This is a genomic window from Staphylococcus debuckii, assembly GCF_003718735.1.
In the GTDB taxonomy this organism is placed as follows: Bacteria; Bacillota; Bacilli; order Staphylococcales; family Staphylococcaceae; genus Staphylococcus; species Staphylococcus debuckii.
Window position 1 is genome coordinate 1557131 of record NZ_CP033460.1, and the last position, 57671, is coordinate 1614801.

Below are 57671 nucleotides of genomic sequence, written 5' to 3' on the forward strand. Positions count from 1 at the left end.
AATCATCAATTTAGCAGTTGTAGCAGCATCTTCATCAGCTCGATGCGCATTCTCTAGCGGTATATCATGATATTCTGCTAACTCACTAAGTTGGTAGCTTTTATCTGTAGGAAAAGCAACTTTAAAGAGTTCTACCGTATCAATCACTTTTCTAGGCTGATAAGAAATGTTGCATCTCTTAAAAGCTCTCTTCAAGAACGTCAAATCAAAGGCTACATTATGTGCAACGAATACACTATCTTTCATTAAGTCGTATACTTCCTCAGCTATCTCATTAAAATAAGGTGCTTGAGTCAGCATCTGATCTTCAATAGAGGTAAGTGCCTGTATAAAAGGCGGTATTTCTAAGTCAGTTTTAATTAACGAGTGATAGGAACCGACAATTTCGAAGTCTTTAACAAAAGTGATTCCGATTTGTATGATATCATCGTAATCCTTTTGATTACCGGTTGTTTCTAAATCTACCACTGCATAACTTGTATGACTCACATTATCGCCTCCTTTCTATAAATCTATATCTGCACTCATTAAGCGATGTTTTTCGCCTTGCTCATCTTCTACAAGTAAAAAGCCGTCTTTATCAATACTGATAGCTTTACCTGAGAATTGTGATTCATTCTCTGTAAACTTCAATTTTCTATTCCAGATATTAGAATGTTCGATATATTCTTCGCGAATAGATTCGAATGGCACGGTTAAGAATTGAATATAGCGCGTTTTCATATTTTCTAATAATAAAGTTAAAAATGCATAACGATCTATTTTTTCATCCGCATGATTATAAATACTTGTTGCACGGTGCGCAATTTCTTGCGGAAACTCACTTGCTTCTTGATTCATATTAATTCCTATTCCACAAATAACGGCTTCAATACCATCACTATTCGCTGACATTTCAGTTAGAAAGCCACATACTTTTTTGGGGCCAATATAGATATCATTCGGCCATTTTACAGCAACTTCATCTTTAGAGAAAGCTTGTATCGTTTCTCTGATTGCCAGTGCCATAAATAAATTGAAAGTTGTAATCATAGAAAATGGAACATTAGGACGAAACACTGCGCTCATCCATAGCCCTTTACCTTTAGCAGAGTCCCATGGTCTGTTAAAGCGGCCTCGTCCTTTAGTTTGTTCATTACTCAATACTAAAATGGCATCATGATTGCCTACCAATTTCTGCTTGGCAGCCAGTTGTGTTGAGTCGATAGTAGGATAAACAAAAGTTTCTTGAAAGAAACCATGTTTGGCAGTGATTTTTTCTACAATGCCAGGATACCAAGTATCAGCAAGTTGCTGAAGCTGATGTCCTTTATGGTTTACCGAATTAATTTCACAGCCTTCTGCTTTTAATTGATCGATAATTTTCTTAACTGAAGTGCGTGAGATATTTAATTGTTCCGCAATATATTGACCAGATACATATTCTGGTTGGTTTTCATGTAATATTTGTACGACATCTTGACTATATTTCGACATGTGTTTTCACCCAATTTACAATTTCACTTTTTTGGTTAGGCACCTCTTGGTTAATAATTGCGCATTCTATTTTTCTTAGTACCTCTTTTAACCAAGGGCCGCCCTTTAAGTCTAAAGCCTCTAATATATCTTTACCATTAACCATCATATCACTACGTTGGTGGATAATTAAATTTTGATCTATTTCTTTTAAGGTTTCATAGTTAAAGATTAAGGGATGGCTCAATTCCACCTCATTAGCGCTTAAAGTATTGCTCATATCTAGTATATAAGATAGGGCAGAGATACCATAATCATAAACGAAAACGCGTAAATCTTTTTTCGTTTTAATATTTGGTAATGCTTCAAAGATACTGATAAATTGATGGATTGCTTTCTTACTATCATTACTAATCTTTAGTTGTGACAATGCAACGTCAATGGGTTCTTTAAAAAGCAGTAATGCGATGAGCAATTCAAATTTGATAGGATTCTTCACTTTAATTGCTGCTGTGTTAAATGCTTTGAAAAAAGGAACAAATTTGAAAAAATCTAGTTGATTGAGTAAAGGATAAACCAGTGGCGCATCAATACCTTCTAATAATTTACGCAGCTCAACAATAATACGTTCGATTGATAAAAATTCTGTATCCGCCACTTTATCTGCCATTGCTTGGTAAGTGGCAGAATCGATTTGAAATTGCAATTGAGATTTAAAACGCAACCCCCGTAGAATACGTAAAGCATCCTCATCGAAACGTTCTTCAGCATTACCCACTGTTTTAATAACTTTATTTTTTATATCATTATAGCCATTAAAGTAATCTTTGATTTCAAAATGTTCATCCATGGCAATAGCGTTTATAGTAAAATCACGACGTTCAACATCTTGATACAAATCTCTCACAAAACGGACTTCGCTTGGTCTGCGATGATCTTTGTATTCTCCTTCAGCTCTGAAAGTGGTCACTTCATAATTCTCATAGTTATATACCACATTTATAGTCCCATGCTCTTTTCCGATTGGAATAGTATGCTCGAATATGGCTTCTATCTCTTCAGGAGCAGCGCTCGTTGTAATATCAATATCATGAATAGGACGGCCCATTAAATAATCACGTACAGAGCCGCCTACGTAATATGCTTCATAACCGCTATCTTGAATTTGTTGTAAAATTGGAGCTGATTGTAAAAATAAATCTTTATTCATCATTATTCCTCTAACATTTGTTTATAGTAATATTCATATTGATCAGCAATAAAGTCTGAATTAAAACGTTCAGCTATATCAGCTAACATATTTTCGCGCATTTCTGCATAGAGCGCTTCGTCTGTTAATAACTGAATTGCATACTGGCTTGCACGTTCGCTGTCGCCGATATCAACCACAAAGCCAGTTTCCTTATGTTTAATTACTTCTTTAATGCCTCCTGCTGTGGAACCTATAGGGACTACCCCTGTCTTCATTGCTTCAAGAAGAGTCAAACCGAAGCTTTCTTTTTCACTGAGGAGTAAAACTAAATCAGACATTTGATAAAATTGGTTAACAAATTCTTGTTTTCCTAAAAATAGTACATCGTCTAAAACACCTAAGTCGCGTGCAAGACGTTTCATTTCCATTAATTCCGGACCATCTCCTAAGAGGAGTAATTTGGAAGGAATTTTATCATGTACCTTTTTAAAAGTTTCTAAAATAGTATCGATACGTTTAACTTGTCGGAAATTAGAAACGTGAATCAATACTTTTTCATCTGAAGCAATCCCGTACAATTCTTTTAATTTCTCATTTCGCTGTGTTGGAAAATCAATCTCACGTACAAAGTTATAGATGGGTATGATTTCCTTTTTGGTACCTATAATATCTTGAGTTTGTTTAGCTAAAGATTGGCTGACACTTGTCACTACATCACTATTTTCAATCCCGAATTTGATTGCATCCTTTAAAGAATGATCATAGCCGAGTACCGTGATGTCTGTACCATGTAGTGTAGTCATGATTTTGACATCTTTACCGGACATTTGACGGCCTAATATACCGCAAATCGCATGAGGCACCGCATAGTGCATATGCAAGATATCTAAGTCATATTCTTTAATAACTGAAGCGATTTTAGTGCTGAGACTAATATCATAAGGTGGATATTGAAATACCGCATATTGATTGACTTCAACTTGGTGGAAAGTAATGTTTGGAAGCGGTTTTCGTATACGAAACGGCAGATTTGAAGTAATAAAGTGCACATCGTGGCCTCGTTCTGCAAGTATTATCCCAAGTTCAGTAGCAATAATGCCTGAACCTCCCATAGATGGATAACATGTGATTCCTATTTTCATTTCTTCGTGACTCTCCTTTATATATCTTTACTTACGTTCAAAGCGATTTTTATCACGCGTATTAAACTTTTCCATAGTTTCATTAAAACTTTCTGTCATATCAATATCCAGAGAGTTAGCAATGCATAATAATACAAATAAATTATCGCCTAGTTCAGCTTTAATTGTATTTTCTTCTTCTGTATCTTTCTTTTTCTTTTCTCCGTAGACATGATTGATTTCTCGAGCCAACTCGCCTACTTCTTCAGTCAAGCGAGCTAAGTTAGCAAGTGGTGAGAAGTAACCTGCTTTAAATTGACCTATGTACTGATCAACTTCTTTTTGCATTTCTTCCATTGATTTCATTCTCAATCATCTCCTTTTTCTAATATTTATAGTATATCTCATATTTTTTAGATATGCATTTTTAGCGGATTTTAAGCAGATAAAAAGCCCTGTCATTTTACTGACAAGGCTTGAATATGCGTATTAAGTTTTAATTATCACTTGAACGCGCAATTAAGATAAATCTTAAGAGCTCAGCTACAGCAACAGCAGTTGAAGCAACATATGTCATTGCAGCGGCTGTGAGTACTTTACGCGCATGTTTGTATTCTTTGTCATTAACGATGTGCAAACTTTGAATATTTCTCATTGCACGTTTACTTGCATCGAATTCTACAGGCAAGGTAATAATTGAAAACAGTACTGCGAAAGCCATTAGGAAAATACCAATCCATAAAGCTGTAGTACCAATTGCCATTCTCATCGATGTCAAAATGATACCTGCCATAATCAAGAGATATGATAAGTTACTTCCGATGTTTGCTAATGGGAACAAAGCATTTCTAAAGCGCAAGAAGAAATATCCTTGCTGATGCTGAATAGCATGTCCCACTTCGTGTGCTGCTACAGCAGTACCAGCAACAGATGGACGACTGTAGTTCGCAGGAGATAAACGAATTACTTTTTTAGATGGGTCATAATGGTCTGATAAGAAACCTTCGCCTTCTAAAACATCTACATCATTTATACCATTGGCGCTCAAAATTTCTTCAGCCACTTCTCGTCCAGTTTTGCCGCTTGTAGAACGAACTTGTGAATATTTTTCATAAGTTGATTTAACTTTGTGCTGCGCCCACATCGGTAAAATCATTAATATAACAAAATAAATAATAAGACTAACGAAAGACAAAATTCTCACTCCTTTATAACATTATTTTACTGAGAACGTAAAGGTTGGTCAAACAATTTGTGCTGTATCCACTTTCTTAAACAGAAGTATAATATTATACTGATACTGCTTAAAATAAAAGCAATATACGCTACTAATTCAAGATGCGCATCTATGAATGGATAAAATGGAAATTGCATAAAGACATAATCTATTAAATCATTATGGAAAATCCATACCACCGCTACGAGTCCTCCTAGCAAAGTAATCTTAAATCTTGGATAGAAAATAATCGCTTCCATCGCCATGATGCCATGAGAAATCAAGAGCATCAAACCGTTAATCGAAACCTCGTTATATTGATAGAATAAAATGAGATTCATAATGACGGCCCAAACACCGTACTTGATTAATGTAGTAAAGGCTAGCGCTTCTATTACGGAACTATTCTTTCCGAATAAGAATAGCGCTAAAGCAATACATAAAAATAGTGATGCTGTAGGACTGTCAGGTATAAAGATTTGAAAATACCACGGTGCGGTCTTCAGTTGGTTCCCGTACCAAATATAGCCATAAATTGTTCCTAGGATATTGCATATTAAAGCAAATAAAAGAAATGGACGAGAATATAACGCCCATCTCCACCAATTCATTAAGGTCATAATTTTAGTCCTTTGTTGGAAAGTTGATAGATTTTGATTTTAAAGTATTCAACAAATGCGACACTCTGTAGAAGTATTCGGAATCATGAATTTGCAAGCTGACATCGATGGTATTTTGCAAACGGTTAATTAACGATATTTCAGCTTGCGGTGTCATAGTTACTGCATATAAGTCATGCAAGTGCAAAGAATAGTCAGGAGATATTAACAACTGAGATAAGAGTATTTCGTCCATTCTAGCGTCTCTTTGCGGTAAATTAATTTTAATATCAAACTTTGGAAACTGATAAGCAATATGTCTGAATATCTCATTCGTATTTCTATAGTTTATTTGATTGTCATAATACTGTATTGCTGTTTCTCGCGTATCTAAAACAGAAAGTTCAAGTGTATGATGATTGGGTATAGGTTGGTCAACAAAATAAATATTATCTAATCGTCTGAAATCGGATTTTATGAGATTGAGCAACCATACACTGATTCTGGACTTGAATTTATATTGAAATAATAAGTATTCAATGAAATTCCTTTTCTTTAAACTAAGCGCTTCGTTATCAATCATTTTTTATTCACCAACATCTTAATATAATTGGAGACGTTCTGCTTCTTGCTGCCATTCATCATTATTTGGATCTAATTCTAATAATTGAGGCAACAATACTTTAGCCTGTTCGATTTGACCAGTTTCGATAAGGAAGAAATAATAATCACCAAGGAAATCAGGATTATTTTCATAAGTTGGTTTAGCCATATCAAAGAAATGCTGTGCCTCTTTATCTCTTTCTTCTGCACCTAAGGCATAGGCTAAATTCCACATAAATCTCGGGTCTAAATCGTCCTCGTCAGCAAATTGCATCAACGAAATAATACCTTCATTATTTTCTTGCGTTCGATATAGACTGCTTAATTCTATTAAAGGCTCTTGATAAGAACTATCAAGTTCCAGTGCTTTAAGTAAATGCTCTATACCCTCTTCTTGGTTGCCGTGATCTATTTCGATTTTACCTGTAGAAAGCATTAATTCTTTGTAGAACTGATTAAGACGCAAGCCTTCGTTACCTACTTCTATTGCAGATTTATAATCTTTTTGCTGCAAGTAAAGTTGTTGAATATAGAAGTAACCTTGCATAAAATCAGGATCTTTATCCATTAAGGTACCCATAATTTTAACGGCTTCTTGCAATAAATCATTTTTTTCATAAGCCAGTGCTTTCTTCATATAATCTTCAGAGGTCATATCCTGTTCTGAGATTTCATCGTAAAGTTTAACAGCGTCATCATAGTTGCCGCTTTGTAACGCACTATCAGCTAAACGAGCGTACAAGTTTACACCGTTGACCATATATTCTCCTGTTTCGAGAACTGTTTCATATTCAGCAGATGCACGTAGATATTGTCCATCAAAGTACATAAGTTCTGCTAAAGCAAAATGCAAGACAGGATCGTTAGGCTCAAGTTCAATCGCTTCTTCGATTTTATCAATCGCTACTTCCAACATATTAATTTGTTGATACAAATCTGCTTCTAACATTAATCTTTCAGTAGTCAATTCCGCTTGACTGAGATGTTCTAAAGCTTCATCTGTTTTGTCTTCTGCTATTAATCCCTCAATAAAATAACTTAACAATTCTGTTTCGTCAGGGAATTTATTATAAAGTGCGCGGAACACTTCTAATCCTTGTGGAGTTAAACCATAATTATACAGCGTTTCTCCAAGTAAGAATAAAGTATCATCATCTGCTGTAGAAATCGCTTGTTCTACTCGACTATCCAGATTATCTATTTTTTGAAGATGAATATCATCGATTAATTTATTTGTGTCTTCCATCATATTATCCTTTCTGAGAAATCGATTTTAGTAGAGGTAAGAATTCAGGGAACGATGTGTTGACTGAATTGAAATTTTTAATGCTCAGAGCTTCTTCGCCTAACAAAGAAGCAATCGCGAGCGTCATCCCTATACGGTGATCCGTATAAGAGCTGACTTCAGCTGCATGCTCAAATTGAGACGGATGAATAATGAACCCATCATTGGTTGGATGTACTTCAAAACCGAGCAGCCCTAATTCATCTGACGTCGTTGTTATACGGTTTGTTTCTTTGAATTTCAATTCCTCAGCGTCTTTAATGACACTAGAACCGTTTGCCTGCGTACATAAAAGCGCTACGACAGGAATTTCATCAATTGCACGGGTAATCAGTTCGCCAGAAAGCTTAGCGGGTTGTAAGTTTGGTGTATATTGAATACGAATTGAAGCGGTAGGTTCCGCAGTTTGTGTTTCATTAATAATTTCAATGTTACCTTTCATTTCTTTCACAATATCAATAATACCCGAGCGTGTTGAATTCATGCCTACATTATGAATTGTAATATCACTACCGGGCGTAATCAATGCAGCTACAATAAAGAATGCAGCTGATGAAATATCGCCAGGAACAGTAAAATCTTCGGCTTGGATGGATGTGATAGCGTTTGGAACAGTTTCAATATGCATGCCGTCCACTTTTAACGGAATATGGTAATGCTCAAACATAGTTTCTGTATGGTTCCGTGTAATCCCTATCTCTGTAATACTGGATTGAGTTGCTGAAAAAAGACTAGCGAATAAGATGGCGCTCTTTACCTGGGCGCTGGCTACAGGCATTTTATAATCGATGCCATGTAATTCAGCTTTATTGATTACAAGTGGCGTATAGTTGTTATCTATTCCTTCGATTGCAGCTCCCATCTCTGTTAACGGCTGAATAATACGATTCATAGGGCGTTTGCCAATTGATTCATCACCTGAAAGTACAGATGGTATCCCAAGACCGCTTAATAAGCCAGCCATAATTCGCGTAGTTGTTCCAGAGTTGCCAGTATATAATGCTTGGTGAGGCGTTTGGAATTTTTGATATCCAGGAGAAGTGACGACTACTTGATTGTCTTGAATATCGAAATCCACACCTAATAATTCAAAGATTTTCATCGTTCTCAAACAATCTTCGGCAAGAAGCGGTTTTTTAATGACAGATTGTCCCTTTGCTAAGGAGCTTAACATGATTGCACGATGTGTCATTGATTTATCTCCAGGAACTTCGAATTCCCCTTTCAAGGGTCCTGTTAAGTTTATGGTTTCAGTTTTAGTCATTCATTTCACTCACTTTAGGTAATTTTGTAAGGTATAAAAAGCTTTCTCGATGGTATCTTTCTCTACGTGTGTCACTTCAGGTTGGCCAATTTCTTTTAATAATACCATCTGAATACCAGTTGCATCATTTTTCTTATCTTTCGACATTAATTTAAAGATAGCCTCGAAATTACTATTTAAAACTGTATTTAAGGGATAATCAAGTGCTTCAAAATAATTAATGTAATGTTGGATATCAAAATCTGTAGCCAATATTTCATTTGCGACAACAAATTGATACAAGATGCCAATCATTACCGCATGGCCATGAGGTATCTTTTGCTCATATTCTATCGCATGACCGAATGTATGTCCTAAATTTAGAAATTTACGCAGACCTTTTTCGCGTTCATCTTGTACCACGATATCTAATTTAGTTTGAATGCCTTTAAGCAAGAATGCATCCATATCTTGTAACGAAGCAAGCGCCGCTTTATCTGGAAAGGCTGCTTCAATTGCTCTTTGATCTTGCTCTCCATTAAGAAGTGCATGTTTGTACACTTCAGCGTAGCCACTAGATATTTCGGTATAAGGCAAAGTTTCTAAGAAATCTAAATCATATAAAACGGCTTTAGGACGATAGAATGCGCCGACTAAGTTTTTACCTTGTGGAGTATTAATGCCTACTTTGCCTCCTACACTTGAATCGTGTGCTAATATCGTTGTCGGTACTTGAATAAAGTCCACACCTCGAAGTAAAGTTGCAGCCACAAATCCTGCAAAGTCACCTGTCACGCCGCCTCCTATAGCAACAATACAAGTATTTCTGGTAATCCCTTGTTCTAAGATGTGTTCAATTATATGTTGGTAGACTGGAAATGTTTTAGTCGTTTCATTACCTTCAACTTTCAAGATATGTGTGAACTGTTCAGTTTGGGTAGAAGACAAAGCTTGTTGTATTTTTTTCGGTACCGCCTTTTCAACATTTTTATCCACTATAAAAACAACATCACGATATGCAGAGAGCAGTTGATTTAATTCGGAAATCGCATTGTGATTGATGATTATCGGATAGTTATTATCCTTATAAGTTGTCATTAATTGCATTAGCATTCACCTGTTTTTTAAAATTCAATATTGCGCAGACGTCTCTCGTTTACTTGCTGTTCTAATTGTTCCATATAATTAGATTGGAATTCTTCTAATAAGGTTTTAGTGATTTCAAATGCTACAGCATGTTCGCATACAATACTTGCTGCAGGCACAGCACAACTATCAGAACGCTCGATAGTAGCTTTGAAGGGTTCTTTAGTTTCTATATCTACAGAAGCCAATGGTTTATAAAGTGTAGGAATAGGCTTCATCACGCCATTCACTACGATAGGCATACCATTACTCATACCGCCTTCTAATCCGCCTAAATGATTAGAACCGCGCGTATAACCTGCTTTATCATTGTAAAGAATAGGATCTTGAATTTGACTGCCAGGTTTCTCCGCTGCTTTGAAACCTTCTCCAAAGCTCACGCCTTTAAAGGCGTTGATTCCAACTACGCCTTGAGCAATTCTGCCATCTAATTTACGATCATATTGCACATAGCTTCCCACACCGACAGGCATATTTTCAACAATAACTTGTACTACACCGCCTAGAGAATCTCCGTCTTTTTTAGCTTGATCAATTTTATTGCGGATTTCTTGCGCTTTTTCTTCATTGACGACTCTGACATCATTATTGTCTTCGTATTTTTTAATTGTGTCTAAATCATATTCAGCATCGTCTTTAATGCCACCAATTTCAACTACACGGCTCAGTATATTAATACCTAACTGCTTTAATAAGAGTTTACAAATTGCTCCGACAGCTACTCGAGCGGCAGTTTCACGCGCCGATGATCTTTCGAGTACATTTCTTAAATCTCGATGATTATATTTAATGCCGCCAACTAAATCTGCATGACCAGGACGAGGTTTAGAAATAGTACGTTTCATTTGTTCTTGTTCTTCTTCTGAAATAGGTGCTACGCCCATGATGTTTCTCCAATGAGTGAAATCGTCATTCGTTACAACAATAGTAACGGGACTACCTAATGTATAGCCGTTTCTTACTCCTGAAACAATTTCTACAGCATCTTTTTCAATTTTCATTCTGCGACCGCGACCGTAACCACCTTGGCGTTTAAACATCTCCTTATTAATCTCTTCTGCAGTTATTTTTAAATTAGCCGGAACACCTTCAATAATTACTGTTAGTTGAGGACCGTGGGATTCTCCCGAGGTTAAAAATCTCATCACGCTTTCACTCCATTCCATTATTTGAGTAATCTATTTATAAGTATACCCTCTATCATATCATAGGTAAAAAGCAGGCAGAACAATAGATTTGATAAAAGATAAAGAATTTAGAATGTTTTGATAACTATTTCGACAGAAAGTGAAAAAACAAACCAGATTGAAATTACAAATTTCAATCTGGTTTGTTTGGATAAAATGAATTTTTAAATGTATACTTTTATATTAATTTTCGTATAACCATTCTTCGTCGTTTGCAGTATAAACACTTAGCTCATTAGGTTCGAACCATAGGCTGATTTCTCTTTTAGCAGATTCAACTGAATCTGAACCATGAATAACGTTACGGCCTACTGTAAGACCTAAATCGCCTCTGATTGTGCCAGGGGCTGCTTCAGTTGGATTTGTTTTACCAATCATATTTCTTGTTACTTCTACAACGTTTTCTCCTTCTACTACCATAGCAAATACAGGTGCTGAAGTAATAAATGATACTAATCCTTCGTAGAATGGCTTATCAGCATGTTCACCATAATGTGTTTCTGCTTTTTCTTTGGAAACAGTCATAAATTTCCCGCCAACAAGTTTTAATCCTTTTTTCTCTAAACGAGCGATGATTTCACCGACTAATTTGCGTTGAACGCCGTCTGGTTTAATCATTAGAAAAGTTCTTTCCATTTCTCAAATCCTCCTGAATCAATGTGTATTTTAGTGCATTTAATTAAATACAATATAAGTTTAACAGTTTAGTGAAACGCTTTCAATAAATATTTCACGCTTTTCTTAAGTGTTTCGTGATTCCATACGCTTGATCAACTTTTTAAACCAAGTCGAAGCAGGACTTGTTTCTAAATCACCTAATAAATCCAACGCTTTGTTAAGATAATGCTTACTTATAGCTTTTGATTGTTCTATACTTTCAGATGAACGGATGTAACGCACACAATACTCAAAGTCTTCGTTAGGGCTATTTGGTCCTAAGGAGTCAATCAAAGCTTTGAATTGAGGATTCTTACGTCTTTCTAAAAGTACTGGCAATGTTAAATGACCATTCATCAAATCACTGCCTACTGGTTTGCCTAGCTGCTTTTCAGTACTTGTAAAATCTAAGACATCATCAACAATTTGAAAGCTCATTCCAATATAATGTCCAATTCTTTTCAACTTGTTCGCTGTCTGTAAATCCGCATCAGCTGATAATGCACCGAGTTCAGTCGCTAATTGAATCAACAAGGCTGTTTTACGATTAATTCTGCGTAAATAATTCGTAATTGTCTGCTTGCTGTTAAATTGGTCTTGGAATTGAAATAATTCGCCTCTGCATACATCAATAATCGCATTGGATAAAATCATATGTATCCTTTTATCTTGAATGGAAGAAATATGATTAAGAGCAAGTGCTAACAGATAATTGCCTGTTAAAATAGCAGTCTCTTGGTCCCATTTCTTGCTGATAGTATAGCGCCCTCTTCTTTTATCACTGCGATCAATGACATCATCGTGAACTAAAGTTGCCATATGAATTAGCTCTAAAGAAACAGCAATTTTATACGTTTCTTCATTACGTGGATATGGTCCATATTCACTGCTCAAGACCACAAAAGAAGGACGGACCCTTTTGCCGCCTGAAGAGAGCAAGTGTAAAGAGGCTTCTTCTAAGATAGGATTTCCACTTTTTATTGTGTTTTTTAATTCTTTTTCAATTTTCTTAATTTCTTTATTAATGTTCAACTTCTCCACATTAATCACCTTTTGCAGTTTCTTTTTCCTTATACCCTAAATGCATCGCAGCTACCCCGCCAGTAAAACTTTTAACTTCAATGTCTTTAAATCCAGCAAGTTGGAATAGCGCTTTGAGCTCATCGCGATCTGGGAAGTTGAAAGCTGATTGTTGTAACCATTCGTATTCTTCTTTTGATTTCGCAAAAAGTTTTCCGAAAATAGGCATTACAAATTTGAAATAAAGTTGATAACCTTGTTTGAAAACTGGGATTGTAGGTTGGCTTGTTTCTAAACAAACTGCCATCCCGCCAGGTTTAAGTACACGGTTCATCTCTTTCAATGCAATAACGTAATCAGGGATATTACGTAAACCAAAGCCAATAGTAACGTAATCAAATTCATTATCGTCAAATGGCAAATTCATTGCATCGCCTTGGACAAGTTGAATATTAGACATGTTTTTCGTTTTTTCTTCACCGACTTTTAACATATTTTCACTGAAGTCCAAGCCGATGACTTCCCCTGAAGGTCCTACAGCCTTGCTTAATGCAATCGTCCAATCTGCAGTACCGCAGCATACATCTAGTGCTTTACTGCCTTTTTTGACTTGCATTGCTTTCATCACGCGTTTGCGCCAAACTTTATGTTGCTCAAAACTGATAATGTTATTTAGTTTATCGTAGTTTGTAGATATATTCTGAAATACCGTATGAACTTTTTCTTTTTCTGCTTTATTTTTCGCCATTTTAATTACCTCTACTTTGTTTGATATTGCAATTCATTTCTTCAAAAACTTGGTTCAGCTCTATCTCAGAATATCCTTTTAAATATGAAGGATGATGTTGTGCAGCATATGCAGTTAAGCGCTCTGTCACTTCATCGATTTCTGCATGCGGTTTAAAATGTTGAATTGTAATGATCGGAAATATAGTTTCAATATACAAAATTGCATTTTTCATTTCTTCTCTATCTAGCTTTTTATAATGCAATGAAGTTTTATATTCATTTACCTTTATAATAGCGCTGCTCATTGCTTCCAGATAAATTGAATCATTAATTTCGGCAGTAAGCGTATAAAAATGCGCACTAATCAAATCACCGATTAAAATCGCATTTTTCGACAAATTATTACCTGAAATGGAATCGAGATGACTCATTGATGTATCTATCGCGAGGCATGCCAATTTTGCTTGAAACGGAATGTTTTGTTCATCAAGAACATGAGCCAATTGCTGGTTATATCGAACTGGTTCATGACGATGTATACCATTAAGTTTTTGTTGTATTTGGTTTTTTAATGTACTTAATGTTGAATCCATGTCTGCACCTCACGTTATTAATCAATAATCATCTTAACATTATATATACAAAAATAAAATCACTTTTGTTCAACTGTAGAATATATTCAAATTTTCAGCGCTTTTTATGCACAATTATTCGTACGTTACTTTAAGAATTTAAATGAGTATGTATTTTTAAATAGATAAAAAGAAAAGCCCCGAAAAAAAGGGCTTTTCTTTTAAGTATTGAATTCATTATTTAACTGCATCTTTCAATGCTTTACCAGCTTTGAATGCAGGAACCTTGCTAGCTGGAATATCGATTTCTTTACCAGTTTGCGGGTTGCGACCTTTACGGGCAGCGCGTTCGCGTACTTCGAAGTTACCGAAACCAATCAATTGTACTTTTTCACCTTTAGATAATGAGTTTTGAATTGATTCGAATACAGCATCAACTGCTAAACCAGCTTCTTTTTTTGTTAATTCAGCTTGTTCTGCAACAGCGTTAATTAAATCTGTTTTGTTCATTATGAGTCACCTCCCCAAGGGTTTGGTAATGATATTGTTATATCATTATGCTATGACTTTAACACAAGGACTGTAGCTACCGCAATCATTTACAAGCGCAAAACCGCGATTTATAAGGATTTTTACCAGCCTGTGTGTAATTATACTATATATGGAAAATAATATATTTGTTATTCTGACTTTTTATCTCTGCCCATGAGCAATTTAAGGCTCTTATCTAATGGCACATTTTCGAACAAGACACCATAAAGTGCCGAAGTAATAGGCATTTCAATATTTTTTTGTTTCGCTAAATGGTAGACAGATTCAGTTGTATAGAATCCTTCAGCAACCATGCTCATTTCTGATAGCGCCTCGTCTACTGTTTTTCCTTGTCCTATTTTATACCCAAGTGTATAGTTTCTTGAATGGGTAGACGTACAAGTTACGATTAAGTCTCCAATACCGCCTAATCCTAAGAATGTCATTGGATCAGCGCCTAATTCTTCGCCTAAACGGCTGATTTCTGCTAATCCTCTTGTCATTAAGGCAGCTTTAGCATTATCTCCGAATCCCATACCAGCAACTATACCGCTTGCTACCGCGATAATATTTTTTAAAGCGCCTCCAAGTTCTACCCCTACTAAATCATCGTTAGTATAAACGCGTAAATAATCATTCATGAATAAATCTTGAATTTGTTTGCTTACTTTAGGGTCTGAAGAAGAAGCAGCTACTGTTGTCGGTTGTTGAATGACTACTTCTTCAGCATGGCTAGGTCCAGATAATACACCGATACCGCCATTGTGTTCTGGAGAAAGTGAATCTTCAATCATTTCAGAAACGCGTTCGAAAGTGGAGTTTTCAATCCCTTTGGCAACATGGATAAATGTTTTTTTGCTGTCTAATTGTGCATCAATCTGTTGTACTACTTCTCTAATGGCTTTTGTTGGTAAAGCAATTAAGTAAGTATCTGAAAATTGAGTTGCTTCTTTAAGATTTTGAGTTGCTTTGATTGCTTTATCTAAATGTGCTTCATTCAAATAACGAGAATTTGTATGAAATTGATTGATTTCATCGATAGTTTGTTTATTTTTTCCCCACATTAAGACGTCGTGACCGTTTTGTGCCAGTACATTAGCAAGTGCAGTACCAAAACTGCCCGTACCGAATACAGCAACGTTACTCATAAAATCATCCTCTCAGTCTCTTTAATTTCTTTTTCTTGGAATAATATGGATCGGAGTTCCTTCGAATCCGAATGCATCTCTGATTTGATTCTCTAAATAGCGTTTGTAAGAGAAGTGCATAAGTTCTGCATCATTCACAAATACCACGAATGTTGGCGGCTCAACTGCTACTTGGGTAGCATAAAAGACTTTTAGTCTTCGTCCTTTGTCAGTCGGAGTTGGATTCATAGAAATAGCATCCGTAATTACTTCGTTCAATGTTGAACTTTGAACACGTTTTTTATGATTTTCGCTTGCTTCTTTAATTAATGGGAAGAGTGTACGCAAACGTTGTTTTTCTTTAGCAGATACAAAGGCAATTGGTGCATAATCTAAAAATTGGAATTCTTGACGTATCTTATCTTCGAATTTCTTCATTGTTTTGCTGTCTTTATCTAAAGTATCCCACTTGTTGACTACTATAACGATGGCTTTGCCCTCTTCATGTGCATAACCTGCTACACGTTTATCTTGCTCTATAATACCTTCTTCGGCATTCAAAACAACTAAAACTACGTTAGATCTTTCAATCGCTTTTAAAGCACGTAATACTGAATATTTTTCAGTGGCTTCATAAACTTTGCCTTTTTTTCTCATACCTGCAGTATCAATCAATACATAATCTTGATCTTCATAAGAATATTCTGTATCGATGGCATCTCGTGTAGTGCCGGCAATATTTGAGACAATGACACGATCTTCTCCTAAGATTGCATTTACTAAGCTTGATTTACCAACATTTGGACGCCCGATAAGTGACAATCTGATAGTATCTTCATCATACGGGTCTTCTTCTTCGTCTTTGAAGTGCTTAGCAACTTCATCCAATAGGTCACCTAGCCCTAGACCGTGCGATCCAGATATTGGGAATGGTTCTCCAAATCCTAAAGCATAAAAATCATAAATATCTGTACGCATTTCAGGATTATCAACTTTATTCACAGCTAAGACAACAGGTTTGTTTGTCTTATATAGCATTTGGGCAATCATTTCGTCGGTCTGCGTCAAACCTTCTCTTTGATTCACCATAAAAATTATTACATCAGCTTCATCAATAGCAATTTCAGCTTGAGCTCTGATCTGGGTTTGGAATGGTGCATCTGTTAATTCGATACCGCCTGTATCAATAACATTAAAATCATGCGTCAACCATTCGCCGCTAGAATAAATTCGGTCTCTTGTTACACCAGGTGTATCCTCTACAATAGAGACACGCTCGCCGACAATTCTATTGAAAATTGTTGATTTACCGACATTTGGGCGACCAACAATAGCTACAACAGGTTTAGTCATAAGCTAACTTCCTCTCTTTAATATATCTAACTAATTTTATCACATGCGACATTTAAAGCAAAAGATTATTAAAAATAAAAAAGCCAAGACTGAGATGTGCAAAGTAAATATACACGATCTGCAGTCTTGGCCTTATATAGACGTATTAAATCTTAGAATTTAAGATTTTTCAATTTATCTCCAAACATTTCTCCTAATGTTGGATTATCATCGTCATCACTATTTTCGATATAATCACGAGATTCGTCATCATCAATTTGAAGCACTTCTTCTTCAGGAACAGCAGCTTTAATTGATAAAGAAATACGTTCGCTTTCTTCATCGATACTTAATACTTTAACAGTAACTTCTTGGTTAGGTTCAAGTACTTCACTAGGAGTACCGATGTGTTTGCGACTGATTTCAGAAATATGCACTAAGCCTTGTACACCTGCTGCAATTTCAACAAATGCACCGAAATCAGTTAAACGTACTACACGTCCTTCGATAATTGAATCTGCGTGGATTTCTCCTTTGATACTTTCAAATGGACTCGGTAACGTATCTTTAATAGAAAGTGAAATACGTTCAGAATCTTGTTCTACTGATTTCACTTTGACGTTGACTTTATCGCCTACAGATACGACATCTTCTGGTTTATCAACATGTTCATGAGAAAGTTCAGAAACATGGACCAAACCATCTACACCGCCGATATCTACAAAAGCACCAAAGTTAGTTAAACGTGCAATTGTACCTTCAATTACATCTCCTTCTGATAAAGATGATAGTAATTCAGCTTTTTTAGCTTCGTTTCTTTCTTGTTCAACTGCTTTTCGGCTTAGGATGACGCGATTATTTTCAGGATCAAGTTCTTCAACGCGTAATTCTAGCACTTGTCCATCAAAGCTTGAAAAGTCTTCAATGAAATCTGTAGAAATTAATGAAGCTGGAACGAAACCTCTTTGTCCTACATCAACAACTAAGCCGCCTTTAACGACTTCAGTTACTTTTGCTTCTATAATTTCATTATTATCTTGTTTTTCTTGTAAATATTCATAAGACTTCTCTTGTTCTAATTGACGAATAGAAAGGATATAAGCCCCTGATTCATTTTCTTCGTCAACTTCCACTTTAGTCACATACGCTTCTACTGCATCTCCTTCTTTCACCACTTCATTTGGGCTGTCAATATGATGCGTAGATAATTGACTAATTGGAACGATACCGCTAAATTTGCCACCGTCGACGTCAACAATCACTTGTTTATCTTCGACTTTTTGGACTTGTCCAGAGATTTTATCTCCTTCTTTAATTTCATTAATCATTGATTCATTGAATTCTTCAGTCATCTTGTATGCCTCCTTGTACACTACATAATTATAACATCTTACAAACTGACAGAATTGTCAAGAAATTTAACTCTATTCACTTTTATCGTAATAATTTCTTGCCTATCTGTTGGTAATAAATATATTTGGATGATGTACCCGTGTACATTTATTCTCTTTATTTATATACCACAAATATTTAGATTTAATAATAATTATGCCGATTTTTGAAAAAAACTTGATTAGGCGTCTATGCTTTCAATTAAATCAGAAATGATTTGAGAGACTTCTTCAATCGATTTGCCAGTAGTATTTACTGTCACTGCATCATCCGCTTTTCTTAATGGAGAAATTTCTCTGTTCATGTCATATTGATCACGTTCTTCAATTTCTTTCTTCAATTGATTAAGTGAGGAAGGAATCCCATTTTCTTCATTTTCTTTTTGTCTTCTTTCAGCACGTTCTTCTACAGAAGCAATCATATATATTTTAAGATCAGCATCTGGTAATACTACAGTACCGATATCTCTCCCATCCATTACGATGCCTTTTTCAGCTGCTAATTGCTGCTGTACTTTTACTGCAAAGGTTCTGACAGGCGCTTTAGAGGCCACGTAAGAAACATTTTGCGTTACCTCGTTCGAGCGAAGGTAATCAGTGATATCTTCACCATTTAATAGAACACGTTGGCCTTTTTCCTCATCATAAATTAATTTAAGAGAAATATTTTCGATTAAAGATTGAAAGTCCTCGGGCATGCCTTTTTGTAAATATTTATAGGTAATAGCACGGTACATTGCTCCTGTATCAACATAAATCATTGAATGACTTTCTGCTACTTTGCGTGCAATTGTACTTTTCCCAGCCGCTGCTGGTCCATCAATTGCAATATTTATTAACTTCATATTTAGAAAACCTTCCTTGTCGTTTTATCTTATATATTTTATCATAAAAACGTATACAAAATATAGGAGCGTTGATTATGAAAAAAATCTTAGTCATCCATACTGGCGGAACCATCAGTATGTCTGAAGATGAAAGTAACAAAGTAATTGAAAATGAACAAAATCCAATCTCAAAACATCAAGATGTAATAAGCCGCTATGCTGATGTGACTGAGATTAATCCAATAAATTTACCTTCACCGCATGTTGGAATTTCAGATGTTGTAAAATTGCGCGATATTATTGAAAAAGCAAGTCAAGATGGTAATTATGATGGATTCGTAATTACCCATGGCACAGATACTTTAGAGGAAACAGCTTATTTATTAGATCTGATAACAGAAACAAAACAACCGATTGTCATTACAGGCGCAATGCGCTCATCTAATGAAATCGGATCTGATGGATTATATAATTTTATTTCTGCATTACGTGTCGCTGCTGCGGATGAAGCAATCGATAAAGGTGTAATGGTTGTTTTTAACGATGAAATACATACGGCTAGAAACGTCACCAAGACTCATACCTCAAATACAAATACTTTCCAAAGTCCTAATCATGGCCCATTAGGTGTTTTAACTAAAACAAGTGTCCAATTCCACCATCGTCCTTATCATCACAAAATTTTACATGAGGTCGATTCAGATTTATATGTGCCGATTGTAAAAGCCTATATGGATATGCGGAGTGATGTATTAAAATTTTATAGTGAGCAGAATGTGGATGGAATTGTAATTGAAGCGTTGGGGCAAGGTAATTTGCCTCCAAGTGCGTTAGATGGTCTAATGGCTTGTTTAGAAAAAGGAATACCGGTAATTCTAGTTTCACGTTCATTTAACGGTATTGTAGGACCGATATACGGTTACAATGGCGGAGGATATGATTTAGAACAGCGCGGGGTTATTTTTTCAAATGGCTTGAATGGGCAAAAAGCACGTTTGAAGTTATTAGTGGCTATCAGTAATCATCTCAATGAGCAGCAATTAAAGTCTTATTTTGATGCACAAGTATAAAATGAAGCGGGAATGGAACAAATTAATGTTCCGCTCCCGCTTTTGTTAAGAAGTTAAGATTAAGATTCTAAAGGTGTTTGTTTTTTAGCTATAATATTTTGGGCAATAATACCCCCATGGAATTTTCCATTTTCAATAAAAATCGTATTAGCATCGTTACCTGCAGCAATTACTCCTGCAATATAACAATTCTCTACATTAGTTTCATATGTTTCTTTATCATAAACTGGAGCAGTTCCAAATTCATTAGTATGAATATCAATACCAATATTTTGCAAGAAATCATAATCGGGATGATAGCCGATCATTGCAAATACGTAATCGTTCGGTATAGAGTATGTTTCGCCCTCTTGAATATATGTGATACTGTCCTCGTCAATTTTTGTAACTTCTGCATTGAAGTGCATATCAATTTTTTCGTGACGTACTAGTGATTCAAAATTTGGCAAAATCCACGGTTTGATTGCTGCAGAATAATCTGAACCTCGATATAACACTGTGACATTAGCACCAGCTTTTTCTAATTCTAATGCAGCATCAACAGCAGAGTTCTTACCGCCGATAATTGCCACATTTTGGTCGAAATAAGGATGTGCTTCTTTAAAGTAATGGAAAACTTTAGGTAATTTTGCACCTTCTACTTCTAAATCATTATGTTGACCATAATAACCAGTTGCTACTGTAAGAAATCTGCATTGATAAGTGTCTTTTGTAGTTGTAATTGTAAAGCGTTTACCAATTTTTTTAACTGTGAGGACCTCTTCAAACGCATGTACATCAAGTTGATGATATTTTACAACTTCTCTATAATATACCAACGCTTGGTTTCTGCGTGGTTTATATTCTTCAACGATGAAAGGCACATCGCCGATACTCAATTTATCACTAGATGAGAAAAAGGTTTGATGGGTTGGATAATTATAAATTGCATCTACCACATTTCCTTTTTCAATAACTAGCGTTTCAATTCCTTTTTTCTTCTGTTCAATAGCGGCGCTTAAACCACAAGGGCCGCCACCGATGATAATACTTTCGACTGTTTGCATCGTCTTGTCCTCCTTCGCTCACCTATAATATTATATCAGTCATATTTGAATTTAAAAGAGTTTTACTTTAATTATTGATAAACATAAAAAAACCAGTAACGAGGAAGTACTCGTTACTGGGATAGAAATGTTTTATTGCGGAATAACAAGTTGTTGGCCATTAGAGATATTATTACTATTCAGGCCGTTAGCACGTTTGATTTTTTCAACGTTTTCTGGTGTACCTTCACCGTAATAGCGGATTGCAATGCGATAAAGATTTTCTTTGCCGTATACAGTGTGCGTTTGTCCGCCTTGTTGGTTTTGTCCCTGCTGATTATTTTGGTTAGATTGGCCATTTTGACCATTTTGTTGGTTTTGTCCTTGTTGATTTTGTTGATCTTGGTTATAACCATTTTGGCCGTTTTGACCATTTTGATCATCATTGCCGTAACCATTAGCATTTGCAGAATCATTGGCAGCGTTGTTATTTGCATTATCATCATTTTGTTTATTCGTACTATCGTCTGATTCGGTAGCTTTGTCTGAATTTTTATCTTTGCTGTTTTTATCATCAGATTTCTTGCCTTTTTGAGCGTCTGATGATTTATCTTTGGCATCATCTTTCTTATTATCTTTAGAATGATTAGCTACTTTATTGTCGTTGCCATCTTTGTGGTCGCCTTGATTCGTTAAAGCCATGCCGCCAAAAATAGCAATTGCTGCAATAATAATCAAGCCTAACAACAATGGTAATAATTTTTTCATTCCGCCTTTTCTCTTAGGTTCGTCATGGTTTCCATTATCTTCTGGACCATTTCCTCCGTTACCACCGTTGCCGCCATTACTGCCGCCGGATCCGTGAGCGCTTGCTGCTTTTGTAGCTGCAGCTCCGCCTGCCACGCCAGCTCCAGCTGCTGCCGCTTTACCTTTATTATGTTTCTTATCTTTTGTTTCTTCATTTTTGTTTTCTTTATGAGATTCAGTCGCTTTGCTTGCAGCAGCACCACCGGCAACACCAGCTCCAGCAGCGCCAGCTTTTTTAGCATTACTGTCTTTTTTGTCGTTTGGCTTTTCTGAATCTTTTTGTTTCTCATTGCGATTATCTTTGGTATCTTTGTGGTCTTTAGCAGCTTTGCCAGCCATCGCAGCTCCAGCGCCTACAGCTGCAGCACCAGCTGCTTTACCTGTATTATGCTTTTTCTCTTGATTATCTTTAGAAGCTGCTCGTTGTGGTTCATCGCCATTTTTATCAACTGATTTTTCGTGATTTGACTCTTCACTATGCTTTGAATCTTTCTTTGCAACGTTATTGTCTGCCACACTGCCTGCTCCAGTAGTTGCTGCTTGTTTTTCAGTAGGTTTATCTTTTTCTTTAGCTAACGGTTCTTCTTTATCACTTTGTCGACTACTATTGTCATATGATTTAGCGGAACGATCGTCTAAACTTCCTACTTCGCTTTTTTCATTTTTTTGAGCTGAGGATTTTTCTTTGTCTTCATGATTATCATGCAATTTTTTACCGATAATTCCTCCGCTGACACTTGCTGCAGCAGCCCCACCTGCTTTAGTTTTGTTGTCTTTTTTCTCAGCAGAATTATCTTTGTCTTCTACATCTTGTTTATCAGTATGTAGTTCTTCTTCATTTGATTGATGTTTTGCAGTTTCTCTTCTTCTGCGACGTCTGCGTTGAGAGCCCCTTGGCGGGAAATGAGTTGCTCCAGTTTTAGGTTCTTGGTTGTTTGTTTCATCATGCTCATTGGAATCAATCGGTGTATCAGAATTTTGCTGATTGTCATCATTGTGCGTTGGATCGATTGACTGACGATTACGTTCGAAATCATCTTTAAAGTTGTTATTTGACAACGCCATCATCCTTTCTCTGTAAATTAGTGATTAAATTTCATATGTAGTATCCATACCCCTCAATATGAAAGTTAAAAATTTAAATCTTAACACTATTATTATAACTTGCACGGATAGTCTTCGACAAATAAAAGATGTATATAAAATCGCACTTTTTCTTAATTTAAAGGACAATCCATCTTATTTATAATTTTAGTGTGTAGTAGAAAAGAAAGGATTTAAATTTGTTGATTAAGCATGTATTAACTACATTTCATCTACCATAACATGAAGTTTCATGAAAGTTTTAACTTTTTATGAATATTTGATTGAGTTTTTCTAAATAATCCATCTTCCTTGTTACTTTTTTGGTATTTCTTTCATTAATAATTTCCACATTATGATCATTGTCACAACAAGATGTGGGTTTTTCGATAGTTTCACCAAAATAAGACATCAGATACTCTCGTCGACAAGTTGTAAGATTTTTATATCCTAACATTCTCAGCAAACCGTCCTTTTTGCGCATTTCTGAACGTTGAAATATTTGACGGATTTCTATTAGAGAAAAGCGTTGTCGAAGAATTTCAATGATACGTTGTTTTTCTTCTGGAAGTATACCCCCTGCTTGAAATGCATCGATATCGGCTTCGCTGATAATATCAGCAAACATTAAGGTATCTAATAAATATGCATCATCTGGCTGAAATAAACTAATAGCTTGGCTGTATGTGCCATCTCTTCCTGCTCTGCCTATTTCTTGGATATAACTTGAGGGACTAGGAGGAAGATGGTAATGTATCACAGTTCTAATATCAGGTTTATTAATCCCCATTCCGAATGCACTGGTTGCTACAACGATTGGAATATCATTTTGCAAGAATTGTTGTTGAACAGTTTGTCTTTCTTGATAAGACATGTCCCCATGGTAAATTCCAGTTAAATAACCAGCATTATAGATAAGTTGAGCAAGTTCACGACATTTTTTCTTAGAAGATACATAAATGATAGTAGGACCACTTGAGCTTATCTTGTTTATTAACCATTCCGTTTTCTCTTTATCATTGTCGAAATTGAGATGGGATAAGGAAATATTACTGCGGTCCATTTTAGTTTTAATTTCATGAAACTGAGTGTCTACTATCTCGTCCAAATCTTGTTTTAAGTGTTTAGGAGCGGTAGCAGTTAAAGCTAATACAGTAGCTTTAGGGAAGCGCTTCGTAATTTTACCGACTAAAGCGTAATGAGGTCTGAAATCATAGCCCCATTCTGTAATACAATGTGCTTCATCTAAGACAATCAGGCCTAAATCGATGTTGTTCAAGTATTTAATATTATCGCGATGTAATATAAATTCTGGGCTTAAAAAGATAAATTTAGCCTTTTTAATCAACTTAAGATTTTGCATTTTTTCATCTATACCCATACCGGAATGCACATAGCATACTGCGCGTTCACCTTTTTTTCTCATTTGCATAACTTGATCATCCATTAAAGAAATCAAGGGTGAAATGATTAAGGTTGGCTTTTGAATAATATAAGTCGGCAACTGATAACATAAACTTTTACCACTGCCGGTCGGTAAGATTCCTAGAGTATTTTGATGATGCAATACACTTTGGATGATTGCTTCTTGTCCTGGTTTGAATGAATCGAAGCCAAACCAATTTTCAAGGGCTTCTTGCAGCATCTCTATCCCCCCCTGGCTATGCGTATAATCGCAAGTTTAATTTCGAAATAGCTGTTATTTGGAAATTCTGCTTTAAATGCCTTGAGACGTGATTCTTTCTGATTCTGATAGAAAGGTTTGAAATTACTATAAAAAACCTCATTAAGATACTTATTGTAGTCTGATAAGTAACCTTTGATAAATAATTCCAAAATATGATCTTCTACTGTATTTTCTTTGACGTTTTCTAAATGAGCAATTTGTTTCATTTTTAATCCTTCTTTAACGTGTTGATAAGTTTGATATGCATTTTGGGATAAAACCGGTAGTATAATCGCTTTATTTAAAATAGGAAAATCGTCTTTATTTTCTAACTGACTCATCATTTCTACAAAATCATTCATTTTTATACGTAGCAAATCATCGTCAGTTAATGATTCTATCATCCCCACTTGCTGGTTGGTATACATCGTTTCTTCAAAACCTTGCAGGAAATAATGTAGGATGGAGTTATCATTTTCTTTATTGATTCGTTTAAACAGAAGATATATTTCCTCTTCGAATAATTTTTCTTTCTGTTCTTGCTTAATTTTATGAAAAATTCTTTTCACTCTATGCTGAACTTTGTTTATTTGTGAGACGGGTATAAAAGATAAAGTGTGATGATTATTATAAGAAATTGTTTGAATTAATAATTGAATTACTTGGAATGTCTGTTGTATGCTTTCAAAAGTATAGCGAGGAGTAATTTTTAGATCAATATTTAAATTGTCACCGCTTTCATTCAAACTATTGAATATTCGTTCGAATGACGGATATTTTAAATTTGGATGACTGTGATATAATGATAAAAGTTGTTGGCTACATGCATCAAAATAAGTTTGATGAGTTTTAGCACCAACGATGATATTATAAAGACTTTTAGTAGTTTTATAATGATAAGCATGTGTTTTTATGTATTGAATAATTTCTTTCAAATCAATCATCACCTTAATAATCTGTTGTATTGAAAAAAGAATTCCTGGTGTTAAAATAAAAATACGTTATAAGTGTAGCATTTTTGTAAAAGGAGGCGAAGTAAAATTGGCTAAATATACGATTGTAGATATGGATACTTGTATTGCATGCGGTGCTTGCGGTGCAGCAGCTCCAGATATTTATGATTATGACGATGAAGGTATCGCATATGTTATTTTAGATGATAATAAAGGTACAGCAGAAGTTCCAGAAGAACTTTATGAAGATTTAGAAGATGCAGATGAAGGTTGTCCTACAGACTCTATTAAAATTGCAGATGAGCCTTTCGATGGGGATGCATTAAAATTCGAATAATGACTATCAATCGTCTTTTAAGTTAGTATTCTTCGCTAAATATAGATGAATGTGTGAGATCAAAATATGATTCGTATTTTGGTCTCTTTTTGTTTTATTAAGAGGAAACTGTCGCTAATTCAAGAGACAGGAGCTGGAACAAATGAATGCCCCAGCCCCTAATATATGAATGAGCAGTAACTATTTGTTAATAGTTCAATGCTTTTTTAAGACGTTTATAGAGTAAAAGGAAAATAACGGATACCGCAATCCCTTTAATTATATTAAACGGAATAATTCCTGATACAATGATAATTTTTAAATTTTTTACTACATCTGCAAGGTTCATTATCATGCCGTATAAAGGCAATAAGACAAAATAGTTTAAGATACTTAGTACTAAAGTCATTACTAATGTACCTACAATTAAACCCATAATAATATTTAATTTGCCTTTAGATAATTTGCTTACATAAAATGCAGTAAGTAAGAAACTGACTGCAGCTGCAAAGTTTGCTACAGGCCCAATCGGATCTCCCATATTGAAAAGGAAGTTAAGCAAATTTTTGATGAGTTCTACAATCACCCCTGCTACAGGTCCAAATAGAAATGTTGCAAGCAATGCAGGAACGTCGCTGAAATCAAGTGTTAAGTATGGTGGTAAAAATGGCAGCGGAAATTTGATAAACATCAAAATAAACGCAATGGCACTCATCATACTTATAATGATAAAGCGTTTGTTTTTTTGTTGATTCATAAATACTCCTTCCATTCATCTTACGCGAATAGGAGGAATTTACGCACAACAAATAAACCCTCCATCTTCTCCCATCCAGACTATACTGTCGGCTCTAGATTCTCACTAGATCAGCCATATTTATAATTAATAAATACAGGTCGCAGGCTTTAATTACTGCCGGTTGGGACTTTCACCCGACCCCGAAGATGAATTTCATTATTATTTTATTTTCTTATCTATTATATCGGATTAGATGTTTTGATTCAATCCCAATGCTTAAATAGAAAAGATATTTGTCTCTTAATATAAAAACTCCCCATATAAAGCTTTCACTTTTTAAGTGGCTACTTTATATAGGGAGTTGTGATACAAGATGTAGTCCTTATCAATTGGTTTACTTATCTTTTTGGAGGCTTAGGTAATTTAATAATAAAGGTTGTACCCTCTCCTAAATGACTCTTCAAGTCGATCGTACCGTCTTGTGCTTCAATAATCATACGGCAGATAAATAAGCCTAATCCTGTGCCTTCTTTACCGCGTTTTCTAGAAGCATCTACTTTGTAGAATCTATCAAATACTAAATCGATATGTTCGGGTGCTATGCCACTGCCTGTATCGGAAACATATAAAATATCGTATTGATCTGATTCGCCTGTACTGATAGTAATTGCATCTCCCGGTGAAGTATAGCGGGAGGCATTGTCCACTAAGTTTGTCAGTACTTGCTCCATTCTATCGGTATCATAGTACCAAAGTTTTCCATTAGTGTCTGGTGCTAAATTAATATCAATCTGCAAATCTAAAGCCTGTTGACGATATTTCAATTGCATGCGTTGCAATAAGTTATCGATAGGTTGAACTTCTTTGTTAACTGATAGTCCCTCAGCATCCATTCTTGCTACATTTAAAAGTTCATTGACGAGACGATTTAAGCGTTGTGTTTCGTCTAGAACGATTGAAAGTGAATCTCTGATTTCTTCTGGTTCAGAAACTACGCCGTCCACAATAGATTCTGTGTAACCTTGCAATAAGGCGATAGGTGTACGTAGTTCATGAGAAACATTAGCAATGAAATCTTTTTTCATTTGATCTAACTGATGCTCGTTGGTCATATCTCGAATAATCGCTACCACTCCGCTTTGATGCGGTTGGAATTGTTCGATATAACTCATAATAACGACATAATAGCGATTTTTGACTTCATATTCTTGGAACTGAATTTCTTTTTCTTCAAACGTACGATCCATTTGTTCAGTAAATTGTTCTTTTTTTGTAGCTCGTAGCTGCTCGGCCATTTTTTTAGCCATTTCATTGGAAAGAATAATTTCTCTCTTTTCATTAATTCCTAGTACGCCTTCAACCATTGAATTGATAAGACTGTCTCTGATATTTTTTGAAGCAGAAATCTCATCAATATGTCTTTGGATATCATTGCTCATCTTATTGAAAGAATGTGCTAACTCGCCAATTTCATCTTTCGAATTGATATTGTTGACTTGCGTATAGTCGCCTTCAGATACATTCATTGCTTGAGTACGGAGTTGGCGAAGCGGTTTGGTAATTCTTGATGATAAAAAGAATGCAAAAACAGTCGTTATAATTAAGAAGATAACTGCGGTCGCTAAAATAATGATGGTAATCACATTATTGGTATCATCTATACTCTTTAAGTCTTGATAAATAAATACTGCTCCGTTTGGATTGGCAGCATCTATTTTTGTCGGATAACCTAACAATACGTAAGTTCTTGTTTTACCATCGACTTTTAACTTCACATGTTGTGAGGCTTTATGATGGTCTTTAAATACTTTTTGATAATTTGAATTTTTAGTAATCACATTCATCATTTCGTTTTTCAGTTTAGAATGTGAATTATAGAATTCATCGTTTTTATTCTTCATAATAATCAGGCCGCTTGGACCTTCAATCAATGCTTTACTATGTTTGATTGCCAGTGCCTTATTATCGGATTCTTCGAGTAATACACTGATACGTTCGGCATCTTTAATTAAGGATTGTTCAGTATCTTGCGTATAATAGTTTTGAATAAAGGTAATTAAAGCTGCACTAAGTAAAATTAAAACTGTCGTCACTATAAGAATTATAGTTAACCACAGTTTTATTACGACATTATTGAGCCGTTTCATCATTGCTGTTGACCTCGAATTTATAACCGACACCCCAGACAGTTTGAATCATATGCGCTGCGTCTGAGGATACACGATTTAATTTTTCTCTAAGACGTTTGACATGTGTATCTACAGTACGCAAGTCTCCGTAGAATTCATAATGCCATACATCTTTCAATAATTGTTCACGGTCAAAAACCTTGTTCGGTGTTTTCGCTAAGAAAATTAAAAGTTCATATTCTTTCGGCGTTAAGTTGACTTGAGTGCCATCAGCAAGTACACGATGTGCATCGTTATCAATCACTAAATGTTTGAATTCAATCAAATCTCTAGCGTGTGGCTCATTTTGCTCAGAAGTTGCTGTTAAGGTACGTCTTAACAGGGCTTTGACGCGTAAAACAACTTCGCGAGGTGAAAATGGTTTGACGATATAGTCATCTGCCCCAGATTCAAATCCTTCCACACGGTTTGTCTCTTCCCCTTTAGCTGTCAACATAATAATAGGTGTGTCTTTATACTCTCTTAAACGGTTTGCAACTTCTATACCGTCTAATTCGGGAAGCATTAAGTCTAATAAGATACAAGCATAATCATTATTCAATGCCATATCTAATGCTTCTTTGCCGTCTTCAGCTTCTTCGATATCAAAAGATTCTCTTTCTAAATATAATTTAAGCAGTCTTCGGATTCTTTCTTCATCATCAACGACAAGTATTTTTGTCATAGTTATTGCTACCTCCCATTTGAGTATCCAATTTTATATGATACGTCAAGACGAATTGTGTTTACTGCAATCTCAAATTCGTGGTATCACTCATCTTTTTTATCTGTTTAGATTGGTTAGTATTGGATATTTTGAAATTTAACATCGTTCATTTGTCGATTAGTATTGACTACTTTATAACAAATAATTTTTCACTACAAAGGATATTATATCATAAGCATATATCAACAAGATAATTGTAACTAAGCGTTTGCGCACACAACGTAAAATATTGTGTAAAGTTTCACAAAGATTTTGCTGCAATTTTATGCCTTTTCAGATTTAACCATTCTCAGCTAAGTTTCTGAGTTTCTTAACTTCATGGGGTGTCATTACACGTCCTTCACCAGCATTTAAGCCTTTAAGTGTTAAAAAGCCTCCTAGTTCAATACGTGAAAGTTTAGTAACTTCATGTCCAAAATGTTCAAACATACGGCGTACTTGACGGTTTCTGCCTTCTGAGATAGTAATTTCTACTACCGTTGTATTTTTTTCTTGGTTTTGATTTTTAATCTTGATTTCAGCTGGGTGCGTTTTACCGTCTTCTAATTGAACACCTTTTTCCAGTGCTTTGACTTCATCTCTCATCAAGTATCCTTTCAACTTGGCAACATATTTCTTCTTAATTTTATATCTTGGATGTGTCATTAGATTAGTAAATTCCCCATCGTTAGTTAACAACAGTAAACCTGAAGTATCATAATCTAATCTGCCCACAGGATAAATTCGCGTTTCCAAGTCATCGAAATAATCTGTTACAACTGTTCTGCCGCGATCGTCTGAAACGCTGGTAATGACTTGTGCCGGCTTGTAAAAAAGAATATAAAGTTTATCTTCTTGTTCTAATTTAACGCCTTCTACTTCAACATTATCAGAGGCTTTAACTTTTGTACCTAATTCAGTCACCGTTTCACCATTTACTTTAACCTTGCCTTCAGTGATTAATGTTTCCGCTTTTCTGCGTGAAGTGTAGCCGCTGTTTGCAATTCTCTTTTGTAATCTTTCTAATTCTTTACTCATTATTATCTCCTTTTTGGTTAATCAAATTATTGAAAAATGATTCTATTTCTTCTTCCTCTTCTTCAGTTGTCGGAAGTTCATCCAAGTTTGCCATACCAAAAACATTCAAGAATAAAGGCGTTGTATAAAGTTGCTGACTGCGAGAGTTATCCTCTGCCCTAGCTTCAACCAAACCTCTTGCAATTAACGTCTTAGCTGCACCATCCGAATTAATGCCGCGAATTAATTCAATATCGCTTCTTGTTACTGGTTGATTATAAGCGATAATGGATAATACTTCCATTGCTGCTTGCGAGAGTTTCATATTCGATTGGTTTTTAATCAACTTTTCAATATACGGAGCAGCTTCGGATTTGGTAGTTAATACATATGTAGTACCATATTGTTGGATCATTAATCCAGGAGCCTGATAGGATGTTGCAAGTTCATTTAACTCATCTTCGGTTATTTCCAATACTTCCATTATTTGGCTGGCTTCTAAGCCTTCATCCCCTGCTGTGTATAATAAACCTTCTAGTATCCCCTTATGCTCCAATGCCATAATTTACACCTCTTGTAATACTGATATCTGCAAAATCTTTATCTTGGTTAATTTGTATAATTCCCGATTTAGACATTTCTAAAATTGCTAAGAAATGAGTCACCACTTCTTCTGTCGTTTCTTTGAAAGTGAAGAGACTGAAAAAATTAAAAGAGTTGGAAAGTGCGAGCTTTTCAGTGACTTGTTTTGAAGCTTGTTCAATAGTAAACGTTTCTTTTTGAATTGTTACACTTTTAGGTGTGTTGAAAGACGTTCTGGTTTTAATTCTTTGATATGCCATAATTAATTCTGTTAAATCAATAGTTTGGGAATCATCCCAGACTTCTACAGTCTCCAAGTGACTTAAATCTGTAGGATGTTTGCTGTAATAATTTTCTCTTTGTGCTTTCATTTCATTCAGAAACTCTGTATATTCTTTATAGTTTTGATATTCAATTAATCGTCCGACTAAATCTTCACGCGGGTCATCTAATTCACTTTCTTCCTCTACATCATATTGAGGTAAAAGCATTTTACTTTTAATCATCAATAATTCAGAAGCTACAACTAAATATTCGCTGGCGATATTAATTTCTAATTTTTTCATTGCGTGAATATAATTCATATATTGCTCTGTTAAAGCTTTCATCGGAATATCGTAAATGTCGATTTCATATTTATGTATCAAATGAAGCAATAAGTCCAAGGGACCGTTGAAAGCATCTAGTTTAACTTCGTACATTTGGTTCTCCTTTAATTGCATGTTACGTTTGTCATTCAGTAAAATATTATACATGAATCGTCTAAATAAATAAATCAGAAGCAGGAGGTGAAGACAATGGAAGAGGCATTATTATCTTATTATTATCAATTTCATGCCAAACAGCATTATTTTTTATGTCATGACATTTTAGAAGAGGCTTGGAAAGCACAACCTTCCTATTCTAAGAATGACGCAGTAGTTAGCCTGATATTATGCGCAACAGGGTGCTATCATTATCGTCGGGGCAATAACAAAGGAGCGGCAACTTTATTTAAACGGGCCTACCGTGTAGCAGATTATCAGAATAACAACATGGAAACCTTAGGAGTAAAGCATCAGGCCTATTTAAATATGCTCACTCAATTATGTGAAAATGCAAGCCAACAATGCAGTTTCCAAGTTACTGAATTACCTTTGCTTGCTATAACTATCAAGAAGTTGAAGCAATGCTATCCAGATTATGCAGTGATGACCTATATTAATGAAACACCGTATATTTATGACCATCATTTATTAAGGGATCGGCATGAAGTAGAACAAGCTAGAATAGAAGCATTGAAAAGAAGTAAATTAAAATGGCAGAAAGACCATGATAATGCAGAAGGAAATTGATTGTGTTTTTTACTGCTCTAAAAAAGTAAACTGCGGTCCGTTCTGAAACTGCTAAAAAAATAGCTATGAAGAAACCTGTGACACAAGATTTCTTTATAGCTAATCTGAGTATCTTCTAATTTAAGCTCTAGGATGGAATTCATTGTACATTTTTCTGATTTGTGATTTTGAGACATGAGTATAAAGTTGTGTGGTCGAAATATCTGAGTGCCCCAACATCTCTTGAACCGCTCTTAAATCAGCACCATTTTCAAGCAAATGAGTGGCAAATGAATGTCTGAGTGAGTGCGGCGTCAGTTTCTTTTTAATATTGGCTTTAACGCCATATTGTTTGATAAGTTTCCAAATACCTTGTCTAGATAAAGGTTTGCCGTGCATATTTAAGAATAAAACGTCAGTAACTGTTTGTTTCAACAACTGCGGTCTGACTGTTTCGATATATTTTTTTAAATAATCTATCACCGTCTCGCCTAACGGGATAATTCGTTCTTTGCTGCCTTTACCGAAAACTCGCACAAATCCCATGATTAAGTTGACATCTTCAACTCGTACATGAATCAATTCCGTCACACGCATCCCAGTCGCATACAACAACTCTAAAATGGTGCGGTCTCTGTATCCATTATTTTTTGACAAATCGGGTGTTTCTAATAATGCAAGCACGTCCTCAACATCTAATACATCTGGCAAGCGCCGTTCATATTTTGGTGTTTCAATTAAAACAGTCGGATCTTTCGCTGCATAACGTTCTCTTAAAGCAAACTGATGAAAACTTCTGACAGTAGAAATAAAACGAGCAATAGACTTAGCTGAATGACCATCATCATGCAGGTAGCCTAAGCATTGTTGAATAATTTCACGGTCTATAAAATCTATATTACTAATCTTCTTTAATACTAGATATTCTTTGTATTTATTCAAATCTCTGCGATAAGCGCCGATTGTATTCGCACTTAGTCCTTTTTCAATTTGTATAAATTTTAGATATTCTTCGATTACTACATTATAATTGGTTTCCATCACACTTCACCTTCTTACCTTTTCATACTTCTTTTTTCTTTTGTTGACATTCACTGCAAATGCCATGAAATGTAAGACGGTGATCTAAGATTTTAAAATTAAATTCATTTTCTACGCGTTCTTCAACTTTAGGCAATAAATCTTCAGCAATTTCCTCAACTTTGCCGCATTCCATGCAAACTAAATGGTGATGAAAGTGTTTTTCGCCTTCTTTTTTCAAGTCAAAACGAGATACACCATCTCCGAAGTTGATTTTATCAACGATTTTCAACTCAGCAAGCAACTCTAAAGTTCTATACACTGTTGCTAAACCGATTTCAGGTGCTTTATCTTTTACTTTCAAATAAACATCTTCAGCACTAAGGTGATCTGATTCATTCTCAATCAAAACTCTTAAAGTTGCTTCACGTTGTGGAGTTAATTTATAAGATGATTGTTGTAATTGCTGCTTCACGCGTTTTAAACGTTCTTCCACGGAAGCCTCACTCCTCTACTAATAATTATAATCATTTTAATTTGTTTAATGACTCAATTATTAAACTACCAGTATTTTGTTAAAAAAGCAACTCATTCTCACTCTTTATTTAGAATGATTATAATTTGATAATAGATGTTGAAGTGCAATTAAAGTTTTAGAATCTGTAATTTCTAAGTTTGCTACTAAATCATTGATTTCATCAATACTTAACTCTACTTGTTCGACAAATTCATCAGGGTCTAAATGGACATTTCCTTTCTTCAAATTATCTGTAAAGTAAATGGAGATTTTCTCATTTGCGAAACCTGGAGAAGTATAAACATCTGCAATTAATTCTAAACTTTCAGCGATATAGCCTGTTTCTTCTTCTAATTCGCGATGTGCAGCTTCTTCAGGGTCTTCCCCCTCTTCTAATTTTCCGGCCGGAATTTCTAATAATACTTTTTCAACGGGTTTACGATATTGCTTCACAAACACGACTTTATTTTCAGGTGTGAGCGCACAAACTGCCACAGCGCCTGAGTGGTTGACGATTTCGCGTTTAGAAGTCTCTCCATTCGGCAACCGTACTTCATCGACATCTACATCTATAATTTTTCCTGAATAGATATGTTTTTTGCTAAGTGTTTTTTCTGTTAAGTCCATTATAATCACGTTCCTTTTAACTATTTTGATTTATTGCTAAACTAGGATTGTTAGACAATTAAAGTGTATCGAAAGGAGTAGAAACATGCAAAAGAATGTTTTGAAGAGCGGATTAGAGATATCTGAATTAGGTTTAGGGTGTATGAGCCTAGGAACAGAAAAGAAGCATGCACAAGCTATCATCGAACGTGCAATTGAATTAGGAATTACTTATTTTGATACAGCTGATATGTATGATAAAGGGATAAATGAAAAATTAGTCGGTGAAATTCTGAAACCTTATCAAAATACGCACGATATTGTTATTGGAACGAAAGTAGGAAATCATCTTAAAGAAGATGGAACAACATTTTGGGATCCTTCTAAAAAACATATTAAAGAAAGCGTTAAACAATCATTGAAAAACTTAGGCGTTGATGAGTTGGATTTATACCAACTTCATGGCGGCACGATTGATGACCCGCTAGATGAAACAATCAGTGCATTTGATGAATTGAAGAAAGAAGGACTTATTCGTGCATATGGGATATCTTCTATTCGCCCTAATGTTATTAATTATTATTTAGAGCATAGTGATATCGATACATGGATGGCGCAATTTAATTTAATTGATAATCGACCTGAAGATTTATTCCAAGCAGCACACAAAAAAGGCGTAAAACTCTTAGCCCGAGGCCCGGTTTTTAAAGGGTTATTAACATCTTCAAGCAATCAAGCCTTAGATGACAAATTCAGTGAAGGAATTTTTGATTATAGCTATCAAGAATTAGGCAGTACTATTGCTTCTTTAAAGGAAATTGAACATAACTTAACAGCGCTTACGTTTAATTATTCCCGTGCTCAAGATGTGCTAGGATCTATTATTGCAGGAGCAAGCAGTGTAGAACAACTTGAAGAAAATGTAAAAAATCTTAATACAGAAGTAGATTTTAATCGTATTCAAGCAGCACGTAAGCGTGTAAAAGACCTTCATTATACAAATCATTTAAATTAATAGAAAGCTAGATAGAGTGGCATGTTTTTGGAAATTCTTCCAAACATGTCATTCTTTTTTATTATTAAATAATTTCGGAAAAGCATGTTCTAACTTTCTAGGTGCTAACTGATATAATTTAAGTAAGCTGTGCAACCATTTGGGCGCATTTAACTCTGCCTTATGATGTAGCATATGGATTACAATTTGATTGGCTAATTCATCTGGGTCTAACATCAACTTGTCTACTTGAGCCGCATATTTCAATGTTGGATCTGCTTTTGCGTGGAAAGGCGTACGAATAGGCCCTGCATTGACTGTTAAAATATGGTAATTCGGATGCTCGAGACGGTAGGTATTCAATACTTGGTTGAAAGCAGCTTTACTTGCTGCGTAATGTCCGCTATGAGCTTGTGTAGAGAAGGCAGCTAAACTGCTGATGCCTATAATGTAAGGATGTTTTGAAAAGCTTGGTGCCAAATGATTCAATAAGATGTTGAAATGAACGACATTGATTCTGTATGTTTCAAGCATTTCTGCTTCGTTATGTGCACTGATTGATTTGAAATAACCTAAACCAGCGCTATGTATAAGACCATCAATTGTAGCATTCGCAAAATCTAAAGCTTTAATTTGTTCTGTCGAATTTAAATCACAGGGTATAGCTTGAATTAAATGTGGGTTGTGTGGAAAATAAGTTTGCTTGAATTTAGCCATATTTCTGACGAGGAGTGTCACCTTTGCGCCCCTCTCCAATAGTACTTTTGTTAAAGCATAGCCTAGTCCGCTTGTACCTCCTGTAATGATAAAATGCTTTCCAATTAAGTTCTCCATAGCGTGAGTAACCTCCTGTTTATATCTTCAAAGATGTTTGATTAACACCATAACAGGTAAATAATAACATTGTTGTGTAAAATATGTGCATTAATTGTGCTATCATATAAAATATCTTATCACTAATACAGGGAGTGCTATTCAATAATGAAAATTGTATTTTATGGTTCAGGCAATATGGCACATGCTATCTTTGCAGGTATCATTGATTCTAATGTAATTGATCCTAATGATATTTATATTACTAATCGTTCGAATGAAGCGGTACTTAAAGGGTACGCTGATGAATTGGGTGTGAATTACAGTTATGATGATGCTGCGTTACTAGCAGATGCAGACTTTGTTTTTCTAGGTACAAAGCCTTATGATTTCGAATCTTTGGCTGATCGTATTCGTCCTTACATTACTGATCAAAATAAATTTATTTCTATAATGGCTGGCATTTCAATTCAATATATTAGAAAAGAACTGGAACATGATAATCCGATTGCCAGAATCATGCCGAATACCAATGCTCAAGTAGGTCACTCAGTCACTGGTTTAAGTTTCTCGAAAAATTATCCTGAGGAAGCGCGTCAGAAAGTCGTTGATATTGTGAATGCGTTTGGTTCAGAACTTGAAGTTCAAGAAGACGCTTTACATCAAGTTACAGCGATAACTGGAAGCGGTCCTGCTTTCTTGTATCATGTGTTTGAGAAGTATGTAGAAGCGGGCGTGAGACTAGGATTAGATAAAGAAGAAGTTGAAGAATCTATCCGTAATTTAATTATTGGTACAGGAAAAATGATTGAACGTTCTGATTTGAGTATGGAACAATTAAGACAAAACGTGACTTCTAAAGGCGGCACGACTCAAGCCGGCCTTGACGCTTTATCTCAACATGATTTAGAAGGTATCTTCGAGGATTGTTTTAAAGCTGCTGTCAAACGTAGTAAAGAACTTTCAAATGAAGAATAATATATATATAGAACCGCTAAAAAGAGATGAATTTACTCATTCTCTGCTTCAGCGGTTCTTTTTAGATTGCAAAAGTATCAAAATCTCTGACAAATTTAAATTTTAAATCTGGATATTGATTTTGTAACTCAGCATAGAGTTTATCTATATCATTAAGATTGTAACGATTGCTGATATGATTTAAAAGTGCTTGCTTCGCTTCTGATTTTTCTAGCAAAGACAAAACATCAGCAATATGACTGTGGTTGTGGTTATCTGCTAAAGTTCTGTCGCCGTCTATATATGTAGATTCATGGACAAGAACATCGACCCCGTGTGCAATTTTAAGTTCGTTTTCACACGGCATAGTATCACCGAAAATTGCTATTTTGGGACCGACTTTTGCGTCCCCTTTAAAATCAGAGGATTGATAGATTTTACCATCGAAAATAAAGGTCTCAGAATCTTTTACTTCTTGATATTTTGGTCCTGGTTCCATTCCAATTTCACGCAAGGCAGCAACATTTATTTTTCCCGGTGTAGTCGGTGCTTCAACACGATAACCGAATGAAGGTACGCCGTGATTCAGATGATACGCAGTAACTGTAATGCCTTCATGCTGGTAATGCAGCTGCTCATCCATTTCAATAAAGGTAATTGGATAATTCAAACGTGAAAGAGATGCCTGCAGTGTGATTTCAATGTAATCTTTGATACCTCTAGGACCTACAATTGTTAAAGGTTTATTTTCACCGCCTTGGAAAGAACGGCTGGTCAATATGCCTGGTAATCCATAAATATGGTCGCCATGCATATGTGTTATAAATATATGATTAATTTTTCCGAGTTTAATGGAATGATGCAGAATTTGGTGCTGTGTTCCTTCCCCTGCATCAAAGAGCCAGATAGAATTTGAATAAGGTTCCAAGTTGAGCGCTATAGCTTGTGTATTGCGTTCTTTGGTCGGCAAAGCGGCGCCTGTACCGAAAAATGTAATTTCCATAACAACGCTCCTCTCTATTCGTTAGTGTACCATAATAATAGAACTCCGTTCACGTACAAATTTAAGCAAAAATGTGTTATAACATTTCTGCATAGTCTATAATAATAGCATAACTTATTAAGAATTGAGGTTTTGAATCTTGAGTAATAAAAGAAAGCATATACCATGTTTGATTACAATATTTGGAGCAACCGGCGACTTAAGCCATCGCAAACTTTTTCCATCGCTCTTTCACCTATACCAACAAGATAATTTAGATCAACATGTTGCAATCATTGGTATTGGCCGACGAGATTATTCTAACGATGAATTTCGCAAACAAGTTAAAGCATCCATACAAGCTCACGTAAAAGATACAAAACATCTTGATCAATTTATGGAACATGTATTCTACTTTAAACATGATGTTAGTGATGAACAAAGTTATGACGAATTATTGCAATTCAGTAATCAATTAGATTCTGAATTCGGTTTAGAAGGCAACCGTCTTTTCTACTTAGCAATGGCTCCTAATTTCTTCGGTGTGGTTACTGATTATTTAAAATCCTCAGGATTAACTAAAACACGTGGATTTAAACGATTAGTTATTGAAAAACCTTTCGGTAGCGATTTAGCTTCAGCAGAAAAGTTAAATAAACAAATCCGTAAATCATTTAAAGAAGAAGAAATTTATCGTATCGACCATTACTTAGGTAAAGATATGGTACAAAATATAGAAGTATTAAGATTTGCAAATGCTATGTTCGAGCCATTATGGAACAATAAATATATTTCTAATATCCAAGTTACTTCCTCCGAAGTTTTAGGTGTTGAAGATCGCGGCGGTTATTATGAAACAAGTGGTGCCTTGAAAGACATGGTTCAAAACCACATGCTGCAAATGGTAGCTTTATTAGCAATGGAGCCCCCTATTAGCTTGAACAGCGCTGACATTCGTGCTGAAAAAGTCAAAGTACTTAAATCATTACATCCTCTAGGTGCTGAAGATGTACGAACTAACTTTGTTAGAGGACAGTATGGTGAAGGAGAAATCAATGGTCAGACTGTGGTGGGTTATAGAGAAGAAGATCGTGTAGCGGATGATTCTGATACCCCTACTTTCGTATCAGGTAAAGTCATGATTGATAACTTCAGATGGGCAGGCGTTCCATTTTATATTCGAACTGGTAAAAGAATGAAACGTAAATCTATTCAAGTAGTAGTTGAATTTAAAGAAGTTCCAATGAACTTATATTATGAAAAAGACAAACATTTAGATTCAAACTTGCTTGTCATTAATATTCAACCTAATGAAGGTGTCTCTTTGCATTTAAATGCTAAGAAAAATGTACAAGGTATTGAAACAGAGCCTGTTCAACTTTCTTACTCTATGAGTGCTCAAGATAAAATGAATACAGTAGACGCATATGAAAACTTATTGTTCGATTGCCTAAAAGGCGATGCAACAAACTTTACACATTGGGAAGAATTAAAATCAACATGGAAATTTGTGGATGCAATTCAAGAAGAATGGGATCAAGTGATTCCAGAATTCCCTAACTATAAATCAGGAACTAATGGACCATTGGACAGTGAGTTATTATTAAGTCGTGACGGTTTCCATTGGTGGGACGATATTCATTAATTAACAATTAAAGAGTTAATACTAAATATAGACAAGTTTGTGCTTATTTTTTGCGCAGCCTTGTCTATTCTTTAACCCTTTTTTAAAGGAAAATTATTAGGAAATGCGGTATAATAAAAAGCAAAAGTAATTTACGGTAATTTTAGGAGTGAAAAGTTTGGACGTTATCAAGCAAATTCAGCAGGCAATTGTTTATATCGAAGATCGCGTCATTGAGCCTTTCCATTTGCAAGAATTGAGTGATTACGTCGGTCTTTCTCCCATGCATCTTGATCAGTCTTTTAAAATGATTGTGGGTCAGTCTCCAAGTGAATATGCAGAAGCTAGAAAACTAACTAAGGCAGCAGAAGATGTTATTCAAGGTTCATATCGTTTAGTCGATATTGCTAAAAAATATCATTATGAAGATACAAATGCTTTTGCGAACGCTTTCAGCGACTATCATGGAGTATCGCCGATTCAAGCAAAGGTAAAAGAAGATGAATTACGCATGCAAAAACGTCTATATATAAAAATAACTACAACAGATGCTCCGCCATATACATATCGGTTAGAAACATCTGATTCCTATACATTAGTAGGCTATGCCCGCTTTGTCGATACAGAAGATTTAAGTAATCCATTTGTAGTAGCAGATTTTATTGAAGACTTGCTGGATAGCGGCAAAATTAAAGAACTCCAAAGATATAATGATATGAGTCCGCATGAATTATTTGTTGTGAAGTGTCCGTTAGATAATGGTGCTGAAATTTTTGCTGGTGTACCAAGTGAACGTTATCCGGCTCATTTAGAGAGTCGCTACTTACCTTCGAGACAATATGCTAAATTTAATTTGCAAGGAGAGATTGATTTCGCAGTAAATGAAGCATGGCACTATATAGAGACGAGATTACAATTGACTTTACCTTATGAGCTTAATAGCCTGTATGTTGAAATTTACCCTTTCGATATATCATTTGAAGATCCTTTTACTAAAATTCAGTTGTGGCTGCCGATCGATCCAGATATTACGAAAGATTAAATAGAAAAAGCACGGTTGAAAATTTTCAACCGTGCTTTTTGCCTTATTTATTAATTATTTTTCCTCAGCCCAATGTGTATGGAAAGTACCTTCTTGGTCTTTACGTTGGTAAGTGTGAGCACCGAAGTAATCACGTTGTGCTTGGATTAAGTTTGCAGGTAAGTTTTCTGAGCGATAGCTGTCATAGTAATTGATACTTGCAGCAAATCCTGGAGTTGGAACACCATTTACAACACTTTCAGCTACAACATCGCGAAGTGCTGATTGATAGTTTGTAACGACCTCTTTAAAGTAAGGGTCAAGTAATAAATTGTGTAAATCAGCGTTATTATCATACGCATCTTTGATTTTTTGCAAGAACTGTGCACGAATAATGCAACCTTCTCTCCAAATCATCGCTAAGTCTCCAAGTTGCAAGTTCCAATCGTGTTCTTCGCTTGCTTTACGCATTTGAGCAAATCCTTGTGCATATGAACAGATTTTACTCATATATAATGCTTTGCGGATTTTTTCTAAGAAGGCTTCTTTATCCCCATTAAATTGAGGTGAAGGTCCTTCTAATTGTTGAGAAGCTTTCACACGTTCTTCTTTCATTGAAGAAATGAAGCGTGCAAATACTGATTCAGTGATTATTGTTAATGGAATTCCTAATTCTAAAGCATTGATTGAAGTCCATTTACCTGTTCCTTTTTGACCAGCTTTATCCATTACTTTTTCAACTAATGGTGTGCCGTCTTCATCTAATTTATTGAAGATTTCTCCAGTGATTTCAATAAGATAGCTGTCAAGTTCACCTTGGTTCCATTCTTTGAATGTTTTAGCGATTTCAGTATGAGACATGTGTAAAGCGTCTTTCATTAATGCATAACTTTCAGCAATTAATTGCATGTCAGCATATTCAATACCGTTATGCACCATTTTTACATAATGACCAGCTCCATCTGGGCCAATATAAGTGACACAAGGTGCACCGTCTTCTGCTTTAGCAGAAATTGCTTCTAAAATATCAGATACTTTGTCATAGGCTTCTTTTTGTCCGCCAGGCATAATTGAAGGGCCTGTTAAAGCACCTACTTCTCCGCCAGAAACACCTGTACCGATAAAATTGATTCCACTTTCAGCTAATGCTTTATTTCGACGAATTGTATCTTGATAGTTAGTATTTCCACCATCAATTAAGATATCTCCATCATCTAATAATGGTAATAAACCTTCGATAGTAGCGTCAGTAGCAGGACCTGCTTTAACCATTAATAAAATTTTGCGTGGACGTTCTAATGAGTTGACGAATTCTTCTAAAGAATATGTGGGGTGAATATTTTTACCTTTAGATTCTTCAACCATTTGTTCTGTTTTTTCTTTTGAACGATTGTAAACTGATACTGAATAACCACGTGATTCAATATTCCAAGCTAAGTTTTTACCCATTACGGCTAAGCCGACTACACCTATTTGTTGCGTCATATTACTTACCTCTCTTATTAAAAATTTTCTACCTCATTGTAACACAATTCAGAGCCTTCCTCACTCATTCAAACTTTACTTTGCATGACTGACGATTTTAACAATATTAATAAGTTGTTGTGCTAATAAATTTAATGATTTGATTTCCATTCTTTCTTCGGCAGTATGAATATTCTCATAGCCGATTCCAAGTATAACAGTTGGAATACCTAAAGCATTGATAATATTTCCGTCTGATCCTCCACCAGAAATTACTGTATTACCGTTCAATTGAAGTTCTTTGGCACTATCTATAGCAATTTGTGTAACTTCTGCCTCTTCAGATACTTTAAATCCTTGATAACTTTCTTCGACTTCAACGTCTGCTGTACATCCGTATTTTTCTGCTGTTTCTTCAAAAACTTCTTTCATATGTTGAATTTGTTTTTTGATTTTTTGAGGAGAATGAGAACGTGCCTCAGCATGCAGTGTCACTTCATCTGCAACAATATTCGTTACAGAACCGCCATGAAAGCTGCCGATATTAGCAGTCGTCTCTTCATCGATTTGTCCTAATTTCATTTTGCTGACTGCTTTAGCAGCAATATTAATTGCACTGACTCCTTTGTTCGGTGTACTTGCATGTGCCTTCTTACCATGAATGACTGCTGCAATTTTCATTTGAGTAGGAGCTCCTAAGACTGTTGTCCCTACTGGCGCGCTTGCATCCACTGCATAACCGAATTGAGCATCTAATAGATCAGGATTTAAAGCTTTAGCGCCTAATAAGCCTGATTCTTCACCTACTGTAATTACAAATTGAATTTGACCGTGTTGGATATCTTGTTCTTTCAGAGTTCTAATTAACTCGAAGATTGCAGCCAATCCAGCCTTATCGTCTGCACCTAGTACAGTCGTACCATCTGAATAGATATAGCCGTCATCCTTAACGATAGGTTTAACGTTAATACCAGGAATCACAGTATCCATATGGCTAGTGAAATAAATTTTATCAATTTGATTAGAGGCTTCTTTATGTGCTGGAAGTGTACATACCAAGTTGTTAGCACCTAATTCTGGTTGTTCACTGGCGTGATCTTCTTTAACGTCCAGACCTAAATTTTGAAATTTTTCTTTTAAAATTGGTTGAATAAGTTCTTCATGACCCGTCTCTGAATCAATTTGTACGAGTTCTAAAAATGTATCGAGTAATCGCTGTTGATTAATCATGTCAATTCCCCTTTCTCTTATAATATTAGTGTATATGAATATTTAATTTCAGAAAACTTATATGTTTCAAAGTATGTAGTAAATTTGTGATATAATAGTGGGAAATCATGCCATTGCATTGGTGCTTTATGTGTCTTAAAATATAAAGCATTACGTATTCAAAGCGAAAAGGCAAGCAATTATTAGAGGAGAGTTGAAAGTGTTTAAAGGAAAAGTATCTAAAATTGTTATTATCGTCATGTTAGTTGCAGTAATTGTTGCACTGATTCTTTCAAGTTTAGCACCATTAATGCAATAATTAACGAAAAAAAGCTATCCCTTATTAATTGAAGGGATAGCTTTTTTACGTGCTTCAAACTTCATGATACATTTTCAATGAACCGAATTGAGATTTAATTTGTAAATATCTTTCTAATTCATTAACAATTTGTATTTCGTTTGCTCTATTAATAAGTGCTTCTTTACTATCCGGTAATGCTTGGTCATATAATTCAATATGTAGCTCATATAATGAATATAAACGCATTGCCGTATAGTCATTGCTATTTACGTTTTTAGCTATTTCTGCAAATAGTGTTCCTAAACGATGTAAAATAGCATCCTCAGACTCCATTGACTTCAAAATATGCTGAATACGTTCAATAATTTCTAATTGTTCTTCACGCATATCGAAATAATGATAATAAGAATTTTCATTACGGACATAATGGTTTTTAACATCTCGGAAAGCAAAAGATTTCGCTTTTTGAATCTCTGTTGACACTTCTTTCAAAGGTACTTCAACACTGTAGTTAACGTCGAAACAAGCTTTGCTGAAAGTATAAAAAATCTCAGTGAATTGCTTTTCGATTTTATATTTATATTCCTCTAATTTATTATCTAAGCTTGGCATAATCATATTCATTAAAAATGCAATGCCTAATCCAACAATTAATAATAATACTTCATTCACAAATAAATGGAAATCTATTACTTTAGCATTGAAAACATGCAGCAGGATTACACAGCTTGTCACAATCCCTTCTTGTACCCCTAACATTACAGTTAACGGAATAAACAAAAGTACAATGAGACCTAATACAATCGCATTTTGACCGAGTAAGCTGAAGATAACAGAACCCAATATAAGTATGAGAATACAGGATACAAAACGGGAAATAATTGCTTGTAGGGAATGTACTTTGGTGTGTTTAATACATAAAACAACTAAAATGGCACTCGAAGAAAAATTATCTAAACCAATTAATTTGGCAATAATTATTCCCAGTGCCATTCCTACAGCAGTCTTAATCGTTCTAAATCCTATTTTATAGGGATTTAAACGTTTCATCTGCTAACCTCTTAGCGTTCTTCGCAATATTTTTCAAATAAGCTTTGAAGTTGGTTAATAACATCCATGATATCATGACCTTCAATTTGATGACGTTCAATCATTTCAGCAATTTTACCATCTTTTACAAGTGCAAATGACGGACTTGATGGCGCATAACCTTCAAAGTAGTCACGAGCTTTTTGTGTTGCTTCTTTGTCTTGACCAGCAAATACTGATACTAAACGATCCGGCATTTTGTCATAATGCAAAGCATGTTCTGCAGCTGGACGTGCAATACCGCCTGCACAACCGCATACTGAGTTGACCATCACTAAAGTAGTGCCGTCTTGTTTCAATACTGAATCTACTTCTTCCGGTGTTGTAAGTTGCTCGTAACCTGCATTTTCAATTTCATTACGTGCTTGTTTAACAACATCATTCATATATAAATCGAAATTTATATCCATATCGATATCACCTTTCAGTCTTAGTAAAGTTCATACTTTATTCTACTAATTAATTGACTATTGTTCAACATGCTTGTTCCGGACAAAGTAGATATTTTAATAAATGTGAGTATGCTCAATAGAATATTGTTCAATACGTTCTTTGATATGATTCATAAATCTGCCCGCTTGCAAACCATCAAGTATACGGTGATCTATTGAAATACAAAGATTAACCATATTACGGATGGCAATCATATCATCAATAACAACTGGTTTTTTGACAATCGATTCTACTTGTAAGATAGCTGCTTGAGGATAGTTGATAATCCCCATTGATGATACTGAGCCGAATGTTCCAGTGTTGTTGACAGTAAATGTACCTCCGCTTAAATCTTCTTGTGTTAATTTATTGTTTCTGGCTTTCTGTGCCAATGTATTAATTTCACGTGCAATACCTTTGATGGATTTTTCATCTGCATTATGGATTACAGGTGTAAATAACTTATCTTCAACAGCGACTGCGATAGAAATATTGATATCTTTATGCACTTTGATTTCAGAACCTTGCCAGCTACTGTTAAGCATTGGAAAGGCTTTTAGCGCCTCTGCTGCTGCTTTTACAAAGAAAGCGAAGAATGTCAGGTTATAACCTTCATCTTGTTTGAATTTATTTTTATAATGATTACGTGTTTTCACTAAGTTTGTGGCATCGGCTTCAATCATCATCCAAGCATGTGGAATTTCAGTCACGCTCGTTACCATATTCTTAGCAATTTGTTTTCTGACACCGTTGACTGGAATAGAATCAGTATTTGCTGCTGTATTATTTTGAGCATATGTTTCATTTTTAGTTGGTTTATCTGCAACTTCAATAGAAGTCTGATCTTGAACGTTTGATTGTTCGAGCATCATGTCTGGATTTTGAATTACCTTTTCAATATCTTTCTTAGTAACTCTGCCTTCAAATCCTGTACCTTGAACTTGTGAAAGGTCTATTTGATGTTCGGATGCAAGTTTAAATACTACAGGTGAGAATCGACCGTTATTCAGCGGTTGATCGGATGTTGAGTTAGTATTACTTTCCTGTTTTTTACGAGTTTCATTTTTGGAAGGTATTGCTTCGGCCTTCTTCTCTTCAGAGTTTTCTTTTTCAGGAGCTGAAGTTTGAGTGTTTTCAGCTTCTATTTCGCAAATTGGAGTACCGACTTTGATTGTCTCTCCAGCTTCTACTAAGATTTTAGTGATTGTACCTGCTTCTGTTGAAGGGACTTCTGCGGTTACTTTATCTGTTATTACTTCACAGATCGGCTCGTATTCTTCGATTGTGTCCCCTACTTCAACCAACCATTGTTCGATTGTTCCTTCATGTACACTTTCACCTAATTTAGGCATATTGATTTCCATTTAAAGTCCTCCTAGCGATTAAAAGCGCGCTAATTCAAGCATTTTTTCTTTGATTTTGTCAGGGTTCATCATAAATTCATCTTCTAATACTGGAGAGAATGGCATAGCAGGGACATCAGGTCCAGCAAGTCGCATAATTGGCGCATCTAAGTCGAAAAGACAGTTCTCTGCAATGATAGCGGAGACTTCTGACATAATGCTGCCTTCTAAATTATCTTCTGTTACCAATAATATTTTTCCAGTACGTTTTGCTCGATTAATAATTGTTTCTTTATCAAGTGGATATACTGTACGTAAATCAACAATTTCTGCATCTATGCCCTCTTCAGCTAATACATCTGCAACTTGCAGACAATAATTGACACATAAACCATAAGTAAATACTGTCAAGTCGCTGCCTTCACGTTTCACATCTGCTTTACCTAATGGCACCGTGTAATATTCTTCAGGTACTTCTTCTTTTAATAAGCGGTAAGCTTTTTTATGTTCGAAATAAAGTACTGGATCATCAGATTCGACTGAGGCTAATAATAAACCTTTAGCATCGTAAGGGTTGGAAGGGATAACGATTGTTAACCCTGGAGTTGATGCAAAGACACTTTCAATACTTTGAGAGTGATATAAGCCCCCATGAATGCCTCCGCCGAACGGTGCGCGGATAGTTAATGGTACATTCCAATCGTTATTAGAACGATAACGTGTTTTAGCTGCTTCACTCATAATTTGGTTTGTCGCAGGTAAGATGTATTCTGCAAATTGAATCTCAGCAATAGGTCGTTTGCCGAGCATTGATGCACCGATAGCTGTTCCCACAATGTTGGATTCTGCTAATGGTGTATCGATGACACGTTCGATGCCGAACTTTTCTTGTAATCCTAAAGTGACGCCGAAAACGCCGCCTTTTTTACCGACATCTTCTCCTAAGACAAAAACATTCGGGTCTTTTTCCATCGCTTGAAAGATGGCTTGTTGAATGGCGGATAAGTATGTTAATTTAGCCATTATTCCACTCCTCCTTCTGCATACACAAAGGTATAAGTCTCGGTTGGATCTGGATAAGGGGAAGCTTCAGCTTCTTTAGTTGCTTTCTGTACAATTTCTTTGTTAGCTTTTTCAATTTCAGTTAACCAGTTTTCATCAATTATTCCAAGATCTAATAAATGTGTTTTGAATTTAACGTTACAATCTTGTGTTTTCAAATCTTTACGAGTTTCTTCGCTGCGGTATTTATCATCGTCGTCAGAAGAATGTGCAGTCATACGGGTACACATAGCTTCTAATAAGGTAGAGCCTTCTCCATTGAGTGCACGTTCACGCGCCTCTTTCATTGCTTTATACATTGCAATAGGATCATTGCCGTCTACTCTTTCACCGTGAATGCCGTAGCCTAGAGCGCGATCTGATAATTTATCGGCTGCATATTGTAAATTAGAAGGTACTGAAATGGCATATTCATTATTTTCAATGACACAGATAAATGGTAACTTTTGTACTCCAGCAAAATTCAAACCTTCGTGAAAATCGCCTTGGTTAGAAGTCCCTTCACCTAATGTTGCCATCGCGATATTAGGTTTTTTATCCATTTTTAAAGCAAGCGCTGCTCCTACTCCTTGAAGTACTTGAGTACCTACTGGTGAACTTTGAGATAGGATATCTACTTCTTTTTTACTATAGTGAGAAGGCATTTGTTTACCAGCTGAGTTGATATCGCCGCGTTTACCGAACGCTGACATCATAGTTTCAGCAGGTGTAATACCTAAATAAGTGATTAATGCTAAATCACGATAATAAGGAGCAGACACATCCCCTTTTTCCATCGCAAATGCCATTCCGATTTGAGCAGCTTCTTGTCCTTGACAGCTAATGACGAAGGGAATTTTACCTGCTCTATTTAATAACCACATTCTCTCATCTAATTTACGACCTAAATCCATCCATTTATACATTGATTTTAAGTCTTCTTCGGTTAATCCGACAGATTGATAATCCATCATAGTTATTTCCTCCTTAAATTAAGCATGCACTGAGCGTTTTGCTGCTTTAAGTCCTGCTTCCATTAACACTTCAGAGATTGAAGGATGTGCATGAGTCGTCAATCCTAATTCTAGTGTTGATCCGTTCATAAATTGCAATAAAGCAACTTCGTTAATCAATTCTGTAACATGCGGGCCAATCATGCTTAAGCCTAATACCGTATCTGTATCTTGATCTACAACTAATTCACAGAATCCATCTTGTTGTGTTGCGTCTTCAATGACAGCTTTGCCTACAGCTTTGAACGGCACTTTAAAACTTCTGGCTTTTGTAAAGTCCGCATCCTTAGCTTCCTCTAAAGTCATACCGATAGAAGCAATTTCAGGATAAGTGTAGATACATCTTGGAATCGTATTATAATCAACAGGTATTGTATTATCTTCGAACATAGCTTCTACAGCAGTTGTTCCTTCTTTAGAACCTGCATGTGCAAGCTGAAGTTTACCAATACAATCTCCTGCTGCATAAATATGTTGTTCTGCTGTTTGTTGATTTTCATTAACTTCAATAAAGCCTTTAGCATCTGTCGCAATCTTTGTATTGTTCAAACCTATATCAGATGTGTTCGGAGTTCTGCCTATTGCTAACAATATTTTATCTGCAGTAATTTTCAAATCAGCTTCGTTAATTTCTATTGCTTCATCTGTAAAAGTAAAACTACCTTCGGAGAGTTGAACATTTTCATAAATCTTAATGCCGCGGTCGGTAAAATGTTTCTTTAAGTTGTTAGCAATATTTTTATTTTCACTTGGAAGTATACGTTCGCCGGCTTCTATTACAGTGACATCAGTACCGAAATCATTAAGTAATGAAGCGAATTCCATTCCAATAACACCGCCGCCTACTATTACTATAGATTCAGGCAATTGCTCCATTTTGAGCAAATCAGTACTTGAAATAATAGTTTGATGATTGAATTTCAAGAATGGCAGCTCAGCTGGTTTAGAACCAGTAGCAATAAGCACATAATCATTAGGTAAGAGTTCTGATGTTCCGTCTTCATATTCAACTGATATCGTGCCTGGTCTAGGTGAAAAGATAGAAGAACCTAAAATTCTTCCGGTTCCATTATAAATATCTATGTGGTTATGCTTCATTAGATGCTCAATTCCTGTATACATTTGTTGGATAATTTCATTTTTTCTATCCATAATTTGATTATAATTAATTGAAAATTGCTCTGTATCAATACCATATAATGAAGCTGTTTTCACAGTATGTAATACCTCAGCTGACTTTAATAATGTCTTTGTAGGAATACATCCTTTATGCAAACAAGTTCCGCCTAATAATTGATTTTCTACTATAGCGACTTTTTTTCCTAATTGAGATGCACGGATACCTGCTACATATCCTGCAGTGCCGCCACCTAATATCACTAGGTCATATTGTTCTTCTGCCATAATCGAACTCCTAACTATAATTTTTTACCTGCTCTTTATTATTCATCACATCATTTACTCTAAGTGCAAGTGTTTCCATTTCTTTCTCACCAGGATATACAGAGACAGGCGCGATCCAATCTACATATTCAGTAATATAATCAGTTATAAGACTGCTGTTAGCCAGTCCGCCTGTTAAAATAATCTGATCAACCTTGCCTTTGAATATTATTGCTTTCTCGCCTATTTGTTTAGCAATTTGATATATCATCGTATCGATTGCTAAATGAATATGCTCATTTTCATGATACTTCTGGATAAGCGCTTTAAGATTATTACTTCCGCATAAAGCAATAAGACCTGATTCTTTACTCAATATACGATTCATCTCTGCAGGGGTAAATTGATGCTTGTCCGCCCATTGATAAAGTGAATCGTTAGGTAAACTTCCTGAACGCTCTGGGCTTAATGGCCCTTCCCCTAACAAACCATCATTGACATCTACTACTTTACCATATTGATGAGCACCTATCGTTATTCCACCGCCCATATGCGCGACAATAACATTCACTTGCGTATAGGTCTTATTTACAGATTCTGCATACTGACTCGCTACTGCCTTTTGATTCAAAGCATGAAAAACACTTTTGCGTTGTATTGCTTTAACGCCAGTCAACTTTGCAATGTCTATCATCTCATCTACTACAACTGGATCTACGATAAAAGAAGGAATGTTCAACTTTTGAGCCAATTTAAATCCAATGATTCCACTTAAGTTTGATGCATGAGTGCCATATCTAAATTTACGTAAATCGTCATACATTCTGTAATTAATAGCATAAGTCCCTCCAGAAATCGGCTTCAACAAACCGCCGCGACATGCAATTGCGTCAATTTCGTTTAAACCAATATCATGCTCTGCAAGGAATGCTTCAATAGCTTGTACTCTATATTTCTCTTGTTGTAATAAAGAAAGCTGCGTAATTTGTATGTCATGTTGAAGCAATGCTTCAGCGACACAATGTTGTTGATTATAAATTGCGACTTTAGATGAAGTGCTACCTAAGTTGATGACTAATATTTGTGTCATATGTTCACCTGCTTTATATTGAATTCTATGATGTTATGATGTGCGAATTTATACTATTAATTAAACGAACCCTTTATATTTTACCTTAATTACTGTGCTTTTTTAAAGTAATCATCATAGATAATAATAACTTGTTACCATCAAATAGTTATTTTCCAATAAAAAGGGAGCGGAATTATTTTATCATCTTGTCCTAATAAAGATAACTAGAAGTAAAAGCAGATTATAAGATAAGTGAGTTTTTTGTGATAGCTATAGGAAAATTTAGAAGGAGCTGAGACATTTTATGCCCCAGCCCCTAAAAATCCAAAATGATTATGAGAGTGTTCGTAATGCGAGTAATACTGAATTCACTTTATTTTCAACAGAATCAGCTCGTGATGTCAGTACAATCGGAAACTTGGTTCCTAATATTAAACTGGCTACTTTAGCATGTGCAAAGTAAGTCAACGATTTATAGAGAGTGTTACCGACGTCTAAATGCGGTACCACGAGCGCATCAATGTTGCCTGCGATTTCTGAATCGATGCCCTTTTCAAACGCACTTTCTTTATCAATTGCATTATCAAAGGCAAATGGCCCTTCTACTGTTAAGAAATCATCAGTTGAAAAGTGTGCTGAAATTTCCGCCGCATCTACTGAAGACGGAATTTTATGTGTTGGATTTTCAACTGAAGATAACAATCCGACATTAAGATGTGTATAGCCAATATTTTTAGAAAAGACTTCAATATTTTGAATCATTTTAATGCGGTCATCAATGCTTGGATGAATATTTAGCGCGACATCACTAACCATTAACATTTGATGGTAAGAAGGTATTTCAAAACAAGCAATGTGATTTAAAAAGTTATTTTCATCGATAAATGATTTATGTTCAAGAATAAAGCTCAGAATTTCCGCTGTGGTAACATTGCCCTTCATTAAGACGTTAATAGCATTATTTGATAAATCATTTGCACATTTCTCATATACACTTTCTTTATCATCAAATATCCTCAAATGGATGCGATTTAAAAATTCGCCATCTACATTAAATGACCGTATAAGTTCAGTTGGATCTTTAATGCCGTAGAGTGTAATATGACTCTGTGTCTGTCTTAGTATTTCAATGACAGAAGAAATAATATGCTCATCATCTGCAAAAACTACACCGATATTGCCAGACAGTGACTTAGAATCAGATATTAAAGATTGGAATTGCATAAGTCAAACCCCTCTCAAATCATTATTTTATAAAGCAGCATGATTTTGCTCAATCATCTCTTTAGCATTTTCTCGGGTGATTTTAGTAACATTTGCTCCAGATATCATACGTGCTACTTCATCGATTCGTGCTTCTCCAGTTAATTCTTGGACTTGAGTAGTTGTGCGTTCATCTGTTGAAGCTTTACTGATTAATAAGTGATGATTACTCATGGAAGCCACTTGCGGTAAATGAGAGATGCAGATGACTTGGATATATTGAGAGATATCTCTCATTTTTTCAGCCATTTTTTGGGCTGCTATTCCTGATACACCAGAGTCTACTTCATCAAATAATATGGCAGTTTGTCCTCTAGATTTCACGAAGATACTTTTTAAAGCTAACATGATTCTAGACAATTCTCCGCCAGAAGCAATTTTGCCTAAACTTTTTAAAGGTTCGCCCTTGTTTGGGCTAATTAAGATTTCTACTTTTTCAATACCCTCTGCAGTAGGTTCATCAAGAGATTTGAATGAGATTTCTAAATTAGCATCTTTCATTTGCAAGTTTTGTATTTCATCTACAATATGGTCTCTCAGCTCTCTAGCTACTTTACGACGTTCTTTTGAAAGTTTCTGGCCATCTTCTAATAATTTAGATTTTAATTGTTTAATTTCTTCTTTAAGGTTAGCTGTACTTTGCTCATAGTTTTCTATCTTATCTATTTCATTAACTAACTTCTCTTGATACTGAATTAAATCTTGTATATCTTTACCATATTTTCTTTTTAAATTATTTAACAAGTTCATTCGAGATTCTAATTCATTTAAATATTGTTCATCAAACTCAGTATTCGATATTTCATCGTACAACTGATGTTTCGCATCTTCTAATGTATAATAAAATTGATCTACATGCTCTTTTAATTCGCTAAATTCATTCGGAATAATTTCGTTAATCGTTTCTAAATGCTGACTGAGTTCATATAGCCGATCAGGAATTGCTTGTTCATCGGTTAAAGTGGTATGCGCTGCATTTAAGGCAACGCTTAAATTTTCAGAATTTTGTATACGTTTAATGTCCGATTCTAGTTGCTCAACTTCTCCTTCTTGCAAATTAGCTTCTGACAATTCATCCGCTTGAAATTTCATTAAATCTAAACGTTGTAATAAAGCTTGATCAGCAGATTCTAATTCATTTAATTCATTAGTTTTCTCTTTATAGGTTTGATAAGTATCTTGGTATTGCTTCAGATAACGGTCATATTTACCATCTGCATAGGAATCTAATAGTTGTAAATGGTACTTCTGTTTTAATAAGGATTGGGTTTCGTGTTGTCCATGGATATCCAATAATTCTTGCATAATCATTCGTAAATCATGTAATGTAACCGTTTGATTATTTACCTTGCAGATACTTTTTCCTGAACTGAAGATTTCTCTTTTTACTAAAAGAAAGTCTTCGTCGATATCGATATCAAGATACTGTAAAGTTTCAATGACTGATTGGTTATTATCAATATCAAAAATACCTTCGATTGTTGCTTTTTTTTCACCATGACGAACAAAGTCGGAAGATGCACGCATACCAATAAGTTGACCAATAGCATCAATGATGATAGATTTACCCGCACCTGTTTCTCCGCTTAAAACTGTCAGACCGTCTGCAAAATTAATTTCTAATTCATTAATAATTGCAAACTGTTTAATTGTTAAAGTTTGTAACATGGCTTATCGCTTCCTTATAACAAATTAAAAATACGTGTTTTTATTGCAGTAGCAGATGCTGCATCGTGACAAATCAAGAGACAAGTATCATCTCCACAAATAGTACCTAAAACTTCATCCCAATCAATCTGATCTAAAATTGCACCGATTGACTGTGCATTGCCGGGTAAGGTTTTTAAAACTAATAGATTACCTGTTCCTTCAATATTTACAAAGGAATCCATTAAATATCTGCCTAATTTTTCAAGTGGGTGATATTTGCGGTCATTAGGTAAACTGTATACATATTGACCAGTAGGAGCAGGTACTTTAATAAGTTGTAATTCTTTAATATCTCTTGATACAGTTGCTTGAGTAACGTTCAAATCAAACTGATTTAAGCGTCGCACTAACTCATCTTGAGTTTCAACCTGTTCAGTGGAAATGATTTCTCTGATTTTTATATGTCTAACTGATTTTTTAGCCACTTATTAACACCTCAAATTACGAATATTTATACAAGTATAGTATCATAATTTTTAATGAAAAGGCTAGTGATAGTCTTGAAGTATATCTTTAGTTATGTATAGAAATGTATCTTTATGAACAAGTTTTTAATAATAAACAAGGGAGCAGAACAGAAATAATATTGGTTAATATTATTTCGTCGTTCTGTCTCGGCAAGGCTAACTAGAATAGAAAAAAGCTTGGAACAAGCGCATTTTCTATTCAGATAGCTACTGCCAGTTCAAAGAGAATAGCTGAGACATTATTATGTCCCAGCCTCATTTCAAGTCTTTAATGATCACGTTGATAAAACAATTGAGTCAGATACTCTAATTGAGAAGTATCATATGATGCTTCTCTTAATTTTTCAAGGCATTTTTCGGCCTGTTTAACGTGGAACTCAAGCTTTTGTTCTGTTTTATCTTGGCCCAATAAAGTAACGTAAGTATTTTTATGATTTTTTTCATCGCTACCGACTGGTTTGCCTAATTTTTCTTCGTCGCCATACACGTCTAATAAGTCATCTTTGATTTGGAAAATTAAGCCTAAGTGCTGACTATAATTCTCTAGTAACTCAGAAACCTCATCTGATGGTTGGACTATAGTTACCGCAGCCATAATTGCAAACGTTAATAATGCACCGGTTTTTTCCTTATGGATGTGTTGCAAAGTTTCTAGTGAAATACTCTTGTTTTCACTTTCCATATCTAGTGTTTGACCGCCAATCATACCTAAGTGGCCACTGGCATCTGACAATAGTTCCACTAATTTAATACGTGTCTGAGCATTTATGGATTCATCAGTACTGATTAGATGAAAAGCTTTGGTTAAAAGCGCGTCACCAGCTAGTAACGCTTTCCATTCACCATAAACCTTATGATTCGTCAATTTACCTCTACGATAATCATCATTATCCATAGCAGGTAAATCATCATGAATTAAAGAATAAGTATGGACCATTTCTAAAGCTAAAGCAGTTTGTATACCTTTTTCATAGTTATCATCTTTAGAAAGCATTTTTAAAGTTTCGATTAATAAAACCGGTCTAATACGTTTCCCGCCTGCTTCTAAGGAATAGCGCATACTTTCTTCAAGGTTTGTTTTAAGTGGAGATGAAGGAATAGATTGTAAAAGTAGTTCGTTAATTTGATTCACTAATTTATTCATCAGTTTGTTCAACTTCTTCGTCATTATTTTTCATCAATTGATTTACTTTTTTCTCTGCATCTTTTAAAGTTTTATCACATGAGGCAGATAATTTCATACCTTTTTGATATAACTCCAATGCATCTTCTAAAGAGACAGCTTCGTTATCTAACTTTTTTACAATCGTTTCTAATTCTTCCATCATTTCTTCAAAAGTTTGATTATTACTCATTATCATTACCCCTTACTTTCTTAACAATTGCATCTACAGTACCATCTTTCATCTGTAAATTAATTTCGTCATTAGTTTTCAAGGATTGAGCGCTTGTAACAACTTGGTCTTCTTTATTTACAATTGTATAGCCTCGCAACATTGTATTTGAAGGACTTAAGTTATTTAAAGTTTCGACTCTTTGGCTCAATTGCTTTTTAGAATTTTCCAACACATTTGTAATAGATTTATTAAGTGATTCATGTAATTGAAGTCTTGTTTGCATACCTTGTAAAGTTTGTTGTTTCAAGTCTCGTAAATTCAAGCGGTTGGCTAATAGTTGAAGTTGTTGTTGTGAACGTTCAAGTTTAGCCTTTATCGAAAGATTCATTTGACGTTCTAAGTCGTCTCTTCTTTGGATTTGCTGATCATATAACAACGATGGCTGTTTGAATTTATAATATGAAGACACGTGTTCTAAGTGTTTTTTCTTATTATTAATGAGTTGAAAAATTTGTCGTGAAAGATGCAGTTCCATTTGTTTAATGTACTGACTTAATTCGACTTGATCTGGAGTCGCCATAACGGCTGCTTGTGTCGGTGTAGCTGCTCTTACATCGGCTACAAAGTCACTGAGTGTAAAATCCGTTTCATGTCCTACAGCTGAGATGACAGGTGTTTCAGCTTCGAAAATAGCTCTGACAACTTCTTCTTCGTTGAAATTCCATAAATCTTCTATAGAACCTCCGCCACGTCCGACAATAATGACATCTGCTCCTAATGTATCTGCATATTTGATTTTTTCAACAATATCATTTTTAGCTTGTTCTCCTTGAACAAGTGTACTGATTTGTATTTGTTCTACTAAAGGATAGCGACTATTAATAGTCGAGTGAATGTCCCTGATAGCTGCACCAGTACTAGCAGTGAGCACAGCAATTTTTTGTGGGAATTTCGTTATGGGCTTCTTGTGTATTTCATCAAATAAGCCTTGTTTTTTCAGTTCCTTTTTAAGGGCTTCTAATTTTTGGTATAAATTTCCTATACCGTCTAAGTGCATTTTAGATACGTAAATTTGATAATTGCCACGACGTTCATAAACTGAAACACGTGCTTCAATGAGGACTTCATCGCCCTCTTTAGGTTTGAAATCCAATTTGTTTGCTTGCGCTTTAAACATCATCGCATTGACTACACTGTTTTTATCTTTCAAGTTGAAATATAAATGACCGCTGCTATGCTTTTTGAAATTAGAAAGCTCCCCTTTTAAAAGTACAGACTGCAGATGAGGATCTTGATCAAATTTATATTTAATATATTTAGTTAGCGCTGTTACAC

Annotated in this window: 58 protein-coding genes and 1 riboswitch (2 of these 59 running past the window's edge); of the genes, 7 read left to right on the forward strand and 51 right to left on the reverse strand. The window is 35.2% G+C overall.

What is annotated here, in order from left to right; translation table 11 throughout:
• From CNQ82_RS07285 to cmk, 21 genes are all read right to left on the reverse strand, one after another.
• Nucleotides 1–489 carry the beginning of a helicase C-terminal domain-containing protein gene (locus CNQ82_RS07285; protein ID WP_123144725.1) on the reverse strand. The gene continues 2202 nt to the left of window position 1, outside the view, so 489 of the gene's 2691 nt are visible here — the first part of the coding sequence; the start codon lies at nt 487–489; the stop codon falls past the left edge of the window.
• Between the two features lie 15 nt (nt 490–504).
• Nucleotides 505–1476 (reverse strand): biotin--[acetyl-CoA-carboxylase] ligase, encoded by a 972-nt coding sequence (locus CNQ82_RS07290; RefSeq protein ID WP_123144726.1) that lies wholly within the window; start codon nt 1474–1476, stop codon nt 505–507.
• On the reverse strand, nt 1463–2665 hold the full coding sequence (locus CNQ82_RS07295) for a CCA tRNA nucleotidyltransferase (protein ID WP_123144727.1): 1203 nt from the start codon (nt 2663–2665) through the stop codon (nt 1463–1465). Before CNQ82_RS07295 ends, CNQ82_RS07290 begins: the two co-directional genes overlap by 14 nt.
• Before the next feature lie 2 nt (nt 2666–2667).
• Nucleotides 2668–3789, reverse strand: coding sequence for an N-acetyl-alpha-D-glucosaminyl L-malate synthase BshA (gene bshA / locus CNQ82_RS07300; RefSeq protein WP_123144728.1), 1122 nt, complete (start codon nt 3787–3789; stop codon nt 2668–2670).
• Between the two features lie 27 nt (nt 3790–3816).
• Nucleotides 3817–4134, reverse strand: coding sequence for a nucleotide pyrophosphohydrolase (locus CNQ82_RS07305; RefSeq protein ID WP_095105220.1), 318 nt, complete (start codon nt 4132–4134; stop codon nt 3817–3819).
• A 130-nt stretch (nt 4135–4264) separates the two neighbouring features.
• Complete coding sequence (locus CNQ82_RS07310; RefSeq protein ID WP_123144729.1) at nt 4265–4963, reverse strand: zinc metallopeptidase; 699 nt, start codon at nt 4961–4963, stop codon at nt 4265–4267.
• Between the two features lie 26 nt (nt 4964–4989).
• The gene (locus tag CNQ82_RS07315; RefSeq protein WP_123144730.1) at nt 4990–5604 is read right to left on the reverse strand and encodes a DUF1405 domain-containing protein; all 615 of its coding nucleotides are present in this window, start codon (nt 5602–5604) and stop codon (nt 4990–4992) included.
• Nucleotides 5605–5608: 4 nt separating this feature from the next.
• Nucleotides 5609–6166: a YpiB family protein gene (locus CNQ82_RS07320; RefSeq protein ID WP_123144731.1), complete on the reverse strand. Its 558-nt coding sequence runs from the start codon at nt 6164–6166 to the stop codon at nt 5609–5611.
• 18 nt (nt 6167–6184) lie between these two features.
• Nucleotides 6185–7432 carry a tetratricopeptide repeat protein gene (locus CNQ82_RS07325; RefSeq protein ID WP_123145657.1) on the reverse strand — a complete coding sequence of 416 codons (1248 nt, stop codon included), beginning with the start codon at nt 7430–7432 and terminating at the stop codon, nt 6185–6187.
• Nucleotides 7433–7436: 4 nt separating this feature from the next.
• Nucleotides 7437–8735: a 3-phosphoshikimate 1-carboxyvinyltransferase gene (gene aroA / locus CNQ82_RS07330; RefSeq protein WP_123144732.1), complete on the reverse strand. Its 1299-nt coding sequence runs from the start codon at nt 8733–8735 to the stop codon at nt 7437–7439.
• 9 nt (nt 8736–8744) lie between these two features.
• Nucleotides 8745–9821 carry a 3-dehydroquinate synthase gene (gene aroB / locus CNQ82_RS07335; protein WP_123144733.1) on the reverse strand — a complete coding sequence of 359 codons (1077 nt, stop codon included), beginning with the start codon at nt 9819–9821 and terminating at the stop codon, nt 8745–8747.
• Between the two features lie 17 nt (nt 9822–9838).
• The gene (gene aroC / locus CNQ82_RS07340) at nt 9839–11005 is read right to left on the reverse strand and encodes a chorismate synthase (RefSeq protein ID WP_123144734.1); all 1167 of its coding nucleotides are present in this window, start codon (nt 11003–11005) and stop codon (nt 9839–9841) included.
• Between the two features lie 225 nt (nt 11006–11230).
• Complete coding sequence (gene ndk, locus CNQ82_RS07345) at nt 11231–11683, reverse strand: nucleoside-diphosphate kinase (protein ID WP_123144735.1); 453 nt, start codon at nt 11681–11683, stop codon at nt 11231–11233.
• Between the two features lie 105 nt (nt 11684–11788).
• The gene (locus CNQ82_RS07350) at nt 11789–12745 is read right to left on the reverse strand and encodes a polyprenyl synthetase family protein (protein WP_123144736.1); all 957 of its coding nucleotides are present in this window, start codon (nt 12743–12745) and stop codon (nt 11789–11791) included.
• Between the two features lies 1 nt (nt 12746).
• Complete coding sequence (locus CNQ82_RS07355) at nt 12747–13472, reverse strand: demethylmenaquinone methyltransferase (protein WP_123144737.1); 726 nt, start codon at nt 13470–13472, stop codon at nt 12747–12749.
• A 1-nt stretch (nt 13473) separates the two neighbouring features.
• A complete protein-coding gene (locus CNQ82_RS07360; protein WP_123144738.1) occupies nt 13474–14046 on the reverse strand; it encodes a heptaprenyl diphosphate synthase component 1 in 573 nt (190 codons plus the stop codon).
• Between the two features lie 216 nt (nt 14047–14262).
• Nucleotides 14263–14535 (reverse strand): HU family DNA-binding protein, encoded by a 273-nt coding sequence (locus tag CNQ82_RS07365; RefSeq protein ID WP_047131051.1) that lies wholly within the window; start codon nt 14533–14535, stop codon nt 14263–14265.
• Nucleotides 14536–14705: 170 nt separating this feature from the next.
• Nucleotides 14706–15704, reverse strand: a complete 999-nt coding sequence (locus CNQ82_RS07370) for an NAD(P)H-dependent glycerol-3-phosphate dehydrogenase (protein ID WP_123144739.1) — start codon at nt 15702–15704, stop codon at nt 14706–14708.
• 21 nt (nt 15705–15725) lie between these two features.
• Nucleotides 15726–17036: a ribosome biogenesis GTPase Der gene (gene der, locus CNQ82_RS07375; RefSeq protein ID WP_123144740.1), complete on the reverse strand. Its 1311-nt coding sequence runs from the start codon at nt 17034–17036 to the stop codon at nt 15726–15728.
• Between the two features lie 152 nt (nt 17037–17188).
• Nucleotides 17189–18367, reverse strand: coding sequence for a 30S ribosomal protein S1 (rpsA, locus tag CNQ82_RS07380; RefSeq protein WP_123144741.1), 1179 nt, complete (start codon nt 18365–18367; stop codon nt 17189–17191).
• Between the two features lie 221 nt (nt 18368–18588).
• Complete coding sequence (gene cmk / locus CNQ82_RS07385) at nt 18589–19251, reverse strand: (d)CMP kinase (protein ID WP_123144742.1); 663 nt, start codon at nt 19249–19251, stop codon at nt 18589–18591.
• Nucleotides 19252–19328: 77 nt separating this feature from the next.
• On the opposite strand from cmk, the gene CNQ82_RS07390 reads away from it, so the two are divergent.
• Nucleotides 19329–20303 (forward strand): asparaginase, encoded by a 975-nt coding sequence (locus CNQ82_RS07390; protein WP_123144743.1) that lies wholly within the window; start codon nt 19329–19331, stop codon nt 20301–20303.
• A gap of 59 nt (nt 20304–20362) precedes the next feature.
• On the opposite strand, the gene ypdA is transcribed toward CNQ82_RS07390, so the two are convergent.
• From ypdA to CNQ82_RS07410, 4 genes are all read right to left on the reverse strand, one after another.
• The gene (ypdA, locus tag CNQ82_RS07395) at nt 20363–21349 is read right to left on the reverse strand and encodes a bacillithiol disulfide reductase YpdA (protein ID WP_123144744.1); all 987 of its coding nucleotides are present in this window, start codon (nt 21347–21349) and stop codon (nt 20363–20365) included.
• A gap of 132 nt (nt 21350–21481) precedes the next feature.
• Nucleotides 21482–23203: a LysM peptidoglycan-binding domain-containing protein gene (locus CNQ82_RS07400; RefSeq protein ID WP_123144745.1), complete on the reverse strand. Its 1722-nt coding sequence runs from the start codon at nt 23201–23203 to the stop codon at nt 21482–21484.
• 277 nt (nt 23204–23480) lie between these two features.
• Nucleotides 23481–24863 (reverse strand): RecQ family ATP-dependent DNA helicase, encoded by a 1383-nt coding sequence (locus tag CNQ82_RS07405; RefSeq protein ID WP_123144746.1) that lies wholly within the window; start codon nt 24861–24863, stop codon nt 23481–23483.
• Nucleotides 24864–24865: 2 nt separating this feature from the next.
• Nucleotides 24866–25828, reverse strand: coding sequence for a helix-turn-helix domain-containing protein (locus tag CNQ82_RS07410; RefSeq protein ID WP_240624875.1), 963 nt, complete (start codon nt 25826–25828; stop codon nt 24866–24868).
• A gap of 97 nt (nt 25829–25925) precedes the next feature.
• Between CNQ82_RS07410 and CNQ82_RS07415 the strand changes: the two genes are divergently transcribed.
• The gene (locus CNQ82_RS07415; protein ID WP_123144748.1) at nt 25926–26174 is read left to right on the forward strand and encodes a ferredoxin; all 249 of its coding nucleotides are present in this window, start codon (nt 25926–25928) and stop codon (nt 26172–26174) included.
• A gap of 187 nt (nt 26175–26361) precedes the next feature.
• On the opposite strand, the gene CNQ82_RS07420 is transcribed toward CNQ82_RS07415, so the two are convergent.
• From CNQ82_RS07420 to CNQ82_RS07445, 6 genes are all read right to left on the reverse strand, one after another.
• The gene (locus CNQ82_RS07420; RefSeq protein ID WP_123144749.1) at nt 26362–26910 is read right to left on the reverse strand and encodes an ECF transporter S component; all 549 of its coding nucleotides are present in this window, start codon (nt 26908–26910) and stop codon (nt 26362–26364) included.
• A 59-nt stretch (nt 26911–26969) separates the two neighbouring features.
• Nucleotides 26970–27104: riboswitch (FMN riboswitch) on the reverse strand.
• Nucleotides 27105–27290: 186 nt separating this feature from the next.
• The gene (locus tag CNQ82_RS07425; protein WP_276308816.1) at nt 27291–29039 is read right to left on the reverse strand and encodes an ATP-binding protein; all 1749 of its coding nucleotides are present in this window, start codon (nt 29037–29039) and stop codon (nt 27291–27293) included.
• Nucleotides 29023–29745, reverse strand: a complete 723-nt coding sequence (locus CNQ82_RS07430; RefSeq protein WP_123144751.1) for a response regulator — start codon at nt 29743–29745, stop codon at nt 29023–29025. Before CNQ82_RS07430 ends, CNQ82_RS07425 begins: the two co-directional genes overlap by 17 nt.
• A gap of 321 nt (nt 29746–30066) precedes the next feature.
• Nucleotides 30067–30804, reverse strand: a complete 738-nt coding sequence (locus tag CNQ82_RS07435) for a pseudouridine synthase (protein ID WP_123144752.1) — start codon at nt 30802–30804, stop codon at nt 30067–30069.
• Nucleotides 30797–31345 (reverse strand): SMC-Scp complex subunit ScpB, encoded by a 549-nt coding sequence (scpB, locus tag CNQ82_RS07440; RefSeq protein WP_123144753.1) that lies wholly within the window; start codon nt 31343–31345, stop codon nt 30797–30799. Before scpB ends, CNQ82_RS07435 begins: the two co-directional genes overlap by 8 nt.
• Nucleotides 31329–32066, reverse strand: coding sequence for a segregation and condensation protein A (locus CNQ82_RS07445; RefSeq protein WP_164711992.1), 738 nt, complete (start codon nt 32064–32066; stop codon nt 31329–31331). The genes scpB and CNQ82_RS07445 overlap by 17 nt, the downstream gene beginning before the upstream one ends.
• 96 nt (nt 32067–32162) lie before the next feature.
• Between CNQ82_RS07445 and CNQ82_RS07450 the strand changes: the two genes are divergently transcribed.
• Nucleotides 32163–32699 (forward strand): DUF309 domain-containing protein, encoded by a 537-nt coding sequence (locus CNQ82_RS07450; protein WP_123144755.1) that lies wholly within the window; start codon nt 32163–32165, stop codon nt 32697–32699.
• 120 nt (nt 32700–32819) lie between these two features.
• Here CNQ82_RS07450 and xerD read toward each other — a convergent pair whose 3' ends face one another.
• The 3 genes from xerD to CNQ82_RS07465 all read right to left on the reverse strand — a co-directional run bounded on the left by xerD (nt 32820) and on the right by CNQ82_RS07465 (nt 34842).
• Nucleotides 32820–33719, reverse strand: coding sequence for a site-specific tyrosine recombinase XerD (xerD, locus tag CNQ82_RS07455; RefSeq protein WP_123144756.1), 900 nt, complete (start codon nt 33717–33719; stop codon nt 32820–32822).
• Between the two features lie 22 nt (nt 33720–33741).
• Nucleotides 33742–34194, reverse strand: a complete 453-nt coding sequence (gene fur, locus CNQ82_RS07460; RefSeq protein WP_046099301.1) for a ferric iron uptake transcriptional regulator — start codon at nt 34192–34194, stop codon at nt 33742–33744.
• Between the two features lie 105 nt (nt 34195–34299).
• A complete protein-coding gene (locus CNQ82_RS07465; protein WP_123144757.1) occupies nt 34300–34842 on the reverse strand; it encodes an NUDIX hydrolase in 543 nt (180 codons plus the stop codon).
• An 85-nt stretch (nt 34843–34927) separates the two neighbouring features.
• Between CNQ82_RS07465 and CNQ82_RS07470 the strand changes: the two genes are divergently transcribed.
• A complete protein-coding gene (locus tag CNQ82_RS07470; RefSeq protein ID WP_123144758.1) occupies nt 34928–35836 on the forward strand; it encodes an aldo/keto reductase in 909 nt (302 codons plus the stop codon).
• Between the two features lie 48 nt (nt 35837–35884).
• On the opposite strand, the gene CNQ82_RS07475 is transcribed toward CNQ82_RS07470, so the two are convergent.
• Complete coding sequence (locus tag CNQ82_RS07475; RefSeq protein ID WP_123144759.1) at nt 35885–36649, reverse strand: SDR family NAD(P)-dependent oxidoreductase; 765 nt, start codon at nt 36647–36649, stop codon at nt 35885–35887.
• A 147-nt stretch (nt 36650–36796) separates the two neighbouring features.
• On the opposite strand from CNQ82_RS07475, the gene proC reads away from it, so the two are divergent.
• Nucleotides 36797–37606 carry a pyrroline-5-carboxylate reductase gene (proC, locus tag CNQ82_RS07480; protein WP_123144760.1) on the forward strand — a complete coding sequence of 270 codons (810 nt, stop codon included), beginning with the start codon at nt 36797–36799 and terminating at the stop codon, nt 37604–37606.
• A gap of 61 nt (nt 37607–37667) precedes the next feature.
• On the opposite strand, the gene rnz is transcribed toward proC, so the two are convergent.
• Nucleotides 37668–38588, reverse strand: a complete 921-nt coding sequence (rnz, locus tag CNQ82_RS07485) for a ribonuclease Z (protein WP_123144761.1) — start codon at nt 38586–38588, stop codon at nt 37668–37670.
• 139 nt (nt 38589–38727) lie between these two features.
• On the opposite strand from rnz, the gene zwf reads away from it, so the two are divergent.
• Both zwf and CNQ82_RS07495 read left to right on the forward strand, forming a co-directional pair.
• Nucleotides 38728–40212, forward strand: coding sequence for a glucose-6-phosphate dehydrogenase (gene zwf, locus CNQ82_RS07490; protein ID WP_123144762.1), 1485 nt, complete (start codon nt 38728–38730; stop codon nt 40210–40212).
• 157 nt (nt 40213–40369) lie between these two features.
• Entirely contained in the window at nt 40370–41233 is an 864-nt protein-coding gene (locus tag CNQ82_RS07495; RefSeq protein WP_123144763.1) for an effector binding domain-containing protein, read from the forward strand.
• A gap of 54 nt (nt 41234–41287) precedes the next feature.
• Here the strand turns inward: CNQ82_RS07495 and gndA are convergent, their stop codons facing one another.
• From gndA to xseA, 15 genes are all read right to left on the reverse strand, one after another.
• Nucleotides 41288–42697 (reverse strand): NADP-dependent phosphogluconate dehydrogenase, encoded by a 1410-nt coding sequence (gndA, locus tag CNQ82_RS07500; protein ID WP_123144764.1) that lies wholly within the window; start codon nt 42695–42697, stop codon nt 41288–41290.
• Between the two features lie 75 nt (nt 42698–42772).
• Nucleotides 42773–43906, reverse strand: a complete 1134-nt coding sequence (locus CNQ82_RS07505; RefSeq protein ID WP_123144765.1) for a M20/M25/M40 family metallo-hydrolase — start codon at nt 43904–43906, stop codon at nt 42773–42775.
• 352 nt (nt 43907–44258) lie between these two features.
• A complete protein-coding gene (locus CNQ82_RS07510) occupies nt 44259–45236 on the reverse strand; it encodes an aromatic acid exporter family protein (protein ID WP_123144766.1) in 978 nt (325 codons plus the stop codon).
• An 11-nt stretch (nt 45237–45247) separates the two neighbouring features.
• Nucleotides 45248–45685: a bacilliredoxin BrxB gene (gene brxB / locus CNQ82_RS07515; RefSeq protein WP_123144767.1), complete on the reverse strand. Its 438-nt coding sequence runs from the start codon at nt 45683–45685 to the stop codon at nt 45248–45250.
• A 96-nt stretch (nt 45686–45781) separates the two neighbouring features.
• Nucleotides 45782–47071, reverse strand: a complete 1290-nt coding sequence (locus CNQ82_RS07520) for a dihydrolipoamide acetyltransferase family protein (RefSeq protein ID WP_123144768.1) — start codon at nt 47069–47071, stop codon at nt 45782–45784.
• A gap of 18 nt (nt 47072–47089) precedes the next feature.
• Nucleotides 47090–48073 (reverse strand): alpha-ketoacid dehydrogenase subunit beta, encoded by a 984-nt coding sequence (locus CNQ82_RS07525; protein ID WP_095105091.1) that lies wholly within the window; start codon nt 48071–48073, stop codon nt 47090–47092.
• Nucleotides 48073–49065 carry a thiamine pyrophosphate-dependent dehydrogenase E1 component subunit alpha gene (locus tag CNQ82_RS07530; protein ID WP_123144769.1) on the reverse strand — a complete coding sequence of 331 codons (993 nt, stop codon included), beginning with the start codon at nt 49063–49065 and terminating at the stop codon, nt 48073–48075. The genes CNQ82_RS07525 and CNQ82_RS07530 overlap by 1 nt, the downstream gene beginning before the upstream one ends.
• A gap of 18 nt (nt 49066–49083) precedes the next feature.
• On the reverse strand, nt 49084–50508 hold the full coding sequence (gene lpdA, locus CNQ82_RS07535) for a dihydrolipoyl dehydrogenase (RefSeq protein WP_123144770.1): 1425 nt from the start codon (nt 50506–50508) through the stop codon (nt 49084–49086).
• Between the two features lie 10 nt (nt 50509–50518).
• Nucleotides 50519–51577, reverse strand: a complete 1059-nt coding sequence (gene buk / locus CNQ82_RS07540; RefSeq protein WP_123144771.1) for a butyrate kinase — start codon at nt 51575–51577, stop codon at nt 50519–50521.
• Nucleotides 51578–51892: 315 nt separating this feature from the next.
• Nucleotides 51893–52783, reverse strand: a complete 891-nt coding sequence (locus tag CNQ82_RS07545) for a phosphate acyltransferase (protein ID WP_123144772.1) — start codon at nt 52781–52783, stop codon at nt 51893–51895.
• A 27-nt stretch (nt 52784–52810) separates the two neighbouring features.
• Nucleotides 52811–54490: a DNA repair protein RecN gene (gene recN, locus CNQ82_RS07550; protein WP_123144773.1), complete on the reverse strand. Its 1680-nt coding sequence runs from the start codon at nt 54488–54490 to the stop codon at nt 52811–52813.
• A gap of 14 nt (nt 54491–54504) precedes the next feature.
• Nucleotides 54505–54957: a transcriptional regulator AhrC/ArgR gene (ahrC, locus tag CNQ82_RS07555; RefSeq protein ID WP_095105083.1), complete on the reverse strand. Its 453-nt coding sequence runs from the start codon at nt 54955–54957 to the stop codon at nt 54505–54507.
• A 310-nt stretch (nt 54958–55267) separates the two neighbouring features.
• Nucleotides 55268–56155 (reverse strand): polyprenyl synthetase family protein, encoded by an 888-nt coding sequence (locus tag CNQ82_RS07560; RefSeq protein WP_420876470.1) that lies wholly within the window; start codon nt 56153–56155, stop codon nt 55268–55270.
• Nucleotides 56136–56360, reverse strand: a complete 225-nt coding sequence (locus tag CNQ82_RS07565) for an exodeoxyribonuclease VII small subunit (RefSeq protein ID WP_123144775.1) — start codon at nt 56358–56360, stop codon at nt 56136–56138. The genes CNQ82_RS07560 and CNQ82_RS07565 overlap by 20 nt, the downstream gene beginning before the upstream one ends.
• Nucleotides 56347–57671, reverse strand: partial view of an exodeoxyribonuclease VII large subunit gene (gene xseA, locus CNQ82_RS07570; RefSeq protein WP_123144776.1) — the 3' portion only. The gene runs 16 nt beyond the window's last position; the window shows 1325 of its 1341 coding nt (coding positions 17–1341); its start codon lies off the right edge, out of view; it ends in the stop codon at nt 56347–56349. The genes CNQ82_RS07565 and xseA overlap by 14 nt, the downstream gene beginning before the upstream one ends.

Bases quoted from the DNA above. Each gene is read 5' to 3' on its own strand.
- CNQ82_RS07290 (WP_123144726.1), bottom strand. From the start codon at position 1,476: ATGTCGAAATATAGTCAAGATGTCGTACAAATATTACATGAAAACCAA.
- CNQ82_RS07295 (WP_123144727.1), bottom strand. From the start codon at position 2,665: ATGAATAAAGATTTATTTTTACAATCAGCTCCAATTTTACAACAAATT.
- bshA (WP_123144728.1), bottom strand. From the start codon at position 3,789: ATGAAAATAGGAATCACATGTTATCCATCTATGGGAGGTTCAGGCATT.
- CNQ82_RS07305 (WP_095105220.1), bottom strand. From the start codon at position 4,134: ATGAAATCAATGGAAGAAATGCAAAAAGAAGTTGATCAGTACATAGGT.
- CNQ82_RS07315 (WP_123144730.1), bottom strand. From the start codon at position 5,604: ATGACCTTAATGAATTGGTGGAGATGGGCGTTATATTCTCGTCCATTT.
- CNQ82_RS07320 (WP_123144731.1), bottom strand. From the start codon at position 6,166: ATGATTGATAACGAAGCGCTTAGTTTAAAGAAAAGGAATTTCATTGAA.
- CNQ82_RS07325 (WP_123145657.1), bottom strand. From the start codon at position 7,432: ATGGAAGACACAAATAAATTAATCGATGATATTCATCTTCAAAAAATA.
- aroA (WP_123144732.1), bottom strand. From the start codon at position 8,735: ATGACTAAAACTGAAACCATAAACTTAACAGGACCCTTGAAAGGGGAA.
- aroB (WP_123144733.1), bottom strand. From the start codon at position 9,821: ATGCAATTAATGACAACTTATAAGGATAATAACTATCCGATAATCATC.
- aroC (WP_123144734.1), bottom strand. From the start codon at position 11,005: ATGAGATTTTTAACCTCGGGAGAATCCCACGGTCCTCAACTAACAGTA.
- ndk (WP_123144735.1), bottom strand. From the start codon at position 11,683: ATGGAAAGAACTTTTCTAATGATTAAACCAGACGGCGTTCAACGCAAA.
- CNQ82_RS07355 (WP_123144737.1), bottom strand. From the start codon at position 13,472: ATGGCGAAAAATAAAGCAGAAAAAGAAAAAGTTCATACGGTATTTCAG.
- CNQ82_RS07360 (WP_123144738.1), bottom strand. From the start codon at position 14,046: ATGGATTCAACATTAAGTACATTAAAAAACCAAATACAACAAAAACTT.
- CNQ82_RS07365 (WP_047131051.1), bottom strand. From the start codon at position 14,535: ATGAACAAAACAGATTTAATTAACGCTGTTGCAGAACAAGCTGAATTA.
- CNQ82_RS07370 (WP_123144739.1), bottom strand. From the start codon at position 15,704: ATGAGTAACGTTGCTGTATTCGGTACGGGCAGTTTTGGTACTGCACTT.
- der (WP_123144740.1), bottom strand. From the start codon at position 17,036: ATGACTAAACCTGTTGTAGCTATTGTTGGTCGCCCAAATGTCGGTAAA.
- rpsA (WP_123144741.1), bottom strand. From the start codon at position 18,367: ATGACTGAAGAATTCAATGAATCAATGATTAATGAAATTAAAGAAGGA.
- cmk (WP_123144742.1), bottom strand. From the start codon at position 19,251: ATGAAGTTAATAAATATTGCAATTGATGGACCAGCAGCGGCTGGGAAA.
- CNQ82_RS07390 (WP_123144743.1), top strand. From the start codon at position 19,329: ATGAAAAAAATCTTAGTCATCCATACTGGCGGAACCATCAGTATGTCT.
- ypdA (WP_123144744.1), bottom strand. From the start codon at position 21,349: ATGCAAACAGTCGAAAGTATTATCATCGGTGGCGGCCCTTGTGGTTTA.
- CNQ82_RS07400 (WP_123144745.1), bottom strand. From the start codon at position 23,203: ATGATGGCGTTGTCAAATAACAACTTTAAAGATGATTTCGAACGTAAT.
- CNQ82_RS07405 (WP_123144746.1), bottom strand. From the start codon at position 24,863: ATGCTGCAAGAAGCCCTTGAAAATTGGTTTGGCTTCGATTCATTCAAA.
- CNQ82_RS07410 (WP_240624875.1), bottom strand. From the start codon at position 25,828: ATGATTGATTTGAAAGAAATTATTCAATACATAAAAACACATGCTTAT.
- CNQ82_RS07420 (WP_123144749.1), bottom strand. From the start codon at position 26,910: ATGAATCAACAAAAAAACAAACGCTTTATCATTATAAGTATGATGAGT.
- CNQ82_RS07425 (WP_276308816.1), bottom strand. From the start codon at position 29,039: ATGAAACGGCTCAATAATGTCGTAATAAAACTGTGGTTAACTATAATT.
- CNQ82_RS07430 (WP_123144751.1), bottom strand. From the start codon at position 29,745: ATGACAAAAATACTTGTCGTTGATGATGAAGAAAGAATCCGAAGACTG.
- CNQ82_RS07435 (WP_123144752.1), bottom strand. From the start codon at position 30,804: ATGAGTAAAGAATTAGAAAGATTACAAAAGAGAATTGCAAACAGCGGC.
- scpB (WP_123144753.1), bottom strand. From the start codon at position 31,345: ATGGCATTGGAGCATAAGGGGATACTAGAAGGTTTATTATACACAGCA.
- CNQ82_RS07445 (WP_164711992.1), bottom strand. From the start codon at position 32,066: ATGTACGAAGTTAAACTAGATGCTTTCAACGGTCCCTTGGACTTATTG.
- CNQ82_RS07450 (WP_123144755.1), top strand. From the start codon at position 32,163: ATGGAAGAGGCATTATTATCTTATTATTATCAATTTCATGCCAAACAG.
- xerD (WP_123144756.1), bottom strand. From the start codon at position 33,719: ATGGAAACCAATTATAATGTAGTAATCGAAGAATATCTAAAATTTATA.
- CNQ82_RS07465 (WP_123144757.1), bottom strand. From the start codon at position 34,842: ATGGACTTAACAGAAAAAACACTTAGCAAAAAACATATCTATTCAGGA.
- CNQ82_RS07470 (WP_123144758.1), top strand. From the start codon at position 34,928: ATGCAAAAGAATGTTTTGAAGAGCGGATTAGAGATATCTGAATTAGGT.
- CNQ82_RS07475 (WP_123144759.1), bottom strand. From the start codon at position 36,649: ATGGAGAACTTAATTGGAAAGCATTTTATCATTACAGGAGGTACAAGC.
- proC (WP_123144760.1), top strand. From the start codon at position 36,797: ATGAAAATTGTATTTTATGGTTCAGGCAATATGGCACATGCTATCTTT.
- rnz (WP_123144761.1), bottom strand. From the start codon at position 38,588: ATGGAAATTACATTTTTCGGTACAGGCGCCGCTTTGCCGACCAAAGAA.
- gndA (WP_123144764.1), bottom strand. From the start codon at position 42,697: ATGACGCAACAAATAGGTGTAGTCGGCTTAGCCGTAATGGGTAAAAAC.
- CNQ82_RS07505 (WP_123144765.1), bottom strand. From the start codon at position 43,906: ATGATTAATCAACAGCGATTACTCGATACATTTTTAGAACTCGTACAA.
- CNQ82_RS07510 (WP_123144766.1), bottom strand. From the start codon at position 45,236: ATGAAACGTTTAAATCCCTATAAAATAGGATTTAGAACGATTAAGACT.
- brxB (WP_123144767.1), bottom strand. From the start codon at position 45,685: ATGGATATAAATTTCGATTTATATATGAATGATGTTGTTAAACAAGCA.
- CNQ82_RS07520 (WP_123144768.1), bottom strand. From the start codon at position 47,071: ATGGAAATCAATATGCCTAAATTAGGTGAAAGTGTACATGAAGGAACA.
- CNQ82_RS07525 (WP_095105091.1), bottom strand. From the start codon at position 48,073: ATGGCTAAATTAACATACTTATCCGCCATTCAACAAGCCATCTTTCAA.
- CNQ82_RS07530 (WP_123144769.1), bottom strand. From the start codon at position 49,065: ATGATGGATTATCAATCTGTCGGATTAACCGAAGAAGACTTAAAATCA.
- lpdA (WP_123144770.1), bottom strand. From the start codon at position 50,508: ATGGCAGAAGAACAATATGACCTAGTGATATTAGGTGGCGGCACTGCA.
- buk (WP_123144771.1), bottom strand. From the start codon at position 51,577: ATGACACAAATATTAGTCATCAACTTAGGTAGCACTTCATCTAAAGTC.
- CNQ82_RS07545 (WP_123144772.1), bottom strand. From the start codon at position 52,783: ATGCAATTCCAATCTTTAATATCTGATTCTAAGTCACTGTCTGGCAAT.
- recN (WP_123144773.1), bottom strand. From the start codon at position 54,490: ATGTTACAAACTTTAACAATTAAACAGTTTGCAATTATTAATGAATTA.
- CNQ82_RS07565 (WP_123144775.1), bottom strand. From the start codon at position 56,360: ATGATAATGAGTAATAATCAAACTTTTGAAGAAATGATGGAAGAATTA.